At 69.4% G+C, this 55672-nt stretch carries 54 protein-coding genes, 3 tRNA genes and 1 pseudogene (1 of these 58 cut by a window edge); 32 read left to right on the plus strand and 26 right to left on the minus strand.

Going from position 1 to position 55672, the window contains the following annotated elements; all coding sequences use genetic code 11:
• Positions 1-871: 871 nt before the first annotated feature.
• Complete coding sequence (locus ABZ780_RS26350; RefSeq protein ID WP_357002863.1) at positions 872-1126, minus strand: hypothetical protein; 255 nt, start codon at positions 1124-1126, stop codon at positions 872-874.
• A 158-nt stretch (positions 1127-1284) separates the two neighbouring features.
• Here ABZ780_RS26350 and ABZ780_RS26355 point away from each other — a divergent pair, with 158 nt between their 5' ends.
• From ABZ780_RS26355 to ABZ780_RS26380, 6 genes and pseudogenes are all read left to right on the plus strand, one after another.
• Complete coding sequence (locus ABZ780_RS26355) at positions 1285-1755, plus strand: PRC-barrel domain-containing protein (protein WP_357487816.1); 471 nt, start codon at positions 1285-1287, stop codon at positions 1753-1755.
• A gap of 223 nt (positions 1756-1978) precedes the next feature.
• Positions 1979-2620 (plus strand): annotated as a pseudogene (locus ABZ780_RS26360) (tryptophan--tRNA ligase); the annotation flags it as partial.
• Positions 2621-2681: 61 nt separating this feature from the next.
• Positions 2682-3893 carry a low temperature requirement protein A gene (locus tag ABZ780_RS26365; protein WP_357002867.1) on the plus strand — a complete coding sequence of 404 codons (1212 nt, stop codon included), beginning with the start codon at positions 2682-2684 and terminating at the stop codon, positions 3891-3893.
• A gap of 120 nt (positions 3894-4013) precedes the next feature.
• The gene (locus ABZ780_RS26370) at positions 4014-4364 is read left to right on the plus strand and encodes a YciI family protein (RefSeq protein ID WP_357487912.1); all 351 of its coding nucleotides are present in this window, start codon (positions 4014-4016) and stop codon (positions 4362-4364) included.
• Positions 4365-4399: 35 nt separating this feature from the next.
• Positions 4400-5623: a sigma-70 family RNA polymerase sigma factor gene (locus tag ABZ780_RS26375; RefSeq protein WP_357002871.1), complete on the plus strand. Its 1224-nt coding sequence runs from the start codon at positions 4400-4402 to the stop codon at positions 5621-5623.
• Positions 5624-5658: 35 nt separating this feature from the next.
• Positions 5659-6249, plus strand: coding sequence for an HAD-IA family hydrolase (locus ABZ780_RS26380; RefSeq protein WP_357487817.1), 591 nt, complete (start codon positions 5659-5661; stop codon positions 6247-6249).
• Between the two features lie 12 nt (positions 6250-6261).
• On the opposite strand, the gene ABZ780_RS26385 is transcribed toward ABZ780_RS26380, so the two are convergent.
• The 4 genes from ABZ780_RS26385 to ABZ780_RS26400 all read right to left on the minus strand — a co-directional run bounded on the left by ABZ780_RS26385 (position 6262) and on the right by ABZ780_RS26400 (position 11903).
• Complete coding sequence (locus tag ABZ780_RS26385) at positions 6262-7233, minus strand: NADP-dependent oxidoreductase (protein ID WP_357487818.1); 972 nt, start codon at positions 7231-7233, stop codon at positions 6262-6264.
• Between the two features lie 95 nt (positions 7234-7328).
• Positions 7329-8408, minus strand: coding sequence for a DUF916 domain-containing protein (locus ABZ780_RS26390; protein WP_357487819.1), 1080 nt, complete (start codon positions 8406-8408; stop codon positions 7329-7331).
• A 94-nt stretch (positions 8409-8502) separates the two neighbouring features.
• A complete protein-coding gene (locus tag ABZ780_RS26395) occupies positions 8503-10482 on the minus strand; it encodes a metallophosphoesterase family protein (RefSeq protein WP_357487820.1) in 1980 nt (659 codons plus the stop codon).
• Between the two features lie 143 nt (positions 10483-10625).
• Positions 10626-11903, minus strand: a complete 1278-nt coding sequence (locus ABZ780_RS26400; RefSeq protein ID WP_357487821.1) for a HupE/UreJ family protein — start codon at positions 11901-11903, stop codon at positions 10626-10628.
• Positions 11904-12025: 122 nt separating this feature from the next.
• On the opposite strand from ABZ780_RS26400, the gene ABZ780_RS26405 reads away from it, so the two are divergent.
• From ABZ780_RS26405 to ABZ780_RS26415, 3 genes are all read left to right on the plus strand, one after another.
• Complete coding sequence (locus tag ABZ780_RS26405) at positions 12026-12688, plus strand: hypothetical protein (RefSeq protein WP_357487822.1); 663 nt, start codon at positions 12026-12028, stop codon at positions 12686-12688.
• Between the two features lie 118 nt (positions 12689-12806).
• Positions 12807-13388: a dihydrofolate reductase family protein gene (locus ABZ780_RS26410; protein WP_357487823.1), complete on the plus strand. Its 582-nt coding sequence runs from the start codon at positions 12807-12809 to the stop codon at positions 13386-13388.
• Positions 13389-13466: 78 nt separating this feature from the next.
• Positions 13467-15101: a peptidase gene (locus ABZ780_RS26415; RefSeq protein ID WP_357487824.1), complete on the plus strand. Its 1635-nt coding sequence runs from the start codon at positions 13467-13469 to the stop codon at positions 15099-15101.
• Between the two features lie 86 nt (positions 15102-15187).
• On the opposite strand, the gene ABZ780_RS26420 is transcribed toward ABZ780_RS26415, so the two are convergent.
• The 9 genes from ABZ780_RS26420 to ABZ780_RS26460 form a co-directional block, all read right to left on the minus strand.
• Positions 15188-16240, minus strand: a complete 1053-nt coding sequence (locus ABZ780_RS26420; protein ID WP_357002889.1) for an arabinan endo-1,5-alpha-L-arabinosidase — start codon at positions 16238-16240, stop codon at positions 15188-15190.
• 88 nt (positions 16241-16328) lie between these two features.
• A complete protein-coding gene (locus ABZ780_RS26425) occupies positions 16329-16844 on the minus strand; it encodes a DUF3592 domain-containing protein (protein WP_357002891.1) in 516 nt (171 codons plus the stop codon).
• Positions 16845-16950: 106 nt separating this feature from the next.
• Complete coding sequence (locus ABZ780_RS26430; protein WP_357487825.1) at positions 16951-17499, minus strand: carboxymuconolactone decarboxylase family protein; 549 nt, start codon at positions 17497-17499, stop codon at positions 16951-16953.
• A gap of 45 nt (positions 17500-17544) precedes the next feature.
• Positions 17545-18093 carry a carboxymuconolactone decarboxylase family protein gene (locus tag ABZ780_RS26435; protein ID WP_357004763.1) on the minus strand — a complete coding sequence of 183 codons (549 nt, stop codon included), beginning with the start codon at positions 18091-18093 and terminating at the stop codon, positions 17545-17547.
• A 158-nt stretch (positions 18094-18251) separates the two neighbouring features.
• Entirely contained in the window at positions 18252-18950 is a 699-nt protein-coding gene (locus ABZ780_RS26440; protein WP_357002894.1) for a dipeptide/oligopeptide/nickel ABC transporter ATP-binding protein, read from the minus strand.
• Positions 18947-19957, minus strand: a complete 1011-nt coding sequence (locus tag ABZ780_RS26445) for an ABC transporter ATP-binding protein (RefSeq protein WP_357487826.1) — start codon at positions 19955-19957, stop codon at positions 18947-18949. The genes ABZ780_RS26440 and ABZ780_RS26445 overlap by 4 nt, the downstream gene beginning before the upstream one ends.
• A complete protein-coding gene (locus ABZ780_RS26450; protein WP_357487827.1) occupies positions 19954-20754 on the minus strand; it encodes an ABC transporter permease in 801 nt (266 codons plus the stop codon). Before ABZ780_RS26450 ends, ABZ780_RS26445 begins: the two co-directional genes overlap by 4 nt.
• 91 nt (positions 20755-20845) lie before the next feature.
• Positions 20846-21874, minus strand: coding sequence for an ABC transporter permease (locus ABZ780_RS26455; protein WP_357002900.1), 1029 nt, complete (start codon positions 21872-21874; stop codon positions 20846-20848).
• The gene (locus ABZ780_RS26460; RefSeq protein ID WP_357487828.1) at positions 21871-23466 is read right to left on the minus strand and encodes an ABC transporter substrate-binding protein; all 1596 of its coding nucleotides are present in this window, start codon (positions 23464-23466) and stop codon (positions 21871-21873) included. Before ABZ780_RS26460 ends, ABZ780_RS26455 begins: the two co-directional genes overlap by 4 nt.
• A gap of 492 nt (positions 23467-23958) precedes the next feature.
• Between ABZ780_RS26460 and ABZ780_RS26465 the strand changes: the two genes are divergently transcribed.
• A complete protein-coding gene (locus ABZ780_RS26465) occupies positions 23959-24189 on the plus strand; it encodes a hypothetical protein (RefSeq protein WP_357487829.1) in 231 nt (76 codons plus the stop codon).
• A gap of 703 nt (positions 24190-24892) precedes the next feature.
• Here ABZ780_RS26465 and ABZ780_RS26470 read toward each other — a convergent pair.
• On the minus strand, positions 24893-27403 hold the full coding sequence (locus ABZ780_RS26470) for a S8 family peptidase (RefSeq protein WP_357002906.1): 2511 nt from the start codon (positions 27401-27403) through the stop codon (positions 24893-24895).
• Between the two features lie 17 nt (positions 27404-27420).
• Positions 27421-28386 (minus strand): AAA family ATPase, encoded by a 966-nt coding sequence (locus tag ABZ780_RS26475; RefSeq protein WP_357002908.1) that lies wholly within the window; start codon positions 28384-28386, stop codon positions 27421-27423.
• A gap of 99 nt (positions 28387-28485) precedes the next feature.
• On the opposite strand from ABZ780_RS26475, the gene ABZ780_RS26480 reads away from it, so the two are divergent.
• Positions 28486-28767: a helix-turn-helix transcriptional regulator gene (locus ABZ780_RS26480; RefSeq protein WP_357002910.1), complete on the plus strand. Its 282-nt coding sequence runs from the start codon at positions 28486-28488 to the stop codon at positions 28765-28767.
• A 333-nt stretch (positions 28768-29100) separates the two neighbouring features.
• Here ABZ780_RS26480 and ABZ780_RS26485 read toward each other — a convergent pair.
• Positions 29101-29173: transfer RNA gene (locus ABZ780_RS26485), tRNA-Arg, on the minus strand.
• A 35-nt stretch (positions 29174-29208) separates the two neighbouring features.
• Positions 29209-29299, minus strand: a tRNA-Ser gene (locus ABZ780_RS26490).
• Positions 29300-30295: 996 nt separating this feature from the next.
• On the opposite strand from ABZ780_RS26490, the gene ABZ780_RS26495 reads away from it, so the two are divergent.
• Positions 30296-31063 (plus strand): hypothetical protein, encoded by a 768-nt coding sequence (locus ABZ780_RS26495; RefSeq protein ID WP_357487830.1) that lies wholly within the window; start codon positions 30296-30298, stop codon positions 31061-31063.
• Between the two features lies 1 nt (position 31064).
• Here ABZ780_RS26495 and ABZ780_RS26500 read toward each other — a convergent pair whose 3' ends face one another.
• Positions 31065-31835 (minus strand): CPBP family intramembrane glutamic endopeptidase, encoded by a 771-nt coding sequence (locus ABZ780_RS26500; protein ID WP_357487831.1) that lies wholly within the window; start codon positions 31833-31835, stop codon positions 31065-31067.
• 145 nt (positions 31836-31980) lie between these two features.
• Between ABZ780_RS26500 and ABZ780_RS26505 the strand changes: the two genes are divergently transcribed.
• Complete coding sequence (locus tag ABZ780_RS26505; RefSeq protein WP_357002916.1) at positions 31981-33096, plus strand: globin domain-containing protein; 1116 nt, start codon at positions 31981-31983, stop codon at positions 33094-33096.
• Between the two features lie 72 nt (positions 33097-33168).
• Here ABZ780_RS26505 and ABZ780_RS26510 read toward each other — a convergent pair whose 3' ends face one another.
• A complete protein-coding gene (locus ABZ780_RS26510; protein WP_357487832.1) occupies positions 33169-34698 on the minus strand; it encodes a peptide deformylase in 1530 nt (509 codons plus the stop codon).
• Between the two features lie 265 nt (positions 34699-34963).
• On the opposite strand from ABZ780_RS26510, the gene ABZ780_RS26515 reads away from it, so the two are divergent.
• Positions 34964-35746 (plus strand): IucA/IucC family C-terminal-domain containing protein, encoded by a 783-nt coding sequence (locus ABZ780_RS26515; RefSeq protein ID WP_357487913.1) that lies wholly within the window; start codon positions 34964-34966, stop codon positions 35744-35746.
• A gap of 6 nt (positions 35747-35752) precedes the next feature.
• Here the strand turns inward: ABZ780_RS26515 and ABZ780_RS26520 are convergent, their stop codons facing one another.
• Entirely contained in the window at positions 35753-37579 is a 1827-nt protein-coding gene (locus ABZ780_RS26520) for a hypothetical protein (protein WP_357487833.1), read from the minus strand.
• Between the two features lie 212 nt (positions 37580-37791).
• Here ABZ780_RS26520 and ABZ780_RS26525 point away from each other — a divergent pair, with 212 nt between their 5' ends.
• Entirely contained in the window at positions 37792-38502 is a 711-nt protein-coding gene (locus tag ABZ780_RS26525) for a class I SAM-dependent methyltransferase (RefSeq protein ID WP_357487834.1), read from the plus strand.
• Positions 38503-38637: 135 nt separating this feature from the next.
• On the opposite strand, the gene ABZ780_RS26530 is transcribed toward ABZ780_RS26525, so the two are convergent.
• On the minus strand, positions 38638-39180 hold the full coding sequence (locus tag ABZ780_RS26530) for a YbhB/YbcL family Raf kinase inhibitor-like protein (protein ID WP_357487835.1): 543 nt from the start codon (positions 39178-39180) through the stop codon (positions 38638-38640).
• A gap of 142 nt (positions 39181-39322) precedes the next feature.
• Between ABZ780_RS26530 and ABZ780_RS26535 the strand changes: the two genes are divergently transcribed.
• The 4 genes from ABZ780_RS26535 to ABZ780_RS26550 all read left to right on the plus strand — a co-directional run bounded on the left by ABZ780_RS26535 (position 39323) and on the right by ABZ780_RS26550 (position 42318).
• The gene (locus ABZ780_RS26535) at positions 39323-39478 is read left to right on the plus strand and encodes a hypothetical protein (RefSeq protein WP_357002927.1); all 156 of its coding nucleotides are present in this window, start codon (positions 39323-39325) and stop codon (positions 39476-39478) included.
• A gap of 102 nt (positions 39479-39580) precedes the next feature.
• On the plus strand, positions 39581-40087 hold the full coding sequence (locus tag ABZ780_RS26540) for a helix-turn-helix domain-containing protein (RefSeq protein ID WP_357487836.1): 507 nt from the start codon (positions 39581-39583) through the stop codon (positions 40085-40087).
• Positions 40084-40626 (plus strand): DUF6036 family nucleotidyltransferase, encoded by a 543-nt coding sequence (locus tag ABZ780_RS26545; RefSeq protein WP_357487837.1) that lies wholly within the window; start codon positions 40084-40086, stop codon positions 40624-40626. The genes ABZ780_RS26540 and ABZ780_RS26545 overlap by 4 nt, the downstream gene beginning before the upstream one ends.
• A 405-nt stretch (positions 40627-41031) precedes the next feature.
• Positions 41032-42318: a hypothetical protein gene (locus ABZ780_RS26550; RefSeq protein ID WP_357487838.1), complete on the plus strand. Its 1287-nt coding sequence runs from the start codon at positions 41032-41034 to the stop codon at positions 42316-42318.
• 151 nt (positions 42319-42469) lie between these two features.
• On the opposite strand, the gene ABZ780_RS26555 is transcribed toward ABZ780_RS26550, so the two are convergent.
• The 3 genes from ABZ780_RS26555 to ABZ780_RS26565 form a co-directional block, all read right to left on the minus strand.
• Positions 42470-43258, minus strand: a complete 789-nt coding sequence (locus ABZ780_RS26555; protein WP_357487839.1) for a HEPN domain-containing protein — start codon at positions 43256-43258, stop codon at positions 42470-42472.
• Between the two features lie 91 nt (positions 43259-43349).
• Positions 43350-44045, minus strand: a complete 696-nt coding sequence (locus ABZ780_RS26560; RefSeq protein ID WP_357487840.1) for an HAD family phosphatase — start codon at positions 44043-44045, stop codon at positions 43350-43352.
• Positions 44042-44908, minus strand: coding sequence for a GntR family transcriptional regulator (locus tag ABZ780_RS26565; RefSeq protein WP_357487841.1), 867 nt, complete (start codon positions 44906-44908; stop codon positions 44042-44044). Before ABZ780_RS26565 ends, ABZ780_RS26560 begins: the two co-directional genes overlap by 4 nt.
• A 403-nt stretch (positions 44909-45311) precedes the next feature.
• Here ABZ780_RS26565 and ABZ780_RS26570 point away from each other — a divergent pair, with 403 nt between their 5' ends.
• The 12 genes from ABZ780_RS26570 (at position 45312) to ABZ780_RS26625 (ending at position 54859) form a co-directional block, all read left to right on the plus strand.
• Positions 45312-45557, plus strand: coding sequence for a DUF6284 family protein (locus ABZ780_RS26570; protein WP_357487842.1), 246 nt, complete (start codon positions 45312-45314; stop codon positions 45555-45557).
• Positions 45557-45931: an RRQRL motif-containing zinc-binding protein gene (locus tag ABZ780_RS26575; protein ID WP_357487843.1), complete on the plus strand. Its 375-nt coding sequence runs from the start codon at positions 45557-45559 to the stop codon at positions 45929-45931. The genes ABZ780_RS26570 and ABZ780_RS26575 overlap by 1 nt, the downstream gene beginning before the upstream one ends.
• Positions 45928-46680, plus strand: coding sequence for an ABC transporter permease (locus tag ABZ780_RS26580; RefSeq protein ID WP_357487844.1), 753 nt, complete (start codon positions 45928-45930; stop codon positions 46678-46680). Before ABZ780_RS26575 ends, ABZ780_RS26580 begins: the two co-directional genes overlap by 4 nt.
• A 92-nt stretch (positions 46681-46772) precedes the next feature.
• Positions 46773-47102: a hypothetical protein gene (locus ABZ780_RS26585; RefSeq protein WP_357487845.1), complete on the plus strand. Its 330-nt coding sequence runs from the start codon at positions 46773-46775 to the stop codon at positions 47100-47102.
• On the plus strand, positions 47099-49315 hold the full coding sequence (locus tag ABZ780_RS26590) for a cell division protein FtsK (RefSeq protein ID WP_357487846.1): 2217 nt from the start codon (positions 47099-47101) through the stop codon (positions 49313-49315). Before ABZ780_RS26585 ends, ABZ780_RS26590 begins: the two co-directional genes overlap by 4 nt.
• A 141-nt stretch (positions 49316-49456) precedes the next feature.
• On the plus strand, positions 49457-49705 hold the full coding sequence (locus tag ABZ780_RS26595; protein ID WP_357487847.1) for a hypothetical protein: 249 nt from the start codon (positions 49457-49459) through the stop codon (positions 49703-49705).
• A complete protein-coding gene (locus ABZ780_RS26600) occupies positions 49702-49998 on the plus strand; it encodes a hypothetical protein (protein WP_357487848.1) in 297 nt (98 codons plus the stop codon). The genes ABZ780_RS26595 and ABZ780_RS26600 overlap by 4 nt, the downstream gene beginning before the upstream one ends.
• Entirely contained in the window at positions 49998-50237 is a 240-nt protein-coding gene (locus ABZ780_RS26605) for a hypothetical protein (RefSeq protein ID WP_357487849.1), read from the plus strand. Before ABZ780_RS26600 ends, ABZ780_RS26605 begins: the two co-directional genes overlap by 1 nt.
• Before the next feature lie 12 nt (positions 50238-50249).
• Positions 50250-51152 (plus strand): bifunctional DNA primase/polymerase, encoded by a 903-nt coding sequence (locus tag ABZ780_RS26610; protein WP_357487850.1) that lies wholly within the window; start codon positions 50250-50252, stop codon positions 51150-51152.
• The gene (locus ABZ780_RS26615) at positions 51149-52747 is read left to right on the plus strand and encodes a YfjI family protein (RefSeq protein ID WP_357487851.1); all 1599 of its coding nucleotides are present in this window, start codon (positions 51149-51151) and stop codon (positions 52745-52747) included. The genes ABZ780_RS26610 and ABZ780_RS26615 overlap by 4 nt, the downstream gene beginning before the upstream one ends.
• Positions 52748-53231: 484 nt before the next feature.
• A complete protein-coding gene (locus tag ABZ780_RS26620) occupies positions 53232-53432 on the plus strand; it encodes a helix-turn-helix domain-containing protein (protein WP_203174352.1) in 201 nt (66 codons plus the stop codon).
• On the plus strand, positions 53429-54859 hold the full coding sequence (locus ABZ780_RS26625) for an integrase (protein WP_357487852.1): 1431 nt from the start codon (positions 53429-53431) through the stop codon (positions 54857-54859). The genes ABZ780_RS26620 and ABZ780_RS26625 overlap by 4 nt, the downstream gene beginning before the upstream one ends.
• 108 nt (positions 54860-54967) lie before the next feature.
• On the opposite strand, the gene ABZ780_RS26630 is transcribed toward ABZ780_RS26625, so the two are convergent.
• Positions 54968-55054: transfer RNA gene (locus tag ABZ780_RS26630), tRNA-Ser, on the minus strand.
• Between the two features lie 171 nt (positions 55055-55225).
• Here ABZ780_RS26630 and ABZ780_RS26635 point away from each other — a divergent pair.
• Positions 55226-55672: the start of an NAD(P)H-quinone oxidoreductase gene (locus ABZ780_RS26635; protein ID WP_357002933.1), read on the plus strand. It continues 528 nt past the right edge of the window; the window shows 447 of its 975 coding nt (coding positions 1-447); its start codon is at positions 55226-55228; the stop codon falls past the right edge of the window.

A 55672-nucleotide genomic window follows, 5' to 3' on the forward strand; every position in this document is an offset into this window, starting at 1 on the left:
TGGCACTGGCTTTACAAGCACCCTGTTGAGTTCTCAAAGAACAACCACACACCGATCAGAAAGCCCCAACCCGGGGCCCCATCACGGGGCTTTTCCGTTCTGCGTCCCCGCCGCTCTCGCGCCGGGCACTTTTACTACGTTACCTCACCGTCTGCGCCGTGTCAAACCGTGTGTCCCGGTCTGTCGTGCTTGGTACGGGTTGGTCCCGGCGCACTCACGCAGCAGCGAACCGCTGCGTCAGGTCATCGGATTCGGCAGGCCGGCCGCCGCAGTTTCCTGCGGGCTTGCCCGGTGCCCTGCCGGGGGTGAACCTTACCCGGTCGGCTTCGCTGCGCCAAATCCGCCTCGCGGCTGATTCGGCGAGCCCCGCCCGGACCGTGTCTCGCAGGAGCGAACCCCTGTTTTGACTCGGCTGCCAGTTCGTTTCGGTGCTCCAGGACTTTCGTCCCGTTTGCCCCGTTCCGCGCTGGCAGAGAGAAAGTTACGCGTCCGCGGGTTTGATCGTCAAATCCGCGGGTAGCGTCCCGCGTCACACTCGCGGCCCCTGGCGGGCGACGACCGACGCCAGATCGCCGATATGGGGGTCTCCCGGCGGTGCGATGCCCCCATATCGCCGATCTGGTGTCGATCAGCGGCGTCGGCGCTCCCGGTCAGAAGCTGGTCGGCGAGGGACGCGGGTCGAGGCTGTCGACACGCGGACTCCACGTCCCATAGCGGGGAAGCCACGACCCGCCGCCGCTGAGCGGCGAACCACTCCGCGTCAGCCGAACCGGGAACACCAGCCAGATCGGGAACGCCAGCGAGACCGCGAACGTCGGCCAGACCGCGAACCGTCAGCCAGACCCCGAACCGTCAGCCAGACCGCGAACCGTCAGGACGCCCGTCGCTGGCGAGCCGCGAACCAGGCCCGGACGCCCAGGACGCCGACGGTGGTCCCGATGACCAGGGACGCCGCGATCAACAGCGCGTGCACCCAGAGAAAGCTGGTGGCGGCGCCGTCGGCAACCGTGCCGGACACCCAGGACCGCGGGTCCTGCCAGATCGCGACCGCGAACCTCGGCCAGATCACCCAGGTCCAGATCCCCACCCCGACCAGGAAGACGGCCCACCCTCGCGACAACACCATGGCAGTCGAGTATGCCAGCGGCCCTGCTCACCGGGCTGATCGCGGACGCGAGCCGGCGGCGACGCGCCCGCCGGCGACAGCGCGTCCGTTTCCGACGACAGCCCGGTGGGCACTGCGAGACAGGACAGCCTGTAGACCGTCCACCCGGAGGTGCCCTCATGCAACCCTCGATCTTCAATCCGTGGGCCTGGCGTGACCCGTCCGCCCTCGCTGGCGGGTACGACCAGGCCACCCCCTCGGTCACACCGCCGCAGCGGCAGGACGGTGGGCACGACGGTCCGGACGCACCCGGCCCCGGTACTCCGGTGGACCTGGTGGGCTACCACGTGCAGGCGAGTGACGGGCGCATCGGCACCATCGACGAGGCGAGCGACGAGGCGGATGCCGGGTACCTGGTGGTGGACACCGGGCCATGGATCTTCGGTCAGAAGGTGCTGCTGCCGGCCGGCACGGTGGCCCAGGTGGATCACCAGGAACGCGTCGTGCACGTCGACCGGACCCGGCAGGAGATCAAGGACGCGCCGCCGTTCGATTCGGACGCGGTCGACCCGGAGTACCGGGAGCGGGTGGGCAACTACTACGCCGACCGCTACGTTCCCCCGGCCGGCGCCACCCCGCGGGTATTCTGACGCCGTGGTCCGGATGGGCAACTGCGCGTCGGAGGCGGTCGACATGGTCGATGGCCTCCCGCGCGGTGTGGTGCCCGCGTTCCCGAGCAGTTCCGGCGACGGCCGTGAGCAACTTCTGGATGTCCTCCGTGCCGGTGGTCTGCGGTTTCGCGCCGGCGCGCGATGGCGGACGGCTCGCTGAGCCGATCTCGCTGACCGAGGGGCGAATTCGTCCCGCTCGGCGCTTCTCTGTGTGAAGGGGGAGGTGGTCCCGGTCGGCCGCGACAACGCGGCGCACGTCGAGGTGACCCGGGAGATCGCCCGGCGGTTCAACCACCTGTACGGGCCGGTCTTCCCGGTGCCCGAGCTGATCCCGTCGGACACGCCGAGCCTGGTGGGCACCGACGGCGTGGCCAAGATGAGCAAGAGCCGAGGCAACTCGATCGCTCTCTCCGACGATGCGGCCACGGTGCGTCGCAAGGTGCTCGGCATGTACACCGACCCGAACCGGGTGCGGGCCGACGTGCCGGGGACGGTGGAGGGGAACCCGGTCTTCGCGTACCACGAGGTGTTCAACCCGGACCGCGACGAGGTCGCGGACCTGGCCCGGCGTTACCGGACCGGGCGGGTGGGTGACGTGGAGGTCAAGGAACGGCTGGTCGTGGCGCTTGAGGGGTTCCTGGCGCCGATCCGCCAGCGGCGCGCAGAGATCGAAGCTGACCGAGGGCTGGTCGACCGGCTGATCGTCGAGGGCACCGAGCGGACCCGCCAGGAGGTGCGCCAGACCTTGATCGAGGTACGCCGGGCGATGGGGTTGACCGGCGCGTACCAGCAGGTGCGGCGACGGGCCGAGCGGAGCCGGCGTCGGACGGACGCCTCGGCCTGAAGCAGGGGGACCCCGGTTGGATGGTCGGCCGGCTCGCCCTCGATCAGCGCAGAATGCGGGGATGAGGGGGATTTTCCGCGTTCGTCCGGTGCCGGCTGCGGAGACGCACCGGACCACGATGTTCGAGATCTTCTTCGATCTGGTCTTCGTCTTCGCCCTCACCCGGGTCATCACGTTCATGGCCGGGTCGCCGACCGCGCTCACTCTGGCCCAGGGGCTGCTCCTCCTCCTGCTGCTGCTCTACTCTTGGGGGCCGTACACCTGGTTGGGAAACCTGGTCCGTCCGGACGTCGGCCTGGTCCGCGCGGCCACCCTGGTCGCGATGGCCGCGATCTTCGTGGCCGCACTGGTGCTACCGGACGCGTGGCAGCAGAGCCCGGAGCTCTTCGACGCGCCGTTCACCCTCGCCCTGGCCTACGTGGTCGGCCGGGCGGTGCAGCTCGTGATCCTGTTCTGGGTGAGCACGACGAACCCGGCACTGCGCTCCACGCTGCGGTTCTTCGCCGTTCCGGTGGTGCTGGCCTGGTTCCCGCTGCTCGGCGGCGCGCTGCTCGGCGGCGCGGCCCAGACGGTGCTCTGGACGGCGGCGCTCCTGGTGGACATCGGTGGCGCCCGGATCGCGTCCTTCTTCCGGCCGTGGCAACTGCGCAGCGTGGACCACTTCACCGAGCGGTTCGGGCTGGTGCTGATCATTGCGCTGGGCGAGTCGCTGCTCTCCGCTGGCGCAGGGCCACGGGCGATGGCGCCGGTCGGCGCGGCCGTACTGGCCGCACTGCTGGGGCTCGCCAGCACGGTCTGCCTGTGGTGGCTCTACTTCGACCGGCTGGCGCCCGCCGCGCGGCAGGCTGTCGCCAACGTGCCGGGTGAGCGGCGGGCCGGCGTGGCCGGCGACGCGTACGGGCTGGGGCACTCCCCGCTGATCATCGGCGCGATCTACGTCGCGCTCGGCATCGAGGAGGTGCTGGGTCAGCTCACCGAGGAGTCGTCCCATCCCGACCGGCTGGGCTGGGAAGCCGCCACCGCCCTTTACGGCGGCACTGCCCTCTACCTGCTCAGCAGGTTGGTCTTCCGCCGGCTGACCGTTCGCGCCGTTTACCCGACGCAGGTCGTGGCCGCGCTGCTGCCGCTGGCCCTGCTGCCGGTCGGCCGATCTCTGCCCCCGTTGGCGGCGCTGGCCGTGCTGACCGTCTTCCTGATCGGGGTGACCTGGTACGAGCGGCGAATGGACCGGCGCGACGAGCGGCCCGACCCGGCGCAGCCGCTGCTCCCGTGAATTCCCAGGCCCGGGGGCCTCGGAAAAGAACCTTGACGCCGTGTCGATATCCCCGGGCCTCGTTCGTCGTCATGCTGTACGGCGACACGCCGCACCGAGAGGAGCCGAAACGTGAAGTACATGCTGCTGTTCATGAGTCCCGTCGGGCCCGACGGGGAGGCCGTCGACAACGGGTGCACCTTCGAGGACTGGATCCGCTTCGACCGGGATATCAAGGACGCCGGGGTCTGGGTCTCCGGGCATCCTTTGCAGGACCTGACCACCTGTACGTCCGTGCGGGTGGGGCCGGCCGGCGAGCGCACGATCACCGATGGTCCGTTCGCCGAGACCCGTGAACTGCTCGGCGGGTACGACGTCATCGACGTGCCGGACCTCGACGCCGCGCTGGAGTGGGCGGCCCGCAGTCCCGGTGCTGTCGGCGGTGGCTGGGTTCAGGTCCGCCCGATCGCCGAGATCGAGATGCCGGTCTGACCGTGGCGGGCGAGGAGGCAGCAGTCGGTTCGTCCGTGGAGGCGGTGTTCCGGGAGGAACGCGGCCGACTGCTCGCCTCGCTCGTGCACCGGTTCGGGGACCTCGACCTGGCCGAGGAGGTCGCCTCCGAGGCCATCGAGGCGGCGCTGACGCACTGGCCGACCGAGGGTGTGCCGAGCCGGCCCGGCGCGTGGCTGCTCACCACGGCCCGCCGCCGCGCCGTGGACCGGTTGCGCCGCGACCGGGTCCTGGCGACCCGGCTCGCCGTGCTCCAGGCGGAGGCCGAGCGGGCCGAGCCCGCCCCACCCGCCGACGCTGACCGCGACCTACCCGATGACCGGCTGGCGCTCTTCTTCACCTGCGCACATCCGGCCCTGCCCGCGCAGGATCGGGGAGCGCTCACCCTGCGGTTCCTCGCCGGCCTCACCACCGCCGAGGTCGCGCGGGCCTACCTGGTGCCACCGGCGACCATGGCCCAGCGGCTCGTCCGGAGCAAGCGGAAGATCCGCGACGCGCGCATCCCGTTCCGGGTGCCCGGCACCGACGAGCTGCCCGAACGGCTGCCCACGGTGCTCCAGGCCGTCTACTCGGTCTTCACCGAGGGGTACGCGGCCAGTTCCGGTCCGGATCTCCAGCGGACCGACCTCGCCGCGGAGGCCATCCGGCTGGCCCGGATCCTGCGCCGGCTTCTGCCCGGCGAGCGGGAGGTCGCCGGGCTGCTCGGGTTGATGCTGCTCACCCACGCCCGACGAGACGCGCGTACCGGACCGGACGGTGCGGTCGTCCTCCTCGACGACCAGGACCGCACCCGCTGGGACCACGCGATGATCGACGAAGGGCGGGCGCTGGTGCTTGTCGCGCTGACCGGCGGGCCACCGGGGCCGTACGGCGTGCAGGCCGCGATCGCCGCGCTGCACGACGAGGCTCCCGACGTGGCAAGCACCGACTGGCCGCAGGTGGTGGCGCTCTACGACGTGCTGCTCGGGCTGATCCCCTCGCCGGTCGTGGCGCTCAACCGGGCCGCCGCGGTGGCGATGCGGGACGGGCCGGAGGCGGGGCTCGCGCTGCTGGACGAGTTGGCCGACGACCCTCGGCTGCGCGGCTACCACCCGTATCCGGCGACCCGCGGCGACCTGCTGCGCCTGCTCGGCCGCAACGGCGAGGCCGCGGCGGCGTACCGCAACGCGTTGACGCTGGTCGGCACCGAGCCGGAACGGGAGCATCTGCTCCGCCGGCTGGCCTCCGTCACGGCCGACTGAAGCTGTTCCGCGAGCCCGCGCTGTACCCTTCCCCGGTGAGTCTGCCTCTGCCTCCCGGTGAGTTCGCCGCGTACCTGTTCGACTGCGACGGCACCATCGTCGACTCGATGCCGCTGCACTACCTGGCCTGGCAGCGCGCCCTCGACGAGTGGGGCTGCGAGTTCCCGGAGGACCTCTTCTACGCGTGGGGTGGCCGGCCGACCGCCGACATCGTCGTCACCCTGAACGAGCAGCAGGGGCTGGACATGCCGGTGGCGACAGTCGTCGAGCGCCGGGAGAGCTACTACGAGGAGTTGCTGCCGCGGCTCGCCGCCGTGCCCGAGGTGCTGGCGCACATCCACGACGCGCACCGACGGGTTCCGTTCGCCGTCGTCTCGGGCAGCACCCGGGCCTCGGTCACCGCCTCCCTCGACGCGCTCGGCCTGCTGGACCGCTTCGACGTGCTGGTCTGCGCCGACGACTACACGCGGGCCAAGCCGGACCCGGAGGCGTTCCTGCTCGCGGCGCAGCAGCTCCGCGTACCCCCGGGGTCCTGCCTGGTCTTCGAGGACACCGACCTGGGCATCCAGGCCGCGACCGCGGCCGGCATGGCGTCGGTACGCGTGCCGCAGCAACGCACCCGTTGAGGTCGACCGGTCTCAGGCGATGGTCAGCAGCAGCTTGCCCGCGTAGGAGGTCTGCAACCGTCGGTGCGCCTCCACCACCTTGCCCAGCGGAAACGTCTCGGCGACGTGCACCACGAACGGGCCCGCCTCGATCAGTTCGTTGAGGCGCTGCAACTGGCGGGGGTTGGCCACGCCGTCGTACGCCCGGACCGGCACGCCGGGCCGTTCGCTCGGCTCCGGCCGCACGCCGTGGGCGTACGCGACCACGCCACCGTCGGACAGCGCCTCGGTGAGCCGGTCCAGCGTGTCGCCGCCGGCCATCGCCAGGATGCCGTCCACCCCGCCCGGTGCCGCGTCCCGGATCTGTTCGAGCACCTGGTTGGTGTCGCCGTGGCCGTCGAGGGACACGTCGGCGCCGAGCCGGGTCACCAGCGCCACCCCGTCCGGCCCGGAGGCCACCGCGATCACGTTGAGCCCCTGCCGTTTCGCCAACTGCACGGCCAGGTGGCCCTGACCACCGCTCGCCCCGAAGATCAACAGCCAGGCGCCGGCCGGCAGGCCGAGTGCGTCCAGCCCGGCCAGCGCGGTCAGCCCGTCGGTGGGCAGGGCGCCAGCGTGCTCCGCCGGCACACCGTCGGGCACCTTGGCCACATACTCGGCCTTCGCCACCGCGTACTCGGCGTAGAAGCCGCCCTTGGGCCGGGTGGTGGCGGAGACGTAGACGAGGTCGCCGGCCGCGACGTTGGTGACCTTGCCGCCGGCCGTGATGACGGTTCCGGCACCGTCGGAGCCGGGCACGATCGGGAACTCGGTGCCCTCGGGCACCAGCACACCCTCCCGTTCGTACGCGTCCCACACCCCCACGCCGGCGCTCCACACCTTGATCAGCACCTCGTCGGCGGCGATCTCCGGCACGGGCATCTTCCGGAGGGTGATCACCTCCGGCCCGCCGAACGCGTCGAAGGCCGCGACCTGCATCCGCTCGGGCACATCCCCGTCAACCATGTGGAATCCCTCCCCGTACCGGCGTCACCGTCGCAGCATGCCGGCTGTGCGGCGGCGCCGGCCCTGGGCTGGGCGCCGTTCACCCACAAGGGGCGTCAGGCCGTCTGCGCTCCCTGGCCGCGCAGCGCCTGTGCGACGGCGTCCCGTACCCGGGCGTCCTCCCGCGTCCTGCGCTGCGACCGGCTGCGCCGCCGGTAGAGAAGGGCACCGACGAGTACGGCGATCAGGACGACCAGTGCCAGCGTCAGCATCCAGGGCAGGGCCCAGCCGTGCGCCGTGGCCTGGACGGGCTTGAGCGAGGTGGTGGAGCCGGACGCGTCGGTGAGCAGGGGTGTGAGGGTCGCGGTCGACGCGAGCCGGACGGCGGGCGTCACGCCGTGCACGGGCACCGTCACGTCCCAGCTCTCGCCGGGGAGCAGCTCCGGTGGCGCGGCGATCTCGTCGGCCCGGACCCGCAGCATGCCGAACGGGCCCGAGACCGACACGTCCTGCTGGCCGGACAGCGCCGCGTTGCCGGTGTTGTGGATCCGGTACGAGACGGTGGCGTCGCCCTTGCCGAACGGGTTGAGCGTGCCGTCGTAGCGCACGTGGAAGTCCTCGATCGCGAGGTTCGGCGTGAGTTCGCCGCCGACCCGCAGCTTGATCCGGATACCGAGGCGCCGATCCACGTTGATGCCCTCGGCCTGGTTGGCCTGGGTCAGCGTGGTGAGGATGCCGCCGACGTAGTCACCGGGTGTGGCGTTGTCGGGCACGCTGATCCGGAACGGGACCTGGGCGGTCTTCCCGGGCTGGATCACCACGCTGTCGGAGCCCGCGTGCGCCCAGGCGCCGATCGCGACGGACTTCTTGTCCCTGGTCAGCAGGTCGAGCTGGCCGGCGCCGGTGGTGAATCCGTCGGCGGCGTACACGGACAGCTTCAGTGCCGCCGGGCCGCGGTTGGCCACGACCATGGCGTCCTCGACGGCCCCACCGGGGTTGACGTTGTAGCTGTAGCTGGACCGGTCGGCGCCGTAGCTGTTGGAGGCCGTCCGCACCGTCCAGGCGACGTCGCCGTCCGCTGCCACGGCGGGTCCGGCAGCGACGCCGACGGCCGCGACGGCGGCGAGCAGGGACAGGACGGTCGTACGAAGGAGGGCGACGACGGTGGCTTTCCGGCGCGTTTCGGTCGTGGGCATCTCGGGTCCTCAGACGGTCTGGGTTGGTAGTGGTGACGAGCGGCGGGGTAAGCGCCCGCGAGGGCGCCTACCCCACCGGCTCACTGGGGTCCGGTCAGCTGCTCAGCGCAGTGATCGTGAGGGTGGCGCGGTAGCTGCCCTTCGCGACGCTGTCCGGGATCTTCAGGTCCAGGTCAGCGCCGAGCTTGGCGCCGCCCCGGGGGTGGCCCTGGGCGGCCGCACCGAGGCCGCTGGAGACCGAGAGGCCCTTGCCCTGGTCGTCGAAGGACGACAGGACCGGAGCACCGGCCTCGGCACCGGCGCCGGCGTCGAGCACGTACGGGGTCCAGCCCAGGTACGAGCCGGAGAACGTCTTGTCGCCGTCCTGGAAATCACCCACGTTGGCCGAGATCGACCACGGGGCGAGCGAGCGGCGGCTGTCCGACACGAGGATCGGGTTGATCTTGCCGCTGGCCTGGAAGTAAGTGCCGTTGCGCTCCTGCGCGACACCGAGGTCGACCAGGCCGTTGTAGCCGTCGATCGTCCAGCCGAACTCGCCCGGAGCCGGGTTCGGCACGTTGACCTGGATGGACTGGCCGTCACCGTTGTACGGGTGCACCGTCACGTTGTCGACGATCGAGCCGACCGGCTGACCGTCCGGGGTGTTGACGCAGGAGAGGCCGCCCTCGACGGCCGCGTTCGGCGCCGCGCAGGTGCCGCTGCGGATGTTCGCCAGGACCAGCTTGTCGCCGCGCACCTGCACCTTGACGTAGCTGCGGACGTGCTCCTGGTTCTGCGTCGAGTTGTACCAGTACTTGCCCGGGTCGAGCGGGTCCGGACCGTTGCCGCGGATGCCGGTGCCGGTGCTGTCCGGCTTCTTGATGTCGTAGTACTTCGAGCCGGAGGCCGAGTTGGCCGTCACGTAGATGACGCCACCCGGGCCGGGGAACACGTCGGCAGCACCCGGCTTCTCGGCCGGGTTCTCCTTCTGGCCGTTCTTGATGGAGTAGCTGCGGGAGTAGCTGTGGTCGTGACCCTGCAGCACCATGTCGATGCCGAGATTCGAGAAGGCCGTGGTGAAGTCTTCCCGCCGCTGCTTGTTGTCGGTGTCGGTCGCGTGGCTGGCCGGCGAGTAGATGGAGTGGTGGTAGACCAGCACCTTCCACTTGGCCTCGGAGCCGTGCTTGTTGACCACGTCGGTGATGTACGAGACGTGCGCGGCGTCGCCGGCGTTGCTGCCGTCGGTCGGCAGCTTGTAGCTGTTGCTGTTGATGTCGATGAACAGCACGTCCTTGTAGACGAACCAGTAGTCACCACCGGACTTGGTGCCCGCCGGGTTCCCGTTGTCGTAGTACGGGGCCGTGCGGTCGGTGTTCGGGGTGAAGTGGTGCTGCTCGTAGGACTTGCCGCCGACGTCGTGGTTACCGATGGTGGCGACGACGGGGTACTGACGCAGCTGGTCGGGCGCCATGAACGAGGTCCACTGGCCCTCGTCGTTGGCGGACTCGACGTGGTCGCCGCCGGAGACCAGCAGCTCGGCGTTCGGGTTGGCCGCGGTGGCGACCTTCAGGGTGTCCTCCCAGCCGGCCTGGTCCTTCAGCCGGTCGCCGGAGGAGCCGATCTGGGGGTCGCCGAAGAACAGGAAGTCGTAGTCGCCCTCGAAGTCCTGCGTCTTGAAGGCGTACGCCGGGGACCAGTTGCCCTCGGAGCCGACCCGGTACGAGTACGCCGTCTTCTCGCGCAGGTTGCTGATCGTGGCGTGCCGGTTGAAGCCGGTGGTGGAGGTGTTCGCCGCACCAACGGCGTCGAAGCTGACGGCGCTGGCCGGGAACTCGCCGTTGACGATCTCGGCGGTCGGGGCGAGCTGGATCTTCTGCGCCGTGTCGGCGGAGGAGTACCAGGTCACGATGCGCTGGGTCTCGTTGGCGCCGACGCCGAGGATCACGCTGCTGATCGTGGTGGACTCGGCCGCGCTGGCACCGGCCATCAGGCCGCTACCGAGGGCCGCGCCCATCCCGAGGAATCCGGCTACGACCCCGGCGACCAGGCGCCGCCGCACGAGCCCGGAGGCCCGTGTCGAGGTGCTCAATGTCATCGACATTGTTCCCTTTTCAAATAGAGGGATGGATTGTTCTTTGCCCGGCACTGGGCAAGCAGATCCAAGCTTTCGTTGCTCGATGAACCGACCATGAACGTGATCTTGCGAATGGCTGCACTTCGCGAACTACTTAGCCCTACTCATGATCCAGAAAGGCGCTGCACAAACCAGACCAAGCCCATAATGGACACGCCCGCTGAAACAGCGCCGGTCGCCCAGAGACCGGCTTTCGGCGCACGGCGACGCAGCACGAGCAGCAGCGGAAAGACGAGGGCGATAATCGTCAACTGAACGACCTCGATGCCGATGTTGAACACCAGCAGGGACCACAGCAGGGTCCACGACCACGCCTCGTCGATGCCCAGTGCGCCCGCGAAGCCCAGCCCGTGCACGAGACCGAAGCAGAACACCACGCCGAGCCTGATCCAGCCGGAGCGGTCCAGGCTGAAGTGGCCGCGCCCGGCCGCGTCCAGGTCGGTCGCGTGACCGCCGCGCCGCCCGATTCCCCACAGGTGCCAGCCGGCGACGACGGCGATCGACAACGCGATGACCGGCTCCACGATCGCCCCCGGCACCTCGACCAGGCCGAGGGCCGCGAGCATGAACGTCACCGAGTGCGCCAGGGTGAAGCTCGTGGCCGCGAGCACGATCTCCCGAAGTCGCCGCGATCCGGCGATGAGCGCCAGCAGGAACAGGATGTGGTCGATGCCGGACAGCAGATGCTCGGCGCCGAGTAGGAAGAACTCACCGAACCGCTCGTACCAGGCCTGCGCGGTCGAGAAGGAGGGGTGGGCGGCGTCGAGGGCCGCGCTGCCCGAACGGCCGTCGATCTCGTACGTGACGATCGTCTTGGTGCCCTTGACGTAACCCTCGTCGTCGGGGAAAAGACCGCTGCGGACCTCGTGCTCGTCGGCCTGCTCGGGACAGTTCCAGTCGAGCAGCAGGTTCGCGTACGGCACGCCGTCACGCTCGCCGATCGTCGCGTCGCCCACCTGGCTCGGCCGGCAGGCCGCACTGCGTGAGGTGACCGAGAAGTGGTCGCCGACGTACGTCAGCACGGTCGCGGTGTGGGCCTTCAGCGCCGCGGCCTGGGCACCGGTGTCACCCGCTTCGAAGGCGGCGGTTCCGGCCTGGAAGAGCGGATCGTCGCCACCGGAATCGGCGGCGGACACGACGAGGAGGTCATATTCGAGCTCGATCGCCGTGCGAATGTGACCCTCGTCTCCGGCCGCAATTTTCGCGTACACGGTCGACGAGAAGCCGTGCGCGGACGCCGGACCGGTGCCCAGAAAAGGGATCACCGCCGCGATGATCCCGACAGCGATGACGATAACTGTACGGCGGACGTGCCCTAACATCTGACTCCCTCGGTTGGCCAGTGCACGTTGCATGCCGTGGGTGAACGGCAGCCCGCGCACCGACGAACCGCCGGAGAACAAAGCCCCGGAACGGCCCTCTGCGGATTTCCGGCAGACGGAATTGAGATAGGAATACGAAGCAGTACGCGCACTTCCCGCCACCACTCGAAAGGACGACCGCCTTGCGCCCCCCGCTTCGGGCCGTCGCCATGCTGGCCGCGACCGCCGCGCTGGTCACCGCCTGCAACTCCGGCGACGACTGGTCACAGCCACACCCCGCGCCCAGCGCCATCGGCACTCTGGGCCCAGGGTTCGTCGACCCCTCCACGAAGCCCGCTCCGGAGGCGACCATCACGCCGCAGCCCGGCTCGTGGGCAGGCGTCCATCCGCCGAAGGACTACCGGGTCGTCCTGCTCACCGGCGGTGACGACCAACCGACCAAGGCCCTCGTGACGGCGGTCGAGGACTGGGCCGACGACGAGCACGTCGACCTCAGGACGATCACCGTCGGCAACGCGCACGACGCCGTTCCGACCATCGCCAAGGCCATGGAGATGGGCCCCGATCTCATCGTCAGCGCGGGCAACGAACTGATCGACGCGCTCGCGCTGGTCACCCCGAACCACCTGGACGAGAAGTTCCTCGTGGTGGGCGCGGAGCTGGCCGAGCCCACCCACAACGTCACGGCCGTCGACTGGTCCGGCGCATCGTTCCGTGGCGAAGGGCTCGGCATGTCCTCGACGTACGACCCGGCCTCCTTCACGGCCGAACGTTGCGCCGCCGCAATCCGGGCAGGCGTCGCCGCCGTGCTCAACGACCTGACCGGCATCGTCGTCTGGCTCTGACGGTGGGTCCCGCTCGACCGGAAACTCGGCCGGATCGACTGTCGATCGGCGCGCGTTGCGTTCGTGTAGAGGGCGAGCGGGCGACGCGGTGTCGCACGCCGAGTCGAGGGGTGCGGTCATGCGGAATCTGGTTGTCGTCGAGTTCGTGACGCTGGACGGGGTCATGCAGGGGCTGGGGTCACCGGACGAGGACCGCGACGGCGGGTTCGAGCACGGCGGCTGGGCAGCGCCGTACTTCGACGACACCCAGACAGCCACCGCACTGGAAGGGCTGCGGTCGACGACGGCGTACCTCTTCGGCCGCCGGACCTACGAGAAGATGACCGCCTTCTGGCCGAGCCAGCCCGACGACAACCCGATGGCCGCACACCTCAACGCGACCCCGAAGTACGTCGCCACCCGTACCCTGACCGACCTCACCTGGGCAAATGCCCAGCGGCTTGACGGAGACCTCGCGTCGGCGGTCGCGGAATTGAAGATGCAGGGTGACGGCACCATCGTCGTGCTGGGCAGCGGTGTGCTCGTGCACGACCTCGTCGCGAACGACCTGGTCGACGGGTACCGGCTGTTCCTGCACCCCCTCCTGCTCGGCACCGGCAAGCGGCTGTTCCGCGAGACGGACCGGCCGAGGCCGCTGCGGCTGACCTCCTGCACGCCGACCAGCACCGGCGTGCTCCTGCTGGAGTACGAGGTGGCGTGACCCTCGCCGAACGGGGCAGCGCCATTCATGATCATCCGTTAGGGTCCGGTCCTCTACCTTCCCTCACCGGAGAACCCCATGAATCCCAAAAAGGCCATGTGGTCTCGCCTTGCCACGGCAACGGCGGTGCTGGCGACCGCCACCCTCTTCAGCACGGCGCCCCCGGCCAGCGCCGCCGAGGCACTGCCCGACCTGTTCGTGTCGTTCAACCGTGAGCCCGTTGCCGAGGTCGACAACGGCGGCACCACCGTCGGCATGTACGTCTACAACTACGGCGAGGCCCCCGCCACGGGTGTGACCGTCACCCTGGACCTGAGCAAGGTCTCCGACAGGGTCACCGCAGCCGTGCCGGAGTGGAGCGACATCTGCAAGCTGGCCGGCAGCAAGGTCACCTGCACCGTCGGCGCGCTCGACGCCGGTCAGGTCCTGACCGTGGACCCCCTCTCGCTGACGAGTCGCCCGGGTGCCGTCCCCGGTGACGCCGGCGAGGTCACCGTCACCATCGACGGCAACGAGGACGACATGGCACCGGCCAACGACGTCACGTCGTTCCCGGTCACCGTGCTCGCGTCCGGTCCCGATCTGGTTGCCGCCGCGGCGGACCTGAACGACAAGGACCACCCGGTCGGCCCCGGCGACACCGTCCCGCTGTACTCGGGCATCGGCAACGAGGGCGACGCCGCCGCCACGAACTTCACGGTGCGGGTCAGCGTCCCCACCGGTGCCACGTTCGCCGAGCGGTACAGCGACTGCACCTACACCGACTACTACCCGGACGACATCGGCAAGCCCTACGTGTACGGCCCCAGCGAGGTGAGCTGCGTCGTCCCGCTGACGCTCGAGCCCGGTGACGGCCTGCTGCTGTTCGACGACGAGACCGGCGAGTCGCTCTTCAACATCACCTTCGGTCGCAACCTGCGCGGTCCGGATGAGCACTACAGTTCGGTCGACGTCGCCCTGGCCGGCCAGGAGCGCGCGGCGAAGAGCAGCGCTCGCGCCAAGGGCACCGGGCCTTCCTTCGCCGACAAGGTTCGCAAGCTCCAGTCGCAGGGTGCGAAGGGCGACCTCGCGAAGCAGCGCGCCGCGCAGCGTGAGCTCGACGAGTCCGATAACTATGCGGACTTCAGGTTCTGGAGCAAGGCGAACACCCTCGACATCGCGGTCACCGCGCCGGCCGTGAAGGGTGCCGTCGGGCAGACCGTCAACGTCGCCTACGAGGTCGTCAACAACGGCCCGTCCGACGGCGGCGGCCCGTCCGTGATCATCACCGCGCCGTCCGGCACGGTCCTGCTGCCCTCCGAGTGGTGCTACACCGATGGCACCGAGCACGAGCATCTGCCGGAGTCGGCGAAGCTGCGGTGCAACTTCGAGAGCGAGTTCCCCGCCACGGCTTCCGGTTGGGGCCGCATCAAGTCGACCGTCCGGGTGAAGATCAAGTCGGCTCCGGGCACCGACGGCACGATCGTGGCCCGCAACAGCGGCCCGGCGACCGAGTCGAAGCCGGAGAACAACACCGCCCAGATCGTCATCAACACCGGCACGGCCGGTGGCGGTGGCGGTGACGACAACGGCGGGTCGGGTGGCGGGCTGCCCGTCACCGGTGCCCCGGCGGCCATGCTGGCCGGTGGCGGCGCGGCAGTGCTCGCGCTCGGCGCCGTGCTGCTCGTGATGTTCCGCCGCCGCCGCGTGATCCTCCAGGTCCCACGCGACTGATCCAACGCGAGGCAAACAGGCAGGGGTGGGCCCGATTGGGCCCACCCCTGCCGCTGTCTGACGGCTGATCCAACCGCTACGGCAGGTCAGTAGGCGAACGGCCAGCCGGCGGAGTCGTAGCCGATGAGATTGATGCCGAGCAGGGACGTGCCGTTGTTCGCGTAGTAGTGGTAGACGAGCACGTCGGCGTCACTGTCCGCCATGACGGCCTGGTGACCGGGGCCGTGGATGCTGCCGTGGCCGGCCAGCACCTGGGTGCCGCCACCGGCGTTCATCGCGGTGCCGTTGCGGTCGACGTACGGGCCGGTGACGCTTGTCGACCGGCCGACCATGACCCGGTACGTGCTGGACGCACCCTGACAGCAGCGGTCGAAGGACACCCACTGGTAGTAGTACGAGCCGCGCTTGACGATCACCGGTGCCTCGATCGCGCCGCCACCACGGCCGGCGATGCTGTGGATCGTGTTGTCGGCGCGCTTGCCGGTCGCCGGGTTGAGCGCGATCAGTTTGATGCCGGACCAGAACGAGCCGAAGCTCAGCCACCACCGGCCGTCGGAGTCGACGAACAGATTCGGGTCGATGGCGTTGAAGTTGTCCGAGGTGCGGGTCTCGATCACCAGGCCGTGGTTGGTCCAGCTGCCGGACTCGCCGGTGGTGCTGGTCGCCAGGAAGATCGCCGACCGGTTCGAGCCGAAGGTGGAGGCCGAGTAGTACATCCAGTACCGGCCGCCGCGGTAGGTGAGGTCCGGTGCCCACAGGTTGCGGCTGCCGCCGGTGTAGGCCGTGGTCCACGGTGCACCGCCCGGGAAGGCGTTGCCCGCGTTGCGGAACGCGATCCGGTCGGTGGAGGTTTTCAGGGCGATGTTGTCGCCGGTGTGCGCCACCAGGTAGCCGCCGTTGGGCCGGCGCACGATCGTCGGGTCGTGCACACCGACGTTGCCGGTCACCAGTCCGGGGTTGGGGTAGGCGGCCGGCGGGATGGTGGGGGTCGCGGCGGCCAGTGGCACCACGGCGCCGCGCGGGGCCGCGTCCGACGGACGCGTGGTCAGGGCCACGCCGCCGGCCGCGACGACCACGATCGAGGCCAGCAGCGCGGTGAGTCGGATGCGGGACCGGGGTACGGGGAGAGCGGACGACATCATGACAGTCCTTACTGGCCGAGGTCCATCGATGTTCTCGATAACATCGATGTACGTCAAGGTGTTGTAGGCCCGAGCCTGCGGATCGTCACCGCCGAGCACTCCGCTTGTGCTTGGAACGGCCCGTGAACCTGCCACCATCCTGGGTCGGGGCGGCAGACCGACGCCGCGGGGTCCGTCGAGGAAACCACCGCCCGAACGGAATTCGGGACAGCAGCAGAGGAACCGCCATCACCAGGATCCCGAACCCGACCGCGCCCAGCACGCCCTGTGCACGACCGCGGTGCCCGCTGAGCTGGTCGAAGTCCGTGACGAAGTCCCCCGGATCGGCCGGGTTCACCCAGATAGACATCTCGTCACCGACTGGCCGGCACACCTCGACGCAGCCGACCTCCTGCTCGTACGTCCGGCCCGACAACTCGTACCGGACGAACATCGTGGTCGCCGGGCTTTCCCGATTGCCACCGTCATCCGTCACCCGGTTGTAGACGACCGCCCGCGCCGGAACGCCGGTGGCTCTCAACTCGGCCATCCAGTCGTCGAGCGCGAACTGGGTATGAAACGGCAGCCACAACAGCGCACCGCCGGCCACAACCAGCAACACGCATCCAAGAGTCACCCAGACCGACGATCGTCGCGGAATGATCACGCGATCATCATGGCGCGACCAGGCAACAGTCCGGTCGATGGGTACGGGCCGAGAGCCGAGCTCAGACCGTGTTGCGGTAACCGACGCTGATGACCCGCTGGGCCGTCTCGTCGTAGAACTTCGGATCAGTCGGGGCGAACGTGCCGAGGCCGTCGACGTACCGGTTGACCATGCAGAAGGCCGCCGCGATCAGCACCGTGTCGTGGATCTCCTCGTCGGTGGCGCCCTCGTTGCGGGCCACCTCGACCAATCCGGGGGTGACCTCTCGGCCACTGCGCTGCACAGCCCCGGCGATGTGCAGCAGGGCGCGCAGCTTGGCGCTGACCGGGGCGTTGTCCAGGTCGGCGCGCACCTGGTCGACCAGGGTCATGCCCTCATCGAGCAGGGCAGCGGCGAACGCCGAGTGCGCCGAGCAGCAGTAGGTGCAGTCGTTCAGGCCGGAGACGTACGCGGCGATCAGCTCGCGGTCAGCCGTCGGCAGGCTGAGCGGCCCGCGCAGCAGGGTCTCGGCCAGCTCCAGCATCGGCTTGCCGGTCACCGGCCGGTACTTCATCGGGCCCCGGATCCCGGGGAACTCGGTCTCGTCCACGCCCAGGTCGATGTGTGCCATGACGTCACGCCCCATTCGCTCCGGAGGTGCCCGGTCGGATCGTCGTCAGAGGACGCGCCGATAGCCGGTGTTGACGATCCGCTCGGACGCCTGCGCATACCACCCCGGGTCGGCAGCCGGTTGGGTGCCGAGGCCGTCGACGTACCGGTTGAACATGCAGAACGCCGCCGCGATCAGCACCGTGTCGTGGATCTCCAGGTCGCTGGCGCCCTCCTTGCGGGCCGCCTCGACCAGCTCGGGGGTGACCTCGCGCCCGCTGATCTGCACAGCTCCGGCGATGTGCAGCAGGGCGCGCAGCTTCGCGGAGATCGGGGCGTTGTCCACGTCGGCGCGCACCTGGTCGACCAGGGTCATGCCCTCATCGAGCTGCGCCGCCGCGTACGCCGAGTGCGCCGAACAGCAGTAGGTGCAGTCGTTGCGGCCGGAGACGTACGCGGCGATCAACTCCCGCTCCCCGGGTGTGAGCGGGTGCTCCCCGCGGAGCAGCACCTCGACCAGCTCAAGCAACGGCCCGCCGGTCTCCGGCCGGAAGCTCAGCGGCCCCCGGATGCCGGGCAGTTCGGCCTCGTCCACCCCTAGGTCGATGTGCGCGATGGGGTCACCCTCCCGAGTATCGATTCGGTCACTGATCGTGCCTGAGCATCGAATCTAGTGAATCAACACTGACATCTCAAGGGGATGATTCCGGCTTGCGGGCCGGTGACGAAAGGCTGACTCGCCGCCGCCCGCAGGCCATCGCCCGGATGTGCTCGCTACGAACCCGCCGGCGTCGGGAGGTCGACGATTCGGGTGGCCCACCGGGCGATCAGGGCCGGGTCGTGGGTGATGAGCAGGACCCCGGCCTGGTGCTGCCGTTGGTAGTCGGTGATGACGGCGGCGAGGTGCGCCTGGGTGGAGGCGTCGAGCATGGCGGTGGCCTCGTCGCAGAGCAGGTACTTGGGCCGGTGCGCCAGCGCCCGGGCGAGGCAGGCGCGTTGCAGTTGGCCGTCGCTGACGGCGTGCGGGCGGCGGGTGAGCAGGTCCGGGGTAAGGCCGACGATGTCGGCCAGTTCCGCCGCCCGAGCGCGTGCGGCGTCGGTGGCCGTGCCGGTGGCGCGCAGGGGTTCGGCGACGATGTCGGCGAGGGTGAGCCGTGGGTCGGTGGCGGCGCGAGGGCTCTGGAAGAGGATCGCGACCCGGGTACGGATGGCGGCGGGTAGCCGGTGCCGGGCTCCGGCCACAGGCTTGCCGTCAAGGGTGATGTGCCCGGTGCCGGGGGTGTGCAGCAGCGCGAGGACCCGGGCGAGGGTCGACTTGCCGCTGCCGGACGGGCCGCGCAACCCGACGGTCTCGCCCGGGGCGAGGTGCAGGTCGACCCGGTCGAGGACCCGCTGCCGCCCGAAGGAGACGCTGACCTGGTGGGCGGCGAGGCCGTCGAACGGGACGGCGGTGTCCGTGGCGGGGGCGGTCATGCGGTTGCTCCGGCCCTCGTCGGGTGGTGGCAGGCGACCCGACCGGCGCCCTCCCGGCCGAGCGCGGGTGCGGTGGCGCAGGTGTCGGTGGCACGGTCGCAGCGGGGCGCGAAGGCGCAGCCGGCAGGCAGGTCGGTGAGCATCGGCGGATGTCCCGGAACGGGTCGGAAGGCACGGTCGGGCAGCGCGTCGAGCAACCCGGCGGTGTAGGGGTGGGTGGGGGCGTCGAACAGGGTGCCGGTGGGGCGGTGCTCGACGATGCGGCTCGCGTACATGACGGCGACAGTGTCGGCGACGCGGCGGGCGGCGGTGATGTCGTGGGTGATGAGCAGCACGGCGGCACCGTCGTCGCAGCGGCGGCGCAGCAGGTCGAGCGTGTGGTCGACCAGCGGGCGATCGAGGCCCGTGGTGGGCTCGTCGGCGAGCAGAAGCGGCGGGTCGGGGGCCAGCGCGAGAGCGGTGACCAGGCGCTGGGCCATGCCGCCGGACAGCTCGTGCGGGTAGCGGTCGAGGTCGGCCGGGTCAAGACCGACGTCGGCAGCGATCCGCTCGGCGGCCACGGACGCGTCGCGGCGGGTGTGGCCGTGGGCCCGCAGGGTTTCCTCCAGCAGCCGCCGACCGGTCCGGACCGGGTTCAGGGCGGTGGCCGGGCTCTGCGGCACCAGCCCCACGGCCCGGCCACGCACGGTACGGGCGAGGTGGCGCTCGCCCACGTTCAACAGGTCGACCGGCCCGGTGCCCGCGGCATGCAGGTGGGCGTGGCCGGTGACGACGGCGTTGCCGGGTAGCAGGCCGAGTAGCGCGTGGGCGAGCACCGACTTGCCGCACCCGGACTCGCCCACGACCGCGAGAAGTTCCCCGGGGTGCAGGGCCAGGTGCAGGTCGGTGACGGCGTGCACCGTGGCGTCACGGAGGCGGAAGCGGACACTCAGCCCCACAACGTCGAGCAGGGCCTGCTGGGGGCCGGCCCCGGTCCTGGTCGGGGCGGTGTGGGCGGTGGTGGTCACAGGTTGAGCTCCGCTCGTACGCGGGGGTCGAGGCGGTCGCGCCACCGGCCGGTCAGGACGGCCAGGGCGAGGGTGACCGCGACGAGGGCGAGGCCGGGGACGATGCTGGCCCACCACGCGCCGGTGAGCAGGGACCCCTGCCCATCGTTGATCATGTTGCCGATCGACGCCATGTGCGGTGGGAGACCGAGGCCGAGGAAGGACAGGGCGGTCTCGTGCCACACGGCGTGCGGCACCATCAGGGTCGTGGCCAGGGCCAGGCGCGGGAGCACGTGCGGCAGCAGGTGCCGGGTGAGCACGCGGGTGCGGGAGGCGCCACCGCTGATCGCCGCGTCGATGAACGGGCGGGTACGCAGGCTGAGCAGTTCGGAGCGGACGATGCGGGCGGTGGACAGCCAGTGCGTCAGCCCGATGGACAGGATCACCGCCCCGAGGCTGGGCCGCAGCATCGCCACGATGAAGATGCCCAGCAGCAGGTGCGGCAGGGCCGCGACGGTGTCCACGATGCGCATCAGCACCCGGTCGACCCGGCCGCCGACGGTGCCGGCGACCGCGCCGACCAAGCCGCCGATGACCATGGCCACGAGGGCGGCGACCGCGCCGACGAGCAGGGACACCCTCAGCCCGTAGAGACTGCGGTGAGCCACGTCGCGGCCGAGTTCGTCGGTGCCGGCCAGGTGCGCCCAGGACGGCGCCAGACGGGTACGGGCCAGGTCCACCGCGCTCTGGTCCAGTGGCCACAGCAGCGGGGCGAGCAGGCACGCGGCGATCGCGCCGACGAGCACGACGGCGGCCACAGCCGCGCCGACTCGGCCCCTTCCCCGCAGGGCGGCGCGGCGACCGGGCCGAGGCGACCGGGCCGGTGTGCTGATCGGGGGCGGGGCGAGGTCAGTCATCGAGGCGTACCCGGGGGTCGGCGGCGCTGTAGGCGAGGTCGGTGGTCAGGTTCGCGGCCAGCACCACGACGGTGGTGGCCAGGGTGGTCGCGGCCAGCAGTGGGAAGTCGCTGCCCAGGGCAGCCTGGACGGTGACCGCGCCGAGGCCGGGCAGGGAGAACACGGTCTCCACCAGGACCGCGCCGCCGACGAGTTCGGGCAGGTGGGTGCCGATCAGGGTGAGGAACGGCAGCAGCGCGGTGCGCAGGGCGTGGCCGAACAGGACGGTGCGGCCGGGAAGCCCGCGCGCCCGGGCGGCGAGGACGTGGTCGTCGCGGAGACTCTCGGCGACGGCGTCGCGGATGAACAGCACGAACCACGGCGCCTGGGCGATCGCCAGCACGGTCACCGGCAGGATCAGGTGCCGGGCCACGTCGACGGGGTCGGTTCCGGTGGCGGTGACGTCGGTGAGCCCGCCGGCCGGCAACCAGCCCAGGGTGAGCGCGAACACGGCGATCGCGGCCAGGCCGATCCAGAACACCGGCATCGACTGCACCGCGTACGCGACGGCCCGTAAACCCCGGTCGAACCAGCCACCACGCCGGTACGCGGCCAGGGTGCCCAGCAGCAGGCTTGCCACCAGCACCAGGGCGAGAGCCGCGCCGACCAGCAGTAACGTCCACCCGGCGCGGGCGGTGAGCACGTCGACGACCGGCTCGTGACGGCTGGTCGACCAGCCGAGGTCGCCCCGGAGCAGGTTGCCCAGCCAACGCGCGTACTGCACCGGCAGCGGATCGTCGACGCCCCAGTTGGCGCGGATCTGGGCGAGGTTCTCCTCGCTGGTGGTGAACGCGGCCGCGCCCGCGTACTGCTGCGCCGGGTCGATGGGCGAGGCCGCGCCGAGGGCGAACATGCCCATGCTGGTCGCGGCGAGGACCGGGACGGCGACCAGCATCCGGCGGCGGATGACCCGGCCGGTGCCGGCCCGCCGCCGGCGCACGCGCGCTCTCGGCGGCCCGTCAGCGGGCAGGGGCGTTGTCACGACTTCTTCGTCCAGGTGTGGACGTTCCACCAGAGGCTGTTGGCGACGTCGTGCTCGTGCGGCTCCACCCGGGGCGTCACTCCCGCGACCGTGCTCTTCACGACGTAGGTGTGCTCAAGGTAGGTGAGGAACACCCACGGCAGGTCGGCGGCCAACTGCTTCTGGAAGGTCGCGTACGCCGCCTTGCGCACGGCCGGGTCGGCGTTGTCCCGGCCGTCCTGCAACGCCTTGTCGGCGATCGTGGACGTGTAGGAACCGGGGTTGAAGAAGCCCTGGCCGGCGAAGGCGGAGCCGAACAGCTTGTAGGAGACGAAGTCCGGGTCGTACGGGGTGCCGTACCCCATGATCAGCGCGTCGGTGTCCATCCGGGGGGTGATCGCGTCCCAGGTCAGGCCCTCCGGCGTCACCTTGATGCCGACCTTCTTCGCGTCCGCGGTCACCGCCAGCGCCAACTCCTTGCGGAGGCTGTCGCTGGCCGGGTACATCAGCGTGAACGCGGCCTGCCGGCTGCCCTTGACCCGGATGCCGTCCGCGCCGGGCGTCCAGCCGGCCGCGTCGAGGGCCGCCGTCGCGGCGGCGGGGTCGGCCGACGGGTTGCCGGTGAGGGACGGCTCGGCGAACTCCGACGACGGCGGCACCGGACCGAACGCCGGCTCCCCCGCTCCACCGAGCAGGCCGGTGACCATCGCCTGACGGTCCACCGCCGCGTTCAGCGCCCGTCGCACCGCCAGATCACCGAGGACCGGGTTGCCCATCGGCAGCATCACGCCCCGATAGTCGGCGGTCGGCACCCGCTGCACGCGATAGCCGCCCGACCCGTCGAACCCGGCCGCGAGCTTCGGTGCCAGCTCCGCCGCATCGAACTCCCCAGCCCGCATCCGCTGGGCACGGATGTTGTCGTCGGCGACGAACGCCACCACCACACCCGAGTTCGCCGGCTTCCCGCCCCAGTACGAGTCGTTGGCTGCCAGCACGAGCCGGTCACCCGGCGTCCACGAGGTCACCCGGTACGGTCCGGTGCCGATCGGCTTGCGGTTGAACTCGGCCCTGTTCACGTCCTGCCCCACGAACGCCTTCGCGGGCACGATGCCCAACGCCAGTCGTTGCAGGAACGGCGCGTACGCGTACCTGAGGGTGAACACCACGGTCGACGCGTCCGGCGCGGTGACCGAGGCGAGCATGTCCAGGTCCGACCGCAGCGTCGAGTCGACCTTCGGGTCCAGCACGGCCTGGTAGGTGAAGACCACGTCCTGCGCGGTCAGCGGCGTGTCGTCGTGGAACCGCACCCCGTCGCGCAGCTTCGCGGTGACCGTCCTGCCGTCCGTCGAGACGGTGGGCAGTTCCCGGGCGAGGGCTGGCACGAGCTGGTTTCGGGCGTCGCGCGCGACCAGCCCGTCGAAGATCAGCGAGCCGCCGTCGACGCCGTAGTTCAGCACCGGGTTCAAGGTGTCCGGCTCCCCCGCCGTCGCCACCACGAACGTTCCGGCGGCACTCGTACCACCCGACGGCGTCGCCGACGACGAGCAGCCGGAGACCGCGAGCGCCGCGGCGACGACCACCGCCGTCACCCGGGCGGAGAAGGTCTTACTCATGAGGTGCTCCTGGGATCGATGTGGTGCGAGCTCGACACCGGATCGGACGTGCCGTCGCCGCGTGCCAGGTCGACGGGGCGGTGGGTCCGGCCTGTCACTCAGCGGCGTTGGCACTAAGCAGTCGGGCGCCCCGGCGGAGGTGTTGATCATCGCGATGTCGGGACGTTCGCCCACTGATGCGAGTGTTCAGTAATTGCCAATGAGTTGCAAGAAAGGGTGTCCGCGTTCACCCTCAACGCCCGGTTCCACCAAGCCGCCCGACGGCGCGAGCATCACCGCCGCGTACCACTGCCGCACTTCGCTGCTGGACCGTGCGAAAAAGGCCGCCTCGGTTTGCCGAGACGGCGGCCTCACCTGCCGGTCGGACCGGGTCCATCGGCGGGCTTGGCTATACGGATGGGCGTCCGCCGCACGCGCCCCTGCCGCCGTCCGTACGACATTGCCGGCTTCGGAGACTCGGCCTCCTTGTTGATCAAATTTAGACTTACGGACATGAAGCGACCACGTCTCCGGGTGGCGCAGCTCGTCGGGTTCCTGCTCTGGCTGACGTCGGGTGTCGGGATGTGGCTGGGCTGGCCCGATGGAACCACGTCGCTACTGCTCGCCGCCGGGCTGTTTGTGTTCCATGCCCCGACCGTCATTGCCGCTCGGCGGGAAAGGGAATCCAAGCCACCGAAGCCTGCCGAAGAGGTTCTGAAGTGGTATCCGAAGTGGTGGGCCTGACCGCCCGTGCGCCGTTCGGGCAGTAAGGAACCGGCTCCCACCGCCGCTCGAAGCCTGATTCCGGCCGGACATGAAAGAACCCCCGACCTTGCCGTTTCGGCTGGTCGGGGGCTTCTTCTTGCTTTGTGCGCCCGAAGGGACTCGAACCCCTAACCTTCTGATCCGTAGCCAGAAGGGGAGGGTGACCCTGACCTGCACTTATGTCAGTTTGCCCGGATTCACTATGTTGCATTGTCGACGGAACGTGACGCTAGACCGCAGTTCCGTCCCCCAAGGTGCCCCCCGGGGGGGCACGGTTTTTGCGGTCCAGGTCCGGCGCCCGCATCTTGATCGGCTGGCGGGCTATCCGCCGCTCGGCGTGTTTGACTCGCCAGGTCCTCGATCACCACCGACGGGTTGACGCCGCGGCGGTCGGCTTCCTTGGCCAGCCACATGCCGTCGGCGGGATGCTCGTTGCCCGACCACCACTCGCTCTGCCGTCAGACGGACACCTGCCGCACGCCTGCGCTGCGGTCTCGCCACCTGCCCGCCGAGGTCTTCATCATCCGGTGGAGCATCCCGCCCGGTACGGAGCGGACCGAGCCGAGCCAGTCGCCTGGGCGGATCCTCACCAAAGGCTACCTCTGGTCGCTCTTCGTTACCGTCGACCAGCGTCAGCGGCGGACGTCCCCCTGAGGGTACGAGACACCCCGCCCGCCGAGGATCAGCTAAGCCCTTCGATTTCGGCTACGACTGGCACGGTGAGTTGTACGGCGATCGGTGAGTACAGGTCGACGTCCTGCGTGGCTGTGCGAAGCGAGACGATGAGGCTGTAGCGCAGGGGTAGGTTTGCTCGGTCGGCGCGTTTGTTGTTCTTCCACCAGCCTCCGACCGGATGTACGGCGATGAGGCTGCAGTCGGCGAGAGCCGCGCCATCTCCTTCCCAGATGTCTTGGTGGAGTGAGCCAAGGTTGCGCTGGTTACCCCCGACAAGCCAGCGTTCCGATCCGCTGGGTGGGCGGGCGCCTGCTTCCTCGTCCTGCGCTTCGCGATTGATGCGCGCGACGAAGGCGTCGACGGGCTCGAGGGGTGCATTCAGCTCGAACCTTAAGCCGTGTGAGGCGTAGGCGTAGCGCCGGCGCCAGCCTCGTCGGGATGCAGTCGGTTCGATGAAGTAGGACAAGGTGACGCGGAGTTGGACGGTTGCCTCGGCGAGTTCGCGAAGCGTCTCAGCCGGCCACGGCAGCCGGTGCAGCCGAAAGCGTCGGGCTGCGTGGTCTCGGCCGTCGAAGGGAACGAATTCGTCCTGGGTCACGAGGGTGACAGCGTTGGTGTTGGAGGCGAGGACCGAATTTTCGGTTGGTACGCCCCAACCGTAGCGGCGCAGCATCGTCTGCCGGACAGCCTTCGTTGTTGCGCCCTGCACATCGGCTTTCATGGCCGGCGTCCACTCGGCCGCATGGACCAGCAGGCCTCGAATAGTCTCCGGCCAGTAGGACGGATATGCCGCCATGGCCTTCGCCGCGAGTCGGGCCGCTTGCGCCGTAGCGGCACTCGTGGCGTTCGCCGAGGCGAGGGCGAGGTCGTCCCGGGCCGAGGTGGTACGGACACACACAAGCGGATGTCCATCGTGAAAGTCGACGCCGTCACTAAGGACGTTGCCACCTTCCATACAGATGTCCGGTTTGATCGGCCAGGCTCGGCTGGCGAAGGACACCGACGTGCGGCTATGCGGGGAGAGTTCGCCTTCGCCGGCGAGCGCCGTCCAGTTGTCGAAGGTTGGGTCCGTCGGAGGCGCGGTCAGCTCGGTGTATGCGCCCACGGTGAGCGCGTTCCAAGCATGCGCCGGGTCCTCAATCTCCGAGATGTCGCATAGTTCTCGGTGGTCAAGCCCCCGCGGCCGGTCACGCACGTTGCCAGCCGAGATCAGGAACAAGCGGGCGGCGCTGAAATCGGGCTGACCGAGGAGCGCAATCCCCGTGTCGGACTGACCGATGTCGGTGCCGATGCTCAGCGCATCGATCGCCGCCGACCACAGCGAAGGCTCGCCAGCTCGCGCCTCAGGTGGTGCAGTAATCGGCATGCAGAAGGTACGTTGCCGGCCCGGTGCTGACGCCTCCGCAGCCGCTGCCGCCTGCGCCGTGATCAATCCATAAGCCGCTGGATCGTTCGTGGCCGGCTCGTCGGGCAACATCTTGACCGACTCAAGCCGATGCGTCAGCGTAACCAGCCCGTTCCCCCACAGCAGATGGTCGAGAGGACCGTAGAGAGCGAGCCCAGCCATCAAGGTGCCATGACCCCGCCGGTCCTCGCCGCTGTCGCCGACCACCGAATGCACGTCGCTGGGGTCGATCGATTCTGACAGCAGCACGTGGGAACGGCGCGCACCGCTGTCGAGGTGACACACGACGGGCACTCCGGCCGGGGCGAACTTGGTGCGTTCCACCAGGTCTGTTGTCAGCTCGTCCTGGTCATCCTGGGAGTAGTCCTCGACCGTGTCGACGAATTCAGGGCGCCGGATTTCGGCGACGGGGACAGCGGTGAACGGCAAAGCGTGCAGGTCGTCCCAGCGGGCCTGTAGCCAGACCACCGTGCGGTCAACGAGGTCCATGCGCCGCTGAGACATCCGGAAACGGTTCGCAGCTGCGAACGCGCGGAGGAGTTCCACTCCGGTGTCAGTCCGGGTCAGCCAGATCTCCCACCAGGCCAGCCCTGTCGGCGGGTCATCGGCGGACTGCCAGAGGTCGAGGAGCACAGCCCGCCGGATCGAGGCGATGTTCGCGACAAGCGCACGCTTCTGCGGCTCCCCGGTGCGTGTGTTCCGCTCAAGAAAATCCTCGAAGATCTTCAGGAAGGTCCCGCGGTACGCATCACTGACCCAGACCACGGCGCTTTCGGGCCGATCTCCGGTGGCCGGGTTGACAGCCAACAACAGCCACTGCGGACGCTTCACGCGATGGGACGACATACGCTCGAGCGAGTCCAGCTTCAGTGGGAAAGCCGGATCCGCTGCATCGAGCACCAGGATGATGCCGAGCGCCTTGAGCTCCTCCAGCGTGAGGTCGTCGGCTACCGCGGCGCGTTCAACGTCTGCTTGATGCAGGGAGCGTTCGAGGTCTCCGCGTAGCTTGGTCCCATGGGCTCGGCGTTCCACATCCCGGATTCGCGGGTTGCCTCCGCCACTGCGGTTGAAGCTACGGTCCTCGGCGCGACCAGTGACGGTCAGATGCGCCAACGACCGGGCCGGGCTACTCACTGCCCCGCCGCTCGGCGTTCCCGCAATGCCTCGGTTAGGTCAGCGACCGTGACCTGTGCTTCGCCGCGCAGGATGGCCTGCTTCGCGGCAGTTTCGGCGGCCTTGACCAACTCGGCATGACTCAGCCCGGATGCCTGGGCTTGGACCGCCGCCCATCGAATGCCCCGCCCCATCGGCCCAAGCCGGGTCTTCATGACCTCCGATGCCTGCGCGCCGTCCGGCAGCTCGTATCTGATCGCAACGTCGAAGCGACGGAACAGCGCATGGTCAAGGATCGACCGATGGTTCGTGGCAGCCACGACAATGCTTTCGGCGTTGGCCTGCTCAAGGAAGATCAAAAACGAGTTCAGAATTCGGCGGGCTTCTCCGACGTCATTGCCGCTTCGATGGCCGCCAAGGGCGTCAAACTCATCGAACAGGTAGACCGCCCGCTGGGACGCCGCAGCGTCGAATACTGCGCGCAGCTTGCTCGCCGTCTCGCCAAGGTACTTGCTGAGCAGGCTATCCAGGCGGATCGTCAGCAGTGGCAGAGCTAGCTCGTGAGCGATCACCGCTGCAGTCATCGTCTTGCCCGTGCCCGGGGGGCCCTCCAGTAGGAGTCGATGGGCCGGTGCGAACCCGTGCTCCGAGAGAGCCTGCCGTTGCCGTTGCTCATGAAGCACGCGAGCGATAGCGTCCTTCAACTGCGGCGGACCGACCAGGTCGCGGAGAGACACGTTCGGGAATGCCGCTGTAACCAGATCGGCCAGGTCCCCGCGCGGGCGGGCGATAGCTGTGACCTTGCTTGCGACCGGCTGGCTCCGAGCACCTTCGATTACCCGCTTGAGCTCGTTAGCCAGCGTTCCGTGGCCCTGGCGGGCCGCCTTTGCCGCGACCTGAAGGGCGACAGCGTAGAAGGCGGCATCATCACCGGCGGCGTGATTGCGCACGAGCGCCTTGATGTGCTCGCCTGACGCCGTCACAGACCCGCCCCCTTCCACCAACCTCAACTTACCCAAGTGGCTCGATCATCTGTAGCGATAAAGTTGGACCGGTCAAAATTTACCACTACGATCTGACGTGTGCCAGCAGGGCGCGCTCGCCGCGAAGACAGCCGGTTCCGGGATCAAGCCGAGATACTCGCCACCCGGCTGCGAACGCTGCGCACAGAGCGAGGGCTGACCCAGGAGCAGCTCGCAGGACGCGCCCAGGTCGCTGTCTCAACCCTGAGAAAGATCGAGTCGGGGAGGGTGATCGAGCCCGGCTATTTCACAATGATGTCCCTCGCCAACGCTCTAGGCATAGAGCTTCGTGAACTTTCCTGGCCGCACGACTCGCCCTCAATCGGTCAACTCCACGCGTAGGGACCCTGCCGTGCCCGGATCGAGAAGAGGGGGCAAAGTGAGGACGAGCATGAGCGCCCGACCGCGACGCACCGGGTTCTGACGCGGGGATTGGCCCGTTCGCCCACACCTCAGGTTCGTCGCGCGGGGGCGGTTCGCGTGCCGTAGCAATTGAGCCTCGCACCTGGACGAGGGAATGCGGACAATCAACACAGCAGAGGAAGCCTCTGATGACACTCCGCAAGGATCAGGTGAGTTCTGGCGACTCTCGTGACCCCCTGGGGGGCACGAGAAACGCCCCTCAGGTCGATCGTTCTCGATCGCCGGAGGGGCGTTTTCGCAAGTCAACCGCTGTGCGCCCGAAGGGACTCGAACCCCTAACCTTCTGATCCGTAGTCAGATGCTCTATCCATTGAGCTACGGGCGCTGGTGCTCAGCCAGTGTACACACCTGGCTTTCGCGCGGAGACTCCGGGATTCGAACCCGGGAGGGGCTTTAAGACCCCAACCGCATTAGCAGTGCGGCGCCATAGACCAGACTAGGCGAAGTCTCCCAGGTGGCCCGCAGACCACCGCGCCCGAGGATACAGGTCGGCACCCACCGGGAGCAAAACGACTTCCAGCGTACGGCTGCCGGGGCGCCTGGTGCCCGTGTTCCCGGCTGTGCGGCGGCGTGATCGGGACTACGCTCCATCGATATGCAGGAGCAGCCGCCCAGCGAGCCGACCCGTCGAGAGCCTGCTGACCGAGCGCGGCGGCGCTCTCCGCGGGCGACCTTCACTCCGCCGACGGCCGCTGAGCAGGCGGTGGAGAAGGCGACACCACCTGGGCCGGCAGCGGCCGGGGCCGCTCCGGGCGAGCAGCGCCCGCGGCGTACCAGGCCTGCCCCTGCGGTGCTGTTCCAGCCACCGGAGCCGGGCCGCCCCCTGCCCCGACAGCCGGCCCGCCCGTCAGCTCTCCCGCCCGAGAGGACGACCGCCGGCCAGCAAGCCCTGGCAGCGGATGTCGAGCAAGGGGTGCCGGTGGATCGTTCAGCGGCGGACGTCGAGCAGGTACCGGCCGGGCCGGCGGCGAGCGGCAAGCGCCCGACCCCGTCGGAGGCCCCTGCGGCTGAGGCAGATCAGCCGGTAGACGCCGATCCGAGCGGCTCGGCGGCGCTGGCCCCCGATGGGCGAGCGCCCGAGGGCAGCGCGCCACCACCCGCCAGCCCAGCGTCGCGGACGCCGAAGGCACGTGCCACCCCCGCTCGGAAGGCCACCCCCCAGAGGAAGACCGGTACGTCGGCAGGTGACACGGCCGCCACGACCGCGCCGCCGGTTCCACCGACCCCAACCGGTCCAGCAGCCGCCGAGACCGAGGCAGCAGCGGCCCCGCGCAAACAGGCCGTCCCGACCAAACGCACCCCCACCAAGCGAGCCGCGAAAACGACCCCGCCGGCAACTACGACGGCTGAACAAGCCGCCGCGCCAGCGGCGACCCCGACCGAGCGTGCCGAGAAGGCGACCAAGCGCGCGGCGACCCCCCGCAAGACCGCCGCGCCGAAGAACACCGTGGCAGCACCCGAGCCTCCGACCGAGCAGCCGCAGTCAGACGTCCCGGCGCCCCTCGCCGCCACGAGCAGCGCCGCAACCGCCCAGCAGACCGCGCACGAGGCAGCCACGCACGAGGGTGCGGCGGCTCTGGGGCGTACCCCGGAATGGGATTTTCGGACGGTGACCACCCGCGTGCTCGACCACCCGGGCTTCGCGCCGGAGTTGCTGGCCCTGGCGGCGGTGCGGGCGCTCGGGCCGGGTGCCGCCGAGTGGGCCGAGTTGCTCCGGGGCAGATACCCGGATGCTCCGGCGGACGGCCTGGCCCGGCTGGCCACCCGGCGGTTCGTTGGGGCGGCCGCCGCGGGTGGGGCGACGGCCGCGCTGGCGGGGATCTTCGCGCCGATGGCCGAGTTGGCCTCGGTGCTCTGGACCCAGTCGAACCTGGTGTTGCACCTGGCTGCGGCATACGGTCGGGACCCGGCGCATCCCGACCGGGCCGCCGAGTTGCTGGTGCTGACCCAGGTGCACCCCGACGCGGCGAGCGCGCGTGCCGCGCTGGACGCCGCGCGGGCGGCGGACGACCCGGTCGAGGGGGCGTGGCCTCGGGCGGCGGAGGCCGCCTGGCGGCTGGCGGCACCGCTGACCGCGCAGGCCGGCGGCTGGGTTGCGTTGCGGCTGGCGGCCCGGCTGCTGCCGGGTGCGGCGGTGCTCGCCGCCGCGCTGGGCGACTCGGCGGCGACCGAGCGGCTGGCGGCGCGGGCCGTGGCCCTCTATCGGGCGGGTTGAGTCAGAGCCAGTCGAACCACTCGCGGGGCAGCAGCGCGTAGCCGACGAAGGCAAACACGTCGAGCAGCGTGTGCGCGATGATCAACGGCATCACCCGCCGGGTACGCAGGTAGAAGAGGCTGAACACGACGCCCATCACGGCGTTGCCGACGAACGCGCCGAAGCCCTGGTAGAGGTGGTACGAGCCGCGGAGCAGCGCGCTGGCCGCGATGATCGTGGCGAGCCGCCAGTGGAGTTGGCGCAGCCGGGTGACGAGGTAACCGACCACGATCACCTCCTCCAGCACGGCGTTCTGCATGGCGACGAGGATCAGCACCGGGACGGTCCACCAGATGTCCGGCAGCGCGGCCGGCACCAGCGTGGCGTTGATGCCGAGCTGGGCCGCAACCCAGAACAGGGCCAACCCCGGCAGGCCGATCAGCGCGGCAAGGCCGGCGCCACGGGCCAGGTCCTGGCCGGGCCGCCGGGCGTCCAGGCCGAGGGTCCGCACCGGGTCGCCGGGGTCGCGGCTGAGCAGGTGTACGGCGAGCAGCACGGGCAGGAGCGCGAAGACGATGCCGAGCAGTTGGTACGTCAGGTCCAGCCAGGGTCGGGCCGACGCCGAGGTGTTCAGCGAGGCGGTCTGCTTGGAGAGCGGCCCCTCGGCGGTCAGCTTCGCGATGATCGAGACCACCGCGTAGACCGCGGACTGGCCGAGGGAGAGGCCGAGGACCAGCAGCATCTCGGTCCCCAACACTCGGCGGGACACCGGGCGGGTCAGCTCAACGGTCACCGCACCACTCTGCCCGACGGACGGCACCGCAGGCACAGCTGATCGGCCGGCGTGAACCGATCGCACATTCTGTGCGACCAGTGTGCACTCTCCGTGGACATTCTATGGGCGCCCGATCCGCTGCCGTCTGGGGAAGGAGCACCCGGTGGACAATGTCGCGCGGTTGCTGAAGGAGAGCTGGACCCTGGTCGAGGAGGACCGGGAGCGGCTCAGCGGCTACTTCTACGCCCGGCTGTTCCTGCTCGACCCGGCCCTGCGGCAGCTCTTCCCGGTGCAGATGACGGGCCAGGGTGACCGCCTGCTGGAAGCGATCATCACGGCGATCCACACGGTCGACGACCCGGAGAGCTTCGACGAGTTCCTGCGGGCGCTGGGCCGGGACCACCGCAAGTACCACGTCGACGACCAGCACTACGCGACGATGGGCGTCGCGCTGCTGGACGCGCTGCGTACCACCGCCGGTGACGGCTGGAACCTGGAGTACGACCAGGCGTGGCGAGACGCGTACGCGGCGATCGCGGCGAAGATGGTCGCCGGGGCGGCCAACGACGACAACCCGCCGTTCTGGCACGCCGAGGTGCTGACCCACGAGCGGTACGGCCCGGACACCGCCGTGCTGACCTGCCGGGCGTTGCAGCATCCGCTGTCGTGGCGGGCCGGCCAGTACGTCAGCCTGGAGCTGCCCCGCTACCACCCGAGGGTGTGGCGCACCTACTCGGTGGCGAACGCCCCGAACGACGACAACGTGCTCGAGTTCCACGTCCGGAGTTCCGGCGCGGGATGGGTGTCCGGGGCGCTCGTCCGCCGGGTTCAGCCCGGGCACCTGCTGCGGCTGGCGGCGCCGATGGGTTCGATGACCCTCGACCGCTCCTCCGAGCGGGACATCCTCTGCGTGGCCGGCGGGGTCGGGCTGGCTCCGATCAAGGCCCTGGTGGAGGAGTTGGCCTCCTACAACCGGACGCGGTGGGTGCACGTCTTCTATGGGGCACGGCAGGCGGCGGACCTGTACGGGCTGGCCGCGTTGCAGGAGTTGGTGGCCGTACACCCGTGGTTGTCGGTCACGGCGGCGTGCAGCGACGACCCGGATTTCGACGGCGAGTTGGGCGACATCCCGGACGTGGTGGCCCGGTACGGCCCGTGGACGACGCACGACTGCTACGTCTCCGGTTCGGCGCAGATGGTCCGGTCCACACTGCGGGTTCTGGCCGCGGACGAGGTGCCGCCGCCGAACATCCGCTACGACACCTTCGGTGACCTTTAGACGTTCCTCCCCCCATGCCGGGGCGCGTGCTCCCGCCCCCTGGGGCACGCGCCCCGGCCCCCCTTTGCCCACTCAGTAGCGCCAGGGCCGCCCGGTCTCCCGGTATTCCTCCACCGGCACCAGCGGCACGCCCGGTGCCATCCGGTCGACGTAGAGCCGGCCCTCCAGGTGGTCGATCTCGTGGGCGACGAGCCGGGCCATGCCGAACTCGAACGAGGTGATGATCCGGCTGCCGTCCCACTGGGCGTGCTCCACGTCGAGGCGCAGCGGTCGGGGCACCAGACCGCGGTGGTCGAAGAAGGAGAGGCAGCCCTCGTACTGCTCGTCGGTCTCCGGGTCGGCGTCGACCACCCGGGGGTTGAGCAGGATGACCGGCTCCGCCGACCGGTCCGGGGGTCGGACGGCCGCCGCCGCCCGGCCGATGCCGAGCTGCGGGGCGGCGATGCCCACCCCCTTGCTGAACGGGTGCAGTTCGTCGAGCCGGGCCAGTGCCGTGGTGAGCCGGTCGACGATGTCCCGGGCCACCTGCTCCTCGGCGGGCAGGTCGAACTGCCGGACGCGCTGGCGGAGCAGGTCGTCGCCGCGTTGGACGATGCCGAGCCCTCGCATCCGGTCGCTGGGGCGGATCCGGATGCCACCGGGGCCGACGTCCGGGTCGGTGTCCGGGCGGGACCGGAAGCGCCACTGCATCCGGTAGCGGGCGTTCAGCGGCGGGTCGTCGGTCTGCCAGTCGAAGTACGCCCGGTCGCCCTCGTCGTGGCGCTGCGGCGCCGTCCGCAGCGGGCCCTCCTCCGCGGAGAGCGAGGTTTCCACGCCCCAGACCTGTGGGTCGAGCGCCGCCGGCAGATCCAGGCGTACGGCGAGTTGCCGGGTGGGCAGCCGGACGGCCCGCTGGAACCAGGGGCCCCACTTCTCCTGACCGACGCTGTACGCGTACTCGATGGTGGCCCGGTCGCCGGGGTAGAGCGGGAAGCGCCGCTCACCGTTCTCGAACAGCAGCCAGATCTCCTTGAACGCGTCCCGGTCGTGCTTCGCCCGCCAGTGCATCGGCTCCGGGTCGCCGCCGCTGTCGTCCCGGCGGGCCTGCAGTTGCAGCTCGGCGAAGGTGAGGGGGTGCTCGCGGTGGTGCCGGTTGGAGCGACCGGGGTCGTTCGGGTAGCGGTCGACCGCGACGCGTACCAGGTAGCGGGTGACCGGTTCGGTGCCGGCGTTGTAGAGCTCGCGGCGGATGACGCACCGGTAACCCTCGTCGGTGTGGGTGAGGGTGGCCAGTTCCCGCTCCACGACGAGGCCGGTGCCGGGCGGCAGCCACTGGCCGGGCGGCGAGGGCTCGCGGTGCGGCTGGCCGATGCGGGCGTGGCGGAGATTGTCGTACTCCCGGAAACGCTGCCAGATCGCGCCGCTGGCCTCCAGGACGGCCTCGGCGCGGCGGGCGAAGTCCTCGGTCGGGCGGTGCCGGCGCCCCTCGACGTGGCTGACGTAGGAGGGGTCGAACCCCATGAGGACGGCCAGTTGCTTCTTGGAAAGCCCACGCCCGGTCCGTTGCCGGGCGAGTTCGGCCGCAAAGGAGTCGGCAGCCCGTTCGAGGGGGGATGTCGTCATCGGCGTCCTCGCGGCCGGGAGTATCATCTTCACGTTCTGTGGCCGAACGCACACGCATCTGGCAACTTGATGACACTCCGCTTGACAAACCACCGGCGGCCGGCGGGAGTCGAGCCGATGTGGCCCAAGCCTCCCGCCGCGATCGAGGTGAGGCTTCCCTTACTCAGCACGCGTGGTTAGGCTAGCCTTAGCTTGGACGGCACTGTCGTCCACCGGGGTGTGCACCTCGGTCACGCGAACGGGGGATGACACGGTGACAGCGGTGATGCCGAGGCGGGACATGTCCGCCACGCCGCTCGCCCCCGTCACCGCGACGCTGCGGGCCATGTTCGGCACCGACGACCTCCCCGGGCTCGCCCGCGGCCTGCTGGTCGACGACGAGTTCGGTTGGACGCCCGCGACCACCCTGATCGACGGCACCCGGCTGCCGGAACTGCTGCACGCGGCAAGCGTCCGCTGGCGCGGCACCCCGCACGCCTGCGCCGCGCTGGCCTGGAAGTCGTACAGCTACTGGACGGCGCTGCCGGTCGTGCTCGGCTGGGCCTCGGCTCGGCGGGTTCCGCTGCTCGACCCGTCCGACGTTCTGATCCACTTCGAGGACCACCGGCCCCTGCTCACCCTGGGCATGCGCCGCAGCACCACCGTGGCGGTGCTGCCGGGCGACCCACTGGCGCTGGCCGGCCTCCCGCAGGTACGCGTCGTCGCCGACGAGGCGGAGTTGCTGGGCGAGCTGCGCGCCTCACTGCTCGACGCGCACCTGGCACCGCTCATCACGGCGATCCAGGCGGAGGTCCGGGTCGGCACCCGGACGCTGCTCGGCTCGGTCGCCTCCGGCATCGCGCACGGCATCCTGCGGGCCGCCGACGCGCTGCCCGGCCCAACGGTGCAGAGCATCGACTCTCTGCTCGGGGCGCTCGATCTGGCGGATCTGGTCGAGCTGGTGCCGGGGCCGACCGGCGAGCCGACGGTTCAGCGGCGCACCTGCTGCCTCGCCTTCACGCTGCCCAGCCCGAAGGTCTGCCAGGGCTGCTGCGTCCGCCAGCCCTGAGCCCGCTCAGTCGGTCAGCGGCCGGACGTCCCACACCCACACCCCGCCGGTGAACACCGGCTGGATCCCGGTCAGCTCTGTCATCCCCCGACGCAGCGCGTCCTCGTGCTCCTGGGGCCCGAGGATGACCGCGCCGGCCCGCCAGTAGCGCAGGTCGTCGATCGCCTTCACCCGGTCCTGCGGGGTGATCGGCGGCACCGCCCCGGTGCGTCGGATGGTGGCGAAGAAGCTGCTGGTGGGGCGCGGCGGTGCGCTGAACAACGCGACCTTCGGCGGATCCGCGCTCGGGCGGGTGTCCGGGCCGAGGAAGTAGCCCCGGGCCAGCGGCATGTCCAGTCGGGTGACCGCCGACCAGCGCAGCGGCTCCGCGTAGGTGGTGTCCGGCAGCGGCAGGGTCACCACACTGCGCCCACCGGCCACGTAGGGCCGCCAGGCGCCGCTGGTCACGAAGGTGGGGACCGGGTCGAGGCGTACGACGGGCAGCGGGGTGGGCAGGATCGGCAGCAGGGCCATCGTCAGCACGGTCGCGGTGGCGAAGCGGATCTGCCGCCGGGCGGCCGGCTGTGCGCGGGCCAGCTCGCGGGCCCGTTCGGCGCCGTAGGCGAGCAGCACACCGATGATCGGGGTGATCGCCAACGCCCAGCGGGTCGGCACCACCGAGTGCAGGATCGGCAGGTTCTCCAGCGCGGCCCACGGCCCCGGCACACCGGTGCCCCGGCCGTCGAAGCGGATCTCCCGACCGAGCGAGAGCACCGCGAAGAACAGAGCGAGCCCGGCCAGCGCGAGCACCACCACCGAGCGCCGCAGCCACCAGACAAGGGCGACCACCAGCACCAGCAGCGACCAGCCGAAGAAGCTGTTCTCCTCGGTCGGGTTCTTGGCCAGGCCCGCGGCGGTGCGCGGGCTGCCGGCCAACGACTCCCGGGCGTACGCGACGAACGAGGCGAGGTCGCTGGAGTAGCCCCGGATCAGGCTGGACAGCCCGGAGTACGCGCCGGGACCGAAGAACTGCACGTACAGCGGGTACGCCAGCAGGAGGCCGGCGACGCCGGCGGCCACGGCCAGGCCGGCGAGGAAGGGCCGCGCCCGTGACCGCAGGGCCGGGCGACCGATGGCGAGCGCGACGACGATCACGCCCAACCCGATCGCGGTCATCAGCAGGATCTCCAGGTTGAGGAACGCCTGCCAGACGATCACCAGGGCGAGCAGCACCCCGTTGCGCAGCCAGCGACCGGGCTCGGCGAGCCGCAGCGTCCGCCAGATGATCAAGGGGACGACGAACTGCGACACGATGTTCGGATGGCTGTTGGCGTGCGACACCATCGCCGGCGCGAAGGCGCAGAAGCCCGCACCCAGCCACGCCGGCCCGCGAGCGCCGATGAGGACGCGGGAGAGCAGGAAGTACCAGGCAGTGGCGGTGGCGATCATCCCCAGGGTGAGAAAGAGCAGGAATGCCGCGCGCGGCCCCAGCAGCAGGGTGACCGGCGTCATTGGCAAGGAAATGGATAATACGGACGTATTCGCCATGAGGTTGACGCCGTCGGGCACGTTCATCTGGTCCGAATGGAATGGATACGCGAATTGCGTGACGACTCGTGCACCGTGCGCCATCATCCATTCGAACTGCGACTGGTCGGTGCGGTTGTCGCGCACCCCACTGCCCGGGTCCAACCAGAGGCGCCCGGTGACCCAGAAGGCGAGCGCCGCGAAGCTCAGCACGGCAGCCAGGTCGACCCACTTCCCGTTACGGCGCAACCGATCGCCGCCAGCCCTCTCCACCGGCGACACGGTGGCCGGGCCGTCGCTCGGCGCGTCCGGTTCGGGAGTAGTCATGACAATTCATAGGGTAGTCAGCACATGGCTCTGCCGTGACATGTTTCGGGGTACTGCCGTACTATGTGCCGGGTTCGCCGACCGCCGATCACGTGCCCACCCCCCGACCGCAATTCGGCCACAACGCTGCCCCGATTCTTCTGCCATCCAAGCGGATGATTCACTCTGTCGGTCCAGGCACGGGTCGAGTTCATATCGTGAGGAATCGACGCATGGCAGAAATCACTGGGGACCAGCGCGTCCAGTCCGAGGTGCTGGAGGGCCTGGCGACGGCCGTCAACCACCGCCGTTGGTTCGTCGAACTGGCGGTGCCATACCTCGGTGACGACCCGATCGAGATCGGCAGCGGTCTCGGCGACTACGCGCTGGAGTGGTCGCAGCGCCTACCTCGGTTCACCGCCACGGAGGCCGACCCCGACCGGCTGGTGCAGCTCAAGGAGCGGCTCGCCGCCCAGCCCGGCGTCGACGTCCGGCAGATGCTGCTGCCGCACCACGAGGCGGGTAGCTACAGCGCCGCCGTCTCGTACAACGTCCTGGAGCACATCGAGGACCACGTGGGCGCGCTGCGCAGCATGCGCGACCTGGTCCGCCCCGGCGGCGCCGTGATCATCATCGTGCCGGCCTTCGAGTTCGCCATGAGCCCGGCCGACGTCGCCACCGGGCACGTCCGCCGGTACACGAAGAAGACGCTCGGCACGGCGATGACCGACGCGGGGCTGACGGTCGAAAAGATCCACTACGCCAACGCGCTCGGATTGATCGGCTACTTCATGGCCACCAAGGTCTTCCGGCTGATGCCGAAGGAGGGCCCGATGGTCAAGGTGTACGACACGCTCGTGCTCCCCGCCACCAAGGCCGCCGAGCAACTCGTCCGCCCCCCGTTCGGCCAGTCCGTCTTCGCAGTAGCCCGCGTAAATCCCTAACCCACCCCACCCCGCCCCCACGGCCCCGCCCCGCCCGCCCCGCCCCGCGATCTTGCACTTTCGGTCGCCGTTATGCGCCTTATGTCAGGCATGCCGGGGCAGAAAGTGCAAGATCGCGCGGGTTGCGGGGTGGCGTTAGTCCTTGATCTGGTACGTGGGGCGGATTACCGCCCGTGCCAGGGTGTGGAAGGTCAGGTTGAAGCCGACATAGGCCGGGGACGCGTCCGGGGTCAGATCGAGCCGGTCGACGTCGAGGGCGTGCACCGCGAAGACGTACCGGTGTGGCCGGTCACCGGCTGGCGGAGCCGCCCCGCCGTAGCCCTGCTCGCCGTAGTCGTTGCGGACGGAGAACGCCCCGCCGAGGTCGGCGGTCGCCGCGCCACCCGCGCCACTGGGCAGCTGCGTGACGCTGACCGGCACGTTCACCAGCAGCCAGTGCCAGAAACCGCTGCCGGTCGGCGCGTCGGGGTCGTAACAGGTCACCGTGAAGCTCTTGGTCTCGGCCGGGAAATCCGACCAGGTCAACTGCGGTGAGACGTTGTCGCCCCCGGTGCTGCCGTGCGCGTGCCGGGCGTCCATCGGCTCGCCGTTCTGCACGTCGTCACTGGTCAGGGTGAACGAGGGCACCGTCGGCAGCAGCTCGTACGGGTCCGGGGCGATCGGTCGTTCCAGGGTCATCGGGACGCGTCCTTCCGGTGCGGGCAGATTCCTGCCCCTTCATACCCCGTTCGGTGGCTGCCGACGACCAGATGGGCCCGCTGCCACGGAATCTCCCCTCGAGGATATTGTTGCCGCCGCAATGTTCCACGGGGGGACTTTTATGGCATCCATCTGGCGTGATTTCCTGATCGCCGTCGTCACCGCGCTGCGCAAGCCGGACGAGCAGTCGCTCGCCCAGGAGCGCCGCCGCGCGGTCGAGCGACTGGCCGACGAGACGATCCGGAAGAACAAGCCGTCCGTCGACCCGCCGGAGTGACAGCGGGGTGGTCGTGGCGGAGGGTGTGGGATTCGAGGTTTGACCAGCGAGAACACCGTCAAGCGAGTTGCGTTTTTAGCGTTTGCAGCGCATGCTCCAACTATGGCGGCGATGAGTGGAGACCTTCTGACCACTGGTCAGGTTGCCAAGCTGCTGGGGTCGTCGCGCCAGCAGGTGGTCAACCTGTGCGAGCGCGGAGAACTGCCGTTCGTGAAGGTCGGCATGCACCGGAGAATAGAGCGGGGCCAGGTTGAGGCGATGCTGCGTCCCAAGCCGGAGCTGACTCGCGATCAACTCAAGTCACTGTGGCTGCACCAGGCGGTGGCGGGCAGTCTGGTCACCGACCCGGACGCGGTACTGGGCAAGGCCAGGGAGAGTCTCGATCGACTCCTCCGGCAGCACCGCGACACCATGACCGAGGTGTGGCTGAAGCGCTGGCAAGACACGATCAACGAGGGCGTTGGCGCCGTCCTCAAGGCGCTGACCTCGGATGATCCGGAAGCGGTGGAGCTACGACAGAACTCGCCCTTCGCCGGGGTCCTGTCACAGGCACAGCGCAAGAAGGTTCTGGAGTCGTTCGCGCGCAGCGGTTGGAAACGAGCGGCGTGAGGCGCGAGCAACTGGAGCATGTCCTGCGGGCCGCGTGCCAAGTCGCCGGAGACCCGGACGTCCTCGTCATCGGCAGCCAGTCGGTGCTGGGGGCGATCCCGGAGAGCAGACTCCCGCTGGAAGCCACCGCCTCCATGGAGGTCGACGTGGCATTCTTCAACGATCCGGACGACCGGAAGGCTGACCAGGTAGACGGCGCCATTGGCGAGCTCTCACCGTTCCACGAGACGAACGGTTACTACGCCCAGGGCGTGAGCGTGTCGACCGCGGTGCTGCCCGACGGCTGGCGCGATCGGTTGATCCTGGTGGAGTCTCAAAGCACCCAACCGGGACGTGGCTACACGCTCGAACCGCACGACTGTGTCGTGTCCAAGCTGATAGCCGGCAGGGAGAAGGACCACGCCTTCGCCAACGCGCTGATCCGGGCCGGGCTCATCGAGCCATCACTAGTCGCCGAGCGGATCGAGATGGTCAACGTCCATCCTCTGGTGCTGAAACGGCTCAGGGACTGGATCACCATTTACCTGCCGACAACCTGACGAGCGCAGACACGTCCCCTGACCAGCGTTGCGGTCAGGGGACGTTTTTGCTGCCCAGAGGGGCGGAGGGTGTGGGATTCGAACCCACGAAGACATCGCTGCCTTACCGGTTTTCAAGACCATCATCTGCAATGACCTGACCAGCGCAAACGGACAGTCAGCGTGGCTAGCTGCCACTAATTTGCCGCACACGACCCTGACGGAAGCGATGGTTTCGCCGACCAAGCCTAGGCAACCTCCTCCGGAGAGGCGGCGCCTCCTGGAGCTGTCAGGTGCCGATACTTAGCGAGAGCGCGGAGCGTGCGCTGATTTGGGCATGGTCTTGGCACAGGTAGCTGCTCTCTCCCAGCTGGCGTGGCAGGCGCGTCCGAAGTGGATGGCCGGAGTCGAAGCTACGATCACGCTGTGAGTGATGAGCCGGTTGATGCCACTAGCCACCTGATGTCCCACGTTCGTCAACGTGCTGATAGTGCTGGGCTACCCTGTGAGGATGTCTCAGCATTGAAAGACGAATCAGTGCTTCGCGTAACGCTGCCGGCTTCAGGGGGTGAGCCGCGTGACATCATCGTCAATGACAATCTCGCAGGCGTCTACCTATCAGCCGATTTTGAGTATTGGACCTTCATCGGTGACCATTTTGGCGTCGACAACGCTAAGCAAGCAGAAACCGAACTGGTTTTATCGCCAGTAACGATACGTGATTTACGGCGGCTTATTCGGCTGGCTGGGGTTGAACAACGTGCTGGTTCGCGGATAAAGCTTGATTTCACCCAGACTATGTCTATCGACTTTAAGTCGCGACCCGGATCTACCGTCCAAGTCCGGATTGGGTCGCCGAGCTTTGCGCTCCAGGCGGCGGGTATTAGGACGAACGGCCGCTATGCCTCCTCGCCGAGCTTGTTCATTAGCGGACTAAGCAGCCGTCTCCGACGACGCGAACGGCTACTTGAGGCCGTACAACAGGTGGCCGACGCCGTCTTGTTCGAACTGTGGGTCGTGCACGGGATCGCGGTCGACTTGGCACCTTTTCCACGATATGCCACATTAACTGCGATGGCAGATGAAACGAAAGCGCTGCCGATGGTCCCCGGCCTGAAATACTCTGCGGAAGCAATGTCGCTGTTTCGCTATGCACAATCGTCGGAGAAACTTCCACTATTGCGGTTCCTCGCCTTCTATCAGGTTGTCGAGTATTTCTTTCCTGCCTATGCCGAGCGCGATACCTTGCGTCGGCTACGTCAGATCGTAATAGACCCAACCTTCAACGCGGACAGGGACTCGGATGTCGCTCGCCTCTCCCAGGCAATCCGCAATAAGATGCATCTAACTGAGCGCGACCAATTGAAATCAACGATCCGGCACTGCGTCAACGACGGCGACTTGAAGGACTTCATAGAGGCAGATCCTGAACGAGTCGCGTTCGTCTCAAATCGCAAGAACGGGCTCAAGTCGGTGAAGGCATTAGCCCTCAAAGACGCTGGCTCACCGCTCGGCGATCAAGTGGCAGAGAGAATCTACGACATTCGTTGCCGAATTGTTCATGCCAAGGATGGAGGCGGGCCCGCGCAAGCAGCATTGCTGCTTCCCTTCAGTGCCGAAGCGCGTAGCCTCGGGCATGATATAGACATCGTACGGTTCATTGCTCAAAAGGTTCTTATTAGCAGCGCAACGCAGACCTCTTGGGAGCCGTGAGGCTCACCCATCCGTGACGAAGCAAGAGCGAGCATCGATGGCATATTTACAGTGCAGCGGGCAAGGACCTGACCAAGGGAAACACTGATGACAAGGTTGGGACGACACGAGTGGGGCACACAGGACGCTCCGGCCCAATTCTTGCCGGGCACTAGCGGTCAAGCGATTCCCCTGTCGCCGTCCCGGTGCGCGGCGGCAGGATTGGCGTAGCTGACCATCGATTCGCACCCGTCACCTCTCCGATGACCGTTCCCACCGCTGCGTCCGTGCGGGCCACCAAACCGGAAACCAAGTTGAAGAACTGACGGACGTGCCGTTTGGCAACAGTGTTCCCGGGCTCATACCGATGCGCGATGACATTTCGCTTGTCGATAAAGGTGTCCAGCTCGTTGCGTGCCCACTCAGCACCAAGCGGAAGCGTCCACGCATCCGAGATGCGGACAATCCCAACAGACTCCAAAAACAACGCGTCTACGTTCCTGGATTTCGGCGTTGCGAACGAGTAATTCCGCTTCTGTCCGAGCAAGAACAACCGGTCCAGGAGATACTGTCGCCACCCCTCCCCGGCCAGAGTCCAAGGCGCGAACTCCTCGTCTAACCGACGCAACTCCTTGGCGACCGCCTTTAGCAGCGGCCTTGGAAGGGCCTCCCAGGTGGGGGCATGCCGCACCAAGAGACGAAGCCCTTCCTCGGCGACATCCTCGCAGTACGCCTCCCAGAGCGCGGCGACAAGCACCAGCACTGCCTTATTAGCTACGTGCAGCTTTTCGTAAATCGCCTTAACGTCCACCTTCTTGGCTTCCTGATGGAGCGCGTAGAAGTCTCTTATGTCGTCCGCGTTCGCCACGAAATTTAGGCACGCTTTACTGACAGGAACGCGAATAATCTTGGTAGTGGGCACGGCTGCAAGTTCGGACAGCTCGTCGCCAGTCGCACTCATTGGACAAGTCTCCATCTTTCGCCGCGCCGGCAGCCTTGGCATGACGGACGAGTCTCTCACGCGCGACCCCGTGATCCCAACAAATTTGTGCCTAGCGGCCGGACCGCTCAACAAGAAGTCCGGCTATCTCACCCATACTGCTGACCACTGCATCCGCCCCGGCGAGCCGGAACGCGTCGACCTTCGCCGGCCGATTCGCGTAGCCGATCACCGCGACCCCGGCGGCCTGTGCCCCCTCGATGTCCGACAACGAGTCGCCGACCAATAGGCACCGGGGCGAGGGCTTGCCGAGTGCGCGCACGGCTTGCAGGATCGGTTCCGGGTTGGGTTTCATGCGGTCCGGGTCGGCGTAAGCCCGGCCGACCACCGGCGATACGTAGCCGGCGAGCCGGTGCGCCGCCAAGTAGGCGCTAACCGCACCGGCCGAGTTGTTGCTGACCACCGCCACCGGCATCCCGACTTGCTTGGCAGCCACGATGACCTCTCGGCCATACGGCGTTGGCTCGGCAGTCTCGACGGCCCGGCGCTCGGCCGCGCAGAGCGCGTCCTCCACCGCCCGCGTGATGCCGCGGTCACCGGCTGCGCCGGTGCGGCGCAGCACCTCCAGTGGGTCAGTCTCGCTGGCGAGGTCCGGCGGCGCGTCGACCCCGCGCCGCCGCAGCACGTCGACCAGCTCGGCGGCAACCTGCGGAGCCGGGTAGCCGGCGAAGATACTGCACACCGGCCCGTCGAAGTCGAGCAGCAACGCGCCGGCCTCGCCGAGGAGCCGGCCCAGGTCGGGGTTCATCCGTCGTACCGGTAGGCGATGGTCGACCACACCGAGTCGAACCATTGCCGAGAAGCCTCCACGAACTGGGTTCCGTGCGAGGTGTCGTCGTCGGTCACCGCGTAGTGGAACAGCGGCACGTCCTTGCCCATGAGGTCGTAGATCGCTAAGGGCTCACCCTTGATGGAGACGGTGCGCTCAACGACCGGATAGAAGCCGTAGAAGACCTCTTCGCCGTTCAGGATGTAAAGCTTGAACAGCGGAGACGCCCGATGCATTCGCACATCAACGGTGGCCGACCGGATCAGCCCGAGGTCGCCCAGCTCGCCGACCTGATCGATAATTCCGTCTGCGGCCCGGCGGGTGATCCGTTCCGCGCGTTCGCGTACTGCTGGGTCGTCTGCCTGTGTCTCGGCCCGCGACGGCAGCGCCATCGGTACGGCCATGTCGGAGATCAGGACCCGCACCGCGATCGTCTCCGGCGCGAGCCGGCCCACGCGCACCTTGTCGAGCGCTTCGGCGAGTGCGTCGCGCAGCGTCTCTCCGGAGAAGCCGGCGAAGTCGATGGTGACGTGAGGTCGGTCGAATGACGCTTCGATGTGTGGTCGCAGCTCAACCGCTCGCTGTGTCTGCGCGCGGACGAATGCGCCGCTGCCCTGCCGGGACACGATTAGCCGCTCTGCCCGGAGCAGGTCCAAGGCCCGCTTGACCGTTTCTCGCGCGACGCCGTAGCGGGTGGCTAGCTCGGGTTGCGACGGCAGCTTGTCGCCGGGCGCGAGTCGACGCGTGAGGATGGCCGCCCGCAGCTTGTTCGCGATCTGCTGTGAGGCCTGTTTGGGGTCGTCGGGGTCCAGCTCGCCGAGGAAGTCAAGGTTCTCGCTCACCCGTTCACGGTAGCGCTGACTAGCCAAGTTAGGAAAGTTCACCGCGCCCCCTTGACCTGACTAGCCAAGCCGACCTACGTTCATCTCGTTGTACCTGACTAGCCAGGCACAACAAGCCGAGCGGAAGCCGGGGAAGGTGGCGCATTGCGCTGCGCATGCCCACGGGCCGGTCGTGTGGTCGTTCATTGAGAACTTCACAGCAGAAGCGCCGCGTAGATCCGTCTGCGGCATCCCCGCCTTGAGCCACCCGGTGGCCGACCCCGGTAGATCCCGGGCGAGCGGGGCGAGCGGGCCGGATCTGGCGCGCGGTTGCTTCTGCCTCTCGTTCCTGTTCACCCGGGGTGCGGCCGATCTGGTCGCACCCCGGACTTTCCCCCACGTCATCGACTACCGGAGGTTCCCCGTGCGTACGCACCTTGCCCCCGTCACCGCCGAACCGACCGTCGCCGACCTGGCCGCGATCGACGCGGAGTGGCCGCTAATCGCGGCTGAGCTGGACCTGTTGGACGCCGAGATCACGTTGCTCTACGCCGAGGACCACGGCGGACCGACCGTGCTGGACTGGCGGCGGTTGCGTCGGGCTGAGGCCCGTGTCACCCGCGCCGCCGCCGAGCTGCCCGCCCGTATCGACCCGCGCCGCGCGGCCTGATGTCGCGCATCCGCGCCGCCTTTCACGATCCGGACGGGGCGCGGTACGGAATCCCCACCTTCTGGTGGAAGGGTGCCCCGCCCGGCTACGCCACCCGCCGCCAACTGACCGCCGCCGGCCTACGCCCCGGTGGCCAGCCGATCGCCGCTCAGGTGCTCTGGCGTGGCGTCGGCGGCACCCGCACCGCCTACCTCTACCGGCTCGACCTCGCCGCACCGAAGCGCACCGCGACCCCCGCGCAGCGCGCCGCGATCGGCAAGGCCCTCACGGCCCGCCGCACCTGCCCGACCTGCCGTCAGGTGCGGCCCTACTTCATTCCGCGCTCGCTCGGCGAGTGCGTCGACTGTGCCTATCCCCAGGAGGACGCAGCATGACCGCCCCGACCATCAACGGCACCCGCTACCCGCAGCCCATCGAGGACCTGTTGCCCGCCGCCCGCGCGCTGGACCTGCCGGACGGGGAGGTGTTCCCGTCGCGTAACCGGCTCATGCGGGAGTTCCGCATCGGCGCACCCAAGGCCGGCGAACTGCTCGCGCTACTCAAGACCACCCCGGATCCGGCACCCGCACCGGCCGCACCCGAGGCCGCGCCGCCGGTCGTACCGGACCCGATGCCCGCGCCGGAGATCACGCCGCCGGAGCCGGTCGAGCAGGTCGCGCCGGTCAGTCGCCCGGACACGCCCGCCCCGCCCGCGCCGGTCCGGTCGGCGGTGGTGTGGCCGGTGGTGCTGCTGGCCCTGCCGGCGTTCGTCGCGATCTGGTCCGGGTGGGTCGGGTTGGGCGGACTCACCGGGTTCGGCATCGTGCACCCGCTACCGGGCATCTGGGACAGCTTCTCCATCAACAGCGCGATCACGCTCCCGATCGGGGTGGAGACGTACGGCGCGTACGCGCTCTACGTGTGGCTGTCCGGTCGGGTGCCCGAGCGAGCGCGCCGGTTCGCCAAGTGGTCCGCCCTCGGCTCCCTCGCCATCGGCGCGCTCGGGCAGGTCGCCTACCACCTGCTCGAAGCGGCCGGGGTCACCTCGGCCCCGTGGTGGATCACCACCGCCGTCGCCTGCCTCCCGGTGGCGGTGCTCGGCATGGGCGCCGCCCTCGCGCACCTGGTTCGCACGCACGACTAGTTCCGCCCGGCGGCACGGCCCCTGGCTCGCAACCTGCGCCGTGCCGCCGGCCCTCACCCATCCGGCACCTAGACCTTCAGGAGAGATCACTGATGTTGTCACCCCTGCGAGCGCTGCGGAAAGCGGCGACCCGCTTGCGGCCCCGCCGCCCGATCTGGCTCGGCACGCCGCTACGCGCCACCATCGCCCCCGCCGCGAGCGGCGGCTACACCCTGCTCATCGACTACAACCAGGGCACCGAGTGGGTCGACCTGCCGACCCGCATGCAGGAGTACGACCGGCCCGATGAGCGGGAGTTCACCGCCGTAGCCGCCGCCCTCGCCGCGCGCAGCCTGATCCGCACCACCGGGTGGCAGATCGACGCCTACGGCCGTCTGTGCGCCCCCATCGCTGTCATCCGCACCGGGAAGGAGTCCCGATGAGCGCCCCGAACAACGAGCCTGGCGACCGTTTCGACTGGCAGGCCGCCGAAAACGACCTGACCGACCCCACCACCGGGGAGGGTGCCGAGGTGGTCGACCTGGACGACGCCCGCGCCCGCCGGGTGCCCCGCCCCCGACCGCCGGCCGAGGCGGACGACACGGAGCAGGACGACGCCGAGACGGTCGACGACGGGCCGGAACGCGTCGGCGGGTTGGTGGACGCGGCTGAGGACATTCCGCCGGAGGTGTTGGCCCGGCAGCGGGAGCGCCGGCCGATCCTGGCCGAGTGGGCGCGATCGTGGCGCGGTATGCGCGCCGCCGTGCGGCACCAATCGAAGGATGCCGGCTACGTGACCGCCTACCACGTGGTGCGGCTGCCGAAGTACGCGGCGAAAACCGCTGTGTGGGCACCGGTCGGGCTGTTCCGCGGCCTCGGTCGGGCGTTGCACTGGGCCAGTGCCGAAGAGGGCAACTGGCACTTGCGGCAGGCTGCCGCGTCGCGTGGTGAGGCGGACGTGTGGCTCAAGCTCGACGCCCGCCGGCAGCGCCAATCGGTGTGGCGGTGGTGGGTGCTCGCCGCCGGTGCCGGGGCAACCGTGGCCGGGGCGATCGTCCTGGCCATGGGTCCGCCGTGGTGGCGATGGGTCGCTCTCGCGGTGGTGGTGCCGCTGCTGGCCACCCTCGGCCGACCGGCGGACAAGCCGCTCACCGACCGGGTTACCGAGGGCACCCGCTACCGCAAGCTCACCGCCGAGCTGGTGCGCCGGGCGCTCACGTCGCTGCAACTCTCGGCGATCAACAGCGCGGTTGCCAAAGACCCAAAGGCGATCAGCTTCCCGGTGGACATCCACCGCGACGGCCCCGGGCACCTGGCGGTGGTCGACCTGCCGTACGGGGTGGAGGCCGCCGAGGTGGTCGCCCGGCGCGGCCGGCTGGCCTCAGCGATGCGGTTGCCGCTGGATCAGGTGTGGCCGGAGCCGGCACCGGGTCACACGGGCCGGTTGGCGTTGTGGGTCGGGTATGAGCCGGCGTCGCAGATGAAGCAACCCGCGTGGCCGCTGCTGTCGGAGTCGGCGAAGGTGGACGTGTTTAAGGCGTTCCCGTTCGCCACCACCCCCCGGCTGGACACGGTTGCGGTTGACCTGATGTTCCGCAACTACCTCTTCGGCGGCCAGCCCGGCAGCGGGAAGACGTTCGCGCTGCGGGATCTGATCCTCGCCGCAGCCCTCGACGCCCGCACCGAGATCCGAGGCTACGAGTTGAAGGGCGTTGGGGACTTCGCGGTGCTTGAGCCGGTCATGGCCGAGTACGGCAACGGCTTCGATGACGACACCCTCGCCCGCTGCTTCGCGTTCATCGAGTGGCTGTACGAGGAGTGCCGCCGCCGCTCGAAGCGCATCGAGCACTACGCCCGCCTCGGGAAGGCACCGGAGAACAAGGTCACGCCCGAGCTGGCCAGCCTCAAGGGGTCCGGGCTTCACCCCCTGGTGGCGTGGTTCGATGAGCTGCAAGAGCTGATGACCAGCAAGTACGGCAAGGAAGCCGGGGAAATCCTGGAAAAGGTCATCAAGCTCGGTCGCGCGTTGGGTGTGATCATCCTGATCGGGACGCAGATCCCGGACAAGGACAGCTTGCCGACCGGGATCACCCGCAACGTCAACTCCCGGTTCTGCCTGTCCGTGGCTGACCAGACGGCTAACGACATGATCCTCGGGACGTCGGCGTACAAGAACGGCTACCGGGCGACCGTGTTTCAGCCGGTGGCCGAGGCGGGGTGGGGCATCCTGCGCGGCTTCGGCGCGAAGGCGTCGGCGGTGCGCTCGTTCTACGTCGACACCACCGCCGCCGCCCGCATCGTCGCCCGCGCCGTCGCGCTGCGCACCACGGCCGGGACGCTGCCGAAGCTGGACGAGCAGACCCGCGACGTCGCCCCGGTCGCCGACGTCCTCGGCGACCTGGCCCGCATCTGGCCGGGCGATGAGAAGGCCGTGTGGAACGAGACGCTGTGCGCGCTGCTGGCTGAGCTGCGGCCCGACGTCTACGGCGGGTGGGAGGCCGCGCAGCTCACCACCGCGCTCAAGCCCCACCCGCTGGTGAAGGTCGGCGACGTGGGTCGGCGCATCGACGGCAAGGCCACCACCCGGCGCGGCATCAAGCACCCCGACGTGCTCGCCGCCATTGCGGAGCGTGACCGGAAGCGGTCCGCCGGCTAACCCACCGCAGGGTGCTAGCGCTAGCGGCCCGTCCTGCTAGCGCTAGCACCCTCGCTAGCACCCGATCCGAATCATGAGCTGCCCTCTAGCGGATAGCAGCTCACGGCCCCGTGCACTCAAAAACCGGCCCAGGAGGCACCTGTGGACCCCCTGCTCACCGCCGCTATCACCCTCGCCGCGATCCCCGCCCTGATCACGCTCGGTTACGCCGGGCTGTGCTGGGTCAAGCCCGTCAAGACCTGCCAGCGGTGCGCCGGCACCGGCCGCATCACCACCCGCGTGCTGCGCCGCCCGCGTGCCTGCCGCCGCTGCGACCGAGGCCACCGGCTGCGCACCGGCCGACGCGTCTACAACCACTTCCACCGCCTGCGCGCCGAGGCCAACCGATGAACCGCCGCACCCGCGACGGGCACACCGACTGGTGCGGCAAAGACCACCGCTGCAACCTCGGCGAACACCGATCCGACGAGATCGTGGTCGACGTTGCCGGCCGCTCCCGCGCCGTCCTCGTGCGGGTGCGCACCACCGCCGGCCGCGAGCACGCCGAGGTGCGCGTCAGGGTGGCGCTCGCCCCGTCCGAGGTGGCCGCGCGCCGGCAACTGGTCGGGCTGCTTGGCGACCTGCGGCACGCCGTCACCCGCGCCGCGATCACCGCCCGTCCCCGACCGAGGCGGGCCGCCTGATGGAGGTGTGGCTCAGCGGCACCCGCGCCGAGCTGGACGCCGCCACCGCCGCTCTCGCTGACCTCGGACACGTCATCCAACAGGGCCAACGGTGGCCGATGGGTGGTGTCGACGCTGGCCGATACCGCCTGTACCTGCGGCTAGCCGTCACCGCCGCCGCCCGTCACCGACCGGCACCCGACGCCGGGGGTGAGCTGATCGACCTCACCGCCGCCCGCGCTCTGCGTCGCCCCGCCTGAACAGGAGCACTCATGTCTAATCTGCTCACCACCGCGCTCGCACACGCCCGGCGCGGCTGGCACATCTTCCCGCTACGCCCCGACGACAAGCGACCCGCGTTCCCCGACCACGCTGGCGACGACTGCACCGGCCGCGACCCGCGCTGCCGCGCCGCCGGGCACCACCTCGGGTGGGAGCCCCGCGCCACCACCGACCCGGCCCGCATCCGCCGGGCGTGGTCGGCCCGCCCGTACGGCATCGGATTGGCGTGCGGTCCGTCGCGGCTGGTCGTGGTCGACCTCGACCGGCCGAAGGCCGGCACCACCGGGGCGACCGGGCTGGACACCCTCGCCGAGCTGGCCGCCGCGCACGCCGCCGGCATTGAACCGACCTACACGGTGACCACCGGTCGGGGCGGCACTCACCTCTACTACCGCCACCCCGACGACGGACCAGAGTTGCGCAACACGGCCGGCACGCTCGGCCCGCTGGTCGACACCCGGGCGCATGGCGGTTACGTGGTCGCCGCCGGCAGCACCGTGGCCGGTCGGCCCTACCGGGTCGACCTGGATACCGACCCCGCCCCGCTGCCGGGGTGGCTGGTCGGCCGGTTGATTCCGGCGCCGCTTCCGCCGCAGCGGCCGGTGGTGGTGTCGCTGCCGACCGACCGCAGCGGCGCGTACCTGCGGGCCGCGATCACCCGGGAAGCCGACCGGGTAGCCACCGCACCGGCCGGGGAGCGCAACCGGGCGCTCTACATCGCGGCCGTGGCACTCGGGCAACTCACCGCCGGTGGGTCGCTCACCGCCGAGGACGCCGAAAGCGTGCTGGAACAAGCCGCAGCGCGGGCCGGGCTGGGCCACGTCGAGACGGCACGCACCATCCGATCCGGGCTGGCCGCCGGCAGCAAGCGACCTCGGCAGGTGGCCGCATGAGCGCCGCCCGCCTGCACCTTGTGACCGAGCAGCCCGACGGCACCGACGCACCGCCTACGGGCGGGCCGCTGTGGGATGTTCCAGTGCCCTTGACCGGGCCGAGCACCGCGCCGCCGCCGTTCCCGGTCGACGTGTTCCCCGCGTGGTTGGGCGACATGGTGACCGGCGTCGCCCGGTTCACCCAGACCGATCCGGCGATGGCCGGCACCCTCGCCGTGGCGGTGCTGTCGGCGTGTGCGGGTGGCCGGTTGGAGGTGGAGCCGGTCGGCGGGTGGCGTGAGCCGGTGAACGTGTTCGCCGCTGTGATCGCTGGTCCGGGCGAGCGGAAGTCACCTGTTCACCGGGCGATGACCGCGCCGCTGTTCGCCGCTCAGTCGACGTTGGGTGAGGCGATGCGACCGCGGATCGCTGAGGCTGCCGCTTTGCGGGATATCGCCGACCGGCACGCCGAACAGGCCAAGGCGCAAGCAGCGAAGGCCAGCGACCCGGGCAAGCGGGACGAGGCCGCCGCTGAGGCGGTAGCCGCTGCGATCGCGGCCGAGGCGATCACCGTTCCCGGCCTGCCCCGGCTGATCGTGGACGACGCCACCCCGGAAGCCCTCATCGGATTGATGGCCGCCAACGGCGGACGGATGGCGATCATCTCGGATGAGGGCGGGATCTTCGACACCCTCGCTGGTCGGTACTCCGGTGCCCCGAACCTTGACCCCTACCTGAAAGGCCACGCGGGGCAGCCGATGAGCAACGAACGGCAGACCCGCGAGGGTGCCTCGGTCGACAAGCCCGCGCTGACCGTGTGCGTCATGGCGCAACCGACGGTGCTGCGGAAATTCGGCGGGAACGCCGACCTTGCCGGGCGCGGCCTGCCGGCACGGTTCTTGTTCGCGCTGCCCCGCTCGCTGGCCGGGTATCGGCTGGTCGACATGGATCCGGTGCCCGAGCAGGTGACGGCCGACTACCGGCACCGGGTGCACGACCTGGCCGCCACCCTCGCCGAGTGGGAAGACCCCGCCGTCGTCACCCTCACTCCCGAGGCCGGGCGGGTGCGGCTGGCCGCCGCTCAGGAGGTGGAGGCGCAGCTACGCCCCGGCGGCACCTTGTACGACATGCGGGAGTGGGGCAACAAGCTCTCCGGCGCGACGTTGCGGCTGGCCGGCCTGTTGCACGTCGCTCACCATCCCGCCGACGCGTGGCGACGCCCGATCGACGCCGACCGGATGACCGACGCCGTTCGGCTGGCCGAGTTCTTCGCCGCGCACTACCGGGCCGCACTCAGCACCATCGGCAGCGATGCGGCGATGGAGAACACCCGGTACGTGCTAGGGGTGCTCACCACCAAGGGCATGACCACCTTCACCCGCCGGGAGCTACACCGCCGCGTCTCCCGCCGGCTACCGAAGTCCGACGAGGTGTCGGCGGTGCTCACCGAGCTGGCCGCCCTCGGGTGGGTCCGCAACGGGCCGGACGGCCGGTACGAGCTGCACCCGCGCGCCGTGGCCGAGGTGCCGGGAAGCGTTGACACGTTGACAACCGCCCCTGACGCCGACGTTTCCGCAGCTCAGAGCACCCGCGAGGGTGTCAACGGGGTGCGTTGACAGCCGTTGACAGGCGTTGACAACCCGCCGCCGGCCGACCCGGTGTCAACGGGTGTCAACGCCTGTCAACGGGGGGCGTTGACACCCCGACACAGCCTCTCACCTGCGGAAACGCGGCTAGGTCGGCCGATTGTCAACGTGTCAACGCTTCCCGGCCCCTCCCGGCCCGCACCCCGCGCCGCCGCCGGGGCTGCCGGCACCGGGAAACGGCCCGCTCAGAGCGACACAGACGGTTCGGCCCTATGCCTAGGCCCAACCCTGTCCAGATCTGGCCTCTGCGGCGCTCTCAGCGGGCCGCTCTACGCCGCTCTGCCGCACCCCCACCCCAACCCTCCACAAGCGACCAGCACTGACCGGAAGGCGCTCACCGCGCCAATCAGACCGCAAGACAACCCCGCTGAAACAGCCGCAGCGCTGGCCACCCCCGCCCGCCCCGGCTGTTTCAGCGTCTCTACCCCGCCCCGCACGAGGGAGGCCCCGCCCCATGACCGCGCGCCGCACCCCGACCGGCAACCTGCTCACCCTCGCCGAAGTCCTAGACGAGCTGCGCGTACCCCGCTCGACCTTCTTCCGCTGGAAGGCGACCGGCCGCGCACCCCGAACGATCAAGTACCCAAACGGCAGCCTGTACGTCCGCCGCCGCGACCTGGACAACTGGCTCAACGACCACGAAGAGGCAGCATGAGCACCTACGAGGTACGCATCTGGACCACCCGCGAATACCAGGGACGCGACCGAAAGACAGGCAAGGATCGCAAGAGCTACCGCGTCCGGTGGGAGGTGGCCGGGCGCGAATTCGGCAAGACGTTTCAGACGCGAGCCATGGCTGAGAGCTTCCGATCCCGCCTCGTCGTTGCGCAGCGCGAGGGAATCGCGTTCGACAAGCCGACCGGTTTACCCGAACCGATGGCGCGGGAGCTGAACAGCCGCACATGGTACGAGCTCGCGGTGGCGTTCGTAGACATGAAATGGTCGCGAGCCGCCGCGACCCAACGAAAGAGCATCGCCGACGCCCTTACAACCGTGACGCCAGCATTCTTGAGCAGCACCCGGGGAGCGCCCTCCGACGCCGAAATCCGTAGGGCGCTGTATACCTGGATCTTCAACAAGTCGCAGCGAGACGCCGAGCCGTCTGCCGACCTAGCACCGGTCATCAAGTGGCTCAAGGCCAACACACTGCCACTGACCCAGCTAGCGAACGCGGCAACCATTCGGAAGGCGCTCGATACGCTGGCAACCCGGCTGGACGGTGGACCAGCCGCCGCTAACACCGTTGCCCGCAAACGCGCCGTTCTCTACGGCGCTCTCAAATACGCTGTGGAGCTGCGATACCTCGACGCTCACCCCATGGATTTCGTCCAGTGGCGGGCACCCAAGAACGAAGAGAAGATTGACCGAAAGGTCGTCGCAAATCCGCAGCAAGCCCGTCTGCTGCTTGCCGCTGTGAACAGCCGAGATCCGGCGCTAACAGGGTTCTTCGCGTGCATGTACTTCGCGGCGCTCCGACCATCCGAGGTGATGCACCTAAGAGACGACGAATGCGAACTGCCCGACGAGGGATGGGGATGGCTCCACCTCAGCGGGTCAACCCAACACGTCGGCGAGGAATGGACGGACAGCGGCGAGATGCGCGAGGACAGAGAGCTAAAGCACCGAGCGAAGAAGGCGACGCGCGACGTGCCCGCCTGCCCGGAACTTGTCCGCATTCTGCGGCATCACCGGCAGCACTACGGCAACCCCGGCGGGCGGATGTTCAACGCGCCAGGCTCCCGCCCTGGCCCCGTCACAAAGAGCACCTACCTGCGAGCCTGGCGACAGGCGCGAGAGACAGCGCTCAGCCCTGCCCAGCAGCGCTCCGTTCTGGCACGGGTGCCGTACCACCTGCGGCACGCTGCCGTGTCGCTCTGGCTGAACGCTGGCGTGCCGGCCACCCAGGTCGCCGAATGGGCAGGGCACAGCGTGCACGTCCTGCTCAAGGTCTACGCCTCGTGCATCGATGGTCAGGACGAGGCGGCACGGAAGCGGATCGAGGCGGCGCTAGCCACTCCCGACCAGCAGGAGAGCGCCCGACCGGCCGCCGAAACTTTGCCGCCCATTTGCCGCGACGAGTGAGAACCGGCGGCCCCGAACGGGACGAAGTGAGACTTACTCGCGATCTATAGACGCGCCCCCTGACCGGCGTTCGCGCTGGTCAGGGGGCGTTTTTGCTGTCCAGATGGGCGGAGGGTGTGGGATTCGAACCCACGAAGACATCGCTGCCTTACCGGTTTTCAAGACCAGCGCCATCGGCCACTAGGCGAACCCTCCCGGGCCGCAACCCGAGGGTGTACGGCCACGCATAGTCTGCCACGGCTCCCGCCGCGCGGCCCGGCGTCCCTCCCCGAATGCGCCGGCCAGGCAGGCTGGGCCGTCCACAGTGTTCGGTGGGATGCGCTGGGTCCGCCTGCGGCCCGGTTGGGCGTCGGGTAAGACTGAGCCATGCGAGCCGTCACCATTCCGCAGCCCGGTGGACCCGATGCCCTGGTCTGGGCCGAGGTGCCCGACCCTGAGCCGGGCCCCGGGGAGGTGATCGTAAATGTGCGGGCCAGCGGGGTGAACCGCGCTGACCTGCTGCAACGGCAGGGGCACTACCCGCCGCCGCCGGGCGCTTCCGCGTACCCCGGATTGGAATGCTCTGGGGTGATCACCGAGATCGGTTCGGAGGTCGCCGGGTGGGCGGTCGGGCAGCAGGTCTGCGCGCTGCTGTCCGGCGGCGGGTACGCCGAGCGGGTCGCGGTCCCCGCCGGGCAGTTGCTGCCGGTGCCGGCCTGCGACCCGGTCGACGCCGCGGCGCTGCCCGAGGTGGCCTGTACGGTCTGGTCGAACCTGATCCAGGTGGGGCGGCTCAGCGCGGGGGAAACCCTGCTGGTGCACGGCGGCGGCAGC

It is taken from the genome of Micromonospora sp. NPDC047467 (assembly GCF_040643095.1).
Taxonomy (GTDB): Bacteria; Actinomycetota; Actinomycetes; order Mycobacteriales; family Micromonosporaceae; genus Micromonospora.

Bases quoted from the DNA above. Each gene is read 5' to 3' on its own strand.
- ABZ780_RS26420 (WP_357002889.1), bottom strand. From the start codon at position 16,240: ATGTCGTCCGCTCTCCCCGTACCCCGGTCCCGCATCCGACTCACCGCG.
- ABZ780_RS26510 (WP_357487832.1), bottom strand. From the start codon at position 34,698: ATGACGACATCCCCCCTCGAACGGGCTGCCGACTCCTTTGCGGCCGAA.
- ABZ780_RS26395 (WP_357487820.1), bottom strand. From the start codon at position 10,482: ATGACATTGAGCACCTCGACACGGGCCTCCGGGCTCGTGCGGCGGCGC.
- ABZ780_RS26625 (WP_357487852.1), top strand. From the start codon at position 53,429: ATGAGCACCTACGAGGTACGCATCTGGACCACCCGCGAATACCAGGGA.
- ABZ780_RS26465 (WP_357487829.1), top strand. From the start codon at position 23,959: ATGAAGCGACCACGTCTCCGGGTGGCGCAGCTCGTCGGGTTCCTGCTC.
- ABZ780_RS26615 (WP_357487851.1), top strand. From the start codon at position 51,149: ATGAGCGCCGCCCGCCTGCACCTTGTGACCGAGCAGCCCGACGGCACC.
- ABZ780_RS26605 (WP_357487849.1), top strand. From the start codon at position 49,998: ATGGAGGTGTGGCTCAGCGGCACCCGCGCCGAGCTGGACGCCGCCACC.
- ABZ780_RS26600 (WP_357487848.1), top strand. From the start codon at position 49,702: ATGAACCGCCGCACCCGCGACGGGCACACCGACTGGTGCGGCAAAGAC.
- ABZ780_RS26515 (WP_357487913.1), top strand. From the start codon at position 34,964: ATGCCGAGGCGGGACATGTCCGCCACGCCGCTCGCCCCCGTCACCGCG.
- ABZ780_RS26410 (WP_357487823.1), top strand. From the start codon at position 12,807: ATGCGGAATCTGGTTGTCGTCGAGTTCGTGACGCTGGACGGGGTCATG.
- ABZ780_RS26560 (WP_357487840.1), bottom strand. From the start codon at position 44,045: ATGAACCCCGACCTGGGCCGGCTCCTCGGCGAGGCCGGCGCGTTGCTG.
- ABZ780_RS26355 (WP_357487816.1), top strand. From the start codon at position 1,285: ATGCAACCCTCGATCTTCAATCCGTGGGCCTGGCGTGACCCGTCCGCC.
- ABZ780_RS26350 (WP_357002863.1), bottom strand. From the start codon at position 1,126: ATGGTGTTGTCGCGAGGGTGGGCCGTCTTCCTGGTCGGGGTGGGGATC.
- ABZ780_RS26525 (WP_357487834.1), top strand. From the start codon at position 37,792: ATGGCAGAAATCACTGGGGACCAGCGCGTCCAGTCCGAGGTGCTGGAG.
- ABZ780_RS26430 (WP_357487825.1), bottom strand. From the start codon at position 17,499: ATGGCACACATCGACCTGGGCGTGGACGAGACCGAGTTCCCCGGGATC.
- ABZ780_RS26365 (WP_357002867.1), top strand. From the start codon at position 2,682: ATGAGGGGGATTTTCCGCGTTCGTCCGGTGCCGGCTGCGGAGACGCAC.
- ABZ780_RS26460 (WP_357487828.1), bottom strand. From the start codon at position 23,466: ATGAGTAAGACCTTCTCCGCCCGGGTGACGGCGGTGGTCGTCGCCGCG.
- ABZ780_RS26575 (WP_357487843.1), top strand. From the start codon at position 45,557: ATGTCGCGCATCCGCGCCGCCTTTCACGATCCGGACGGGGCGCGGTAC.
- ABZ780_RS26415 (WP_357487824.1), top strand. From the start codon at position 13,467: ATGAATCCCAAAAAGGCCATGTGGTCTCGCCTTGCCACGGCAACGGCG.
- ABZ780_RS26590 (WP_357487846.1), top strand. From the start codon at position 47,099: ATGAGCGCCCCGAACAACGAGCCTGGCGACCGTTTCGACTGGCAGGCC.
- ABZ780_RS26520 (WP_357487833.1), bottom strand. From the start codon at position 37,579: ATGACTACTCCCGAACCGGACGCGCCGAGCGACGGCCCGGCCACCGTG.
- ABZ780_RS26580 (WP_357487844.1), top strand. From the start codon at position 45,928: ATGACCGCCCCGACCATCAACGGCACCCGCTACCCGCAGCCCATCGAG.
- ABZ780_RS26540 (WP_357487836.1), top strand. From the start codon at position 39,581: ATGGCGGCGATGAGTGGAGACCTTCTGACCACTGGTCAGGTTGCCAAG.
- ABZ780_RS26610 (WP_357487850.1), top strand. From the start codon at position 50,250: ATGTCTAATCTGCTCACCACCGCGCTCGCACACGCCCGGCGCGGCTGG.
- ABZ780_RS26585 (WP_357487845.1), top strand. From the start codon at position 46,773: ATGTTGTCACCCCTGCGAGCGCTGCGGAAAGCGGCGACCCGCTTGCGG.
- ABZ780_RS26620 (WP_203174352.1), top strand. From the start codon at position 53,232: ATGACCGCGCGCCGCACCCCGACCGGCAACCTGCTCACCCTCGCCGAA.
- ABZ780_RS26530 (WP_357487835.1), bottom strand. From the start codon at position 39,180: ATGACCCTGGAACGACCGATCGCCCCGGACCCGTACGAGCTGCTGCCG.
- ABZ780_RS26385 (WP_357487818.1), bottom strand. From the start codon at position 7,233: ATGGTTGACGGGGATGTGCCCGAGCGGATGCAGGTCGCGGCCTTCGAC.
- ABZ780_RS26555 (WP_357487839.1), bottom strand. From the start codon at position 43,258: ATGAGTGCGACTGGCGACGAGCTGTCCGAACTTGCAGCCGTGCCCACT.
- ABZ780_RS26390 (WP_357487819.1), bottom strand. From the start codon at position 8,408: ATGCCCACGACCGAAACGCGCCGGAAAGCCACCGTCGTCGCCCTCCTT.
- ABZ780_RS26535 (WP_357002927.1), top strand. From the start codon at position 39,323: ATGGCATCCATCTGGCGTGATTTCCTGATCGCCGTCGTCACCGCGCTG.
- ABZ780_RS26370 (WP_357487912.1), top strand. From the start codon at position 4,014: ATGCTGCTGTTCATGAGTCCCGTCGGGCCCGACGGGGAGGCCGTCGAC.
- ABZ780_RS26440 (WP_357002894.1), bottom strand. From the start codon at position 18,950: ATGACCGCCCCCGCCACGGACACCGCCGTCCCGTTCGACGGCCTCGCC.